The sequence below is a fragment of the Pseudomonas sp. SK3(2021) genome (assembly GCF_016772375.1).
Classification (GTDB): domain Bacteria; phylum Pseudomonadota; class Gammaproteobacteria; order Pseudomonadales; family Pseudomonadaceae; genus Aquipseudomonas; species Aquipseudomonas chlororaphis_I.
The window spans coordinates 4152325-4208130 of sequence record NZ_CP061943.1 but is presented as its reverse complement, the minus strand read 5'-3'; the positions used below and the strand labels follow the sequence as shown (position 1 = coordinate 4208130).

Genomic DNA, 55806 nt, shown 5'->3' with positions numbered 1-55806 from the left:
TCATTTCCTGCAATCACCAGCTCAGCCCGGACACCCACCTGCTGAGCAAGCCCTACAGCCCGGATGCCCTGACCGCCATGGTCAGGTCGGTGCTGGAGGCGTGAGGCTGTGGGCACCTTGCGGAAAAGTCCGCAGAACGTTCGGCATCCACGGTTGCTCAAAACCCCGAGCCCATGCACCCTGCATCTCGGTTGGGTGGCTGCCTGTCGCCGATGCTGGCGCCGTGGGGCTTTCTGACTGGAAATCTCGTCCCGACACCTCCGATACAAGGCTGTCCCATGACTTCAGCGCGCACTACGCCTTTGCCCCAGGTTTTGTCTTCCTTGCCAGCGAACAGTTCGGGTTTTGTCAGGGTGCGCGGCGCCCGCGAACACAACCTGCGCAACGTCGACGTGGATATTCCCCGCGACGCGCTGGTGGTGTTCACCGGGGTCTCCGGCTCCGGCAAATCGTCCCTGGCGTTCTCGACCCTGTACGCCGAGGCCCAGCGCCGCTATTTCGAATCGGTGGCGCCTTACGCCCGGCGCCTGATCGATCAGGTCGGGGTGCCGGATGTCGACGCCATCGAAGGCTTGCCGCCGGCGGTGGCCCTGCAACAGCAGCGTGGCACGCCGAGCACCCGCTCTTCGGTGGGCAGCGTCACCACTTTGTCCAGCCTGATCCGCATGCTCTATTCCCGGGCCGGCAGCTACCCGCCGGGGCAGCCGATGCTCTACGCCGAAGACTTCTCGCCCAACACCCCGCAGGGTGCCTGCCCCAACTGCCATGGCCTGGGCCGGGTCTACGAGGTCAGCGAGGCGTCCATGGTGCCGGACCCTTCGCTGACCATCCGCCAGCGCGCGGTGGCGTCCTGGCCGCTGGCCTGGCAGGGGCAGAACCAGCGCGACATCCTCGTGACCCTGGGCTACGACGTCGATATCCCCTGGCGCGACCTGCCTAAAGAGCAGCGCGACTGGATCCTGTTCACCGAAGAAACCCCGACCGTGCCGGTGTATGCCGGGCTGACTCCGGAGCAGACCCGCGAGGCCCTCAAGCGCAAGCAGGAACCGAGCTACATGGGCACCTTCAGCGGGGCCCGGCGCTATGTGCTGCACACCTTCACCCATTCGCAAAGCGCGCTGATGAAAAAGCGTGTGTCGCAGTTCATGCTCGGCAGCCCGTGCCCGCTGTGCGCGGGCAAGCGCCTGAAGCGCGAGGCGCTGTCGGTGACCTTCGCCGGCCTCGACATCGGCGAGTTGTCGCAGATGCCCCTGCTGCAACTGGCCGAAGTGCTGAAGCCGGTGGCCGCCCAGGCTTACCTGGAGCAGGCCGAGGAAGCCGGCGAGGTCTGGAGCCACGAGCAGACCCAGGCCGCGCGCAAGCAGCGGATCGCCCAGGGCGCGCCCGGGCATGTCGGAGGAGCGGATGTGCGGCACACGCCGAACCTGTCCCTGGAAAAACGCCTGGCCGCGCAACGCATCGCCCAGGACCTGCTGGAGCGGGTCGGCACCCTGACCGGCCTGGGCCTGGGGTACCTGGCCCTGGAGCGCAGTACGCCGACCCTGTCGTCCGGCGAGTTGCAGCGTCTGCGCCTGGCGACCCAGCTGGGTTCGCAGCTGTTCGGGGTGATCTATGTGCTCGACGAGCCTTCGGCGGGCCTGCACCCGGCGGACGCCGAGGCGCTGTTCGAGGCCTTGCAGCGGCTCAAGGCTTCGGGCAATTCGCTGTTCGTGGTCGAGCACGACCTGCAAACCATGCGCCGCGCCGACTGGCTGATCGACGTCGGCCCGGCGGCGGGCGAGCAGGGCGGCCAGGTGCTGTACAGCGGCCCGCCAGCGGGGCTGGCCGAGGTCGCGGCGTCGCAGACCCGCGCCTACCTGTTCGCCGAGCAGGCAACGGCCCGGCGTACCGCGCGCCAGGCCCAGGGCTGGTTGCGCCTGGAGGGCATCAGCCGCAACAACCTGAAGGACCTGAGCGCCGAATTCCCCCTCGGCTGCTTTACCGCGGTGACCGGGGTCTCCGGTTCCGGCAAGTCGAGCCTGGTCAGCCAGGCCCTGCTGGAGCTGGTGGGCGCGCACCTCGGGCGGCCGCAGGGCAACGAAGAGCCGGAAGAGCTGAACCTGGAAGACGACGCCCCGCAGGCCAGCAGCGGCGAAGTCACCGCCGGGCTGGAGCGGGTCAAGCGCCTGGTGCAGGTGGACCAGAAGCCCATTGGCCGCACCCCGCGCTCGAACCTGGCGACCTACACCGGGTTGTTCGACCATGTGCGCAAGCTGTTCGCCGCCACCCCTGAGGCGCGTGCGCTGGGCTACGACGCCGGGCAGTTCTCCTTCAACGTCGCCAAGGGGCGCTGCCCGGCCTGCGAAGGCGAAGGCTTTGTCAGCGTCGAGCTGTTGTTCATGCCCAGCGTCTATGCGCCGTGCCCGACCTGCCACGGTGCGCGCTACAACCCGCAGACCCTGGCTATCCAGTGGCAAGGCCTGAACATTGCCCAGGTCCTGCAACTGACGGTGCAGGAGGCGGTCGAGGTGTTCGCCGGGCAGGCGAGCATCCGCCGTTCCCTGGAGGTCTTGCGCGATATCGGCCTGGGCTACCTGCGCCTCGGCCAGCCCGCCACCGAGCTGTCGGGCGGCGAAGCGCAGCGGATCAAGCTGGCCACCGAGCTGCAGCGCAACTCCCGCGGCGCCACCCTGTATGTGCTGGACGAGCCGACCACCGGCCTGCATCCGCGGGATGTCGATCGCCTGCTGGAACAACTGGACAACCTGGTGCAGGCCGGCCACAGCGTGGTAGTGGTCGAGCACGAAATGCGCGTGGTGGCCCAGGCCGACTGGGTGATCGATATCGGCCCGGGCGCCGGCGACCAGGGCGGCAAAGTGGTGGTCAGCGGGACGCCGCAGCAGGTGGCCAGGCACGGCAAGAGCCGCACCGCACCGTTTCTGGCCCAGGCGCTGGGGTGAATCGCGCTCGTGTCGGCGGGGTTCTGGTCATGGCCGGTAGTGGTGTCGGGCAGTGGCTCGCGGGCAGTGCCGCCGAAGGCGACGAACGGTCACTGCTGTGGTCCTATTGACGGTCGACAGACAGCGGTGGTCGAGGTCATTCTGGTAACTGGCAAGCGCGTGTAAATGGGCTTGCCACCGATCAACAAACGGAGGTGTTTCATGCCGGTGCCCCATGACCTGTACCAGGACCTGAGCTACAGCAAAGAAGACATTCAACAGCGTCGGGCCAATGACCCGCACCTGAATGCCTTGTTCGATAAATACTCCAGCATTGATGATCAGGTGCTCAAAGCGGAGGCCGCGGCGGCCGCTGACGAGGAGTTGAAACGGCTCAAGGAAAAGCGGCTGCTGATCAAGGATGAGATCTCTGAGAAGCTGACCGCGCGCTTCTGACCCCGACCCTGTCCTGAGCGAGGTGTCCCGAGGCTTCGGGCGTCTCGCCAGGTTCTACGCTGTAGCTTCCCTTCCTGCCGTCTGCGTATTTATTTCCCTGTTGCTAAGCCCATGGACGAGACGCGCCCAGGGCTGACCACGACGGCGTCAGGGCGCTTTCGACAGGGCGACGCTCAGTGGCAGGCGCGCCATATGGCTGGCCTTGAGCGAGCCGAAGTACAGGGCGTCGCCGTATTCGCGCACCGTGGTGATGGGTGCATAGTTGCCGGCGCTGGCGTCCTGCAGGTTGGCGATGACCCGGCCCTGGGTATCCAGGCCCAGGACGAAGCCGCGTTTTTCCACCGGCTTGGGCAGCAGGGTCATGGCGCGCACGATCATCTTGCGCACCTGCGGGTAGGGCGCGGTGCCGTCGAGCAGGACGTTGCGCGGGGCGTAGAGCGCCACCCAGAAACGCCCCTGGCCATTGAAACTGAGGTTGTCCGGCAGCCCTGGCAGGTTGTCGATGAACAGGTCGTGGGTGCCGGCCTTGGCGCCGCTGAGCCAGTAGCGGCTGATCCGGTAGGCGCCGGTTTCGTTGACCAGCACATAGGCTTGCTGGGGGCCGAGGGCGATGCCGTTGGCGAACTCCAGGCCATCGAGCAACTGTTCGGTCTGGCCGGTCTGGAAGTCATAGCGCAGCAGGCGACCGTCGCCGCCGTGCTCGATCACCGCCTCGCCATCCTGGCCGTAGCCCCAGCGGCTGGTGGCGTCGCTGAAGTAGGCATAACGCCCGGCGGCGTCCACCGCCACGTCGTCGGTAAAGCCGAAGGGCAGGCCGTTGGCGGAGCGGGTGAGGGTGCTCAACCGGCCCTTGGCGTCCAGCGCCAGCAGGCCCTTGACCGCGTCGGCGATGATCAGCCGACCATCCGGATGGCGGGCCAGGCCCAGGGGGCGTCCGCCGGTGTTGGCCAGTACCTGCAGGGTGCTGCCGTCCAGGGCGGTGCGTATCACTCGACCGTCATGCAGGCCGCTGATCAGCGAACCGTCCTCCAGCAGCAGGGCTTCCGGCCCGTCGATGTCCAGCGCGCCCACCGCCTGCAGGTCCTTGAGCTTCTGGTTCTCGGCGTACAGGCCGCTCTTCAGCGAAGGCGCTGGCGGCGGCGTCCAGGCCAGTGGCTGGACCTTGGTCGGCATCAGCAGCAGAAAGGCGCCGATGGCGATGATCACGACCAGCAGCAGATGGCGAAACTTGATCCGACGGGGGGCGACTGGCTTCATCGATGACGGCTCCTGGGGGATGGGTTCAGGTCACACGCTGCGGTGTGACCCCGGCGCCCAGGGGAATTGCCCGTTGCGCCATTTCGCATAAGGCTAGCAGGGAGTCGGCGGACTCCCGTTCTATCCGCCTTCTGAATAACAGGCGGTTGCCCAGGCGCATCAGCAGGCCGTCGAAGCGGTATTCCAGGGTGCGGATAAACCGCGTGTGCTGGGCGTCCAGTGCCTGGCACTCGTAGGTCACCACCAATTGCAGGCCATGATCGCCCTTGGCCGCAGCACGCCAGCGCTGCCCCGGCAGGTACTCGTCGACCCGCCAGCTCAGGTGCCCGCTGCGCCCGCCAGCGTGGATGTCTTCCTCGAAGCATGCCCCGGCGGGCAGGGCCCCGGCCGGACCCTGGACCTGCAGCGAAGACGGGTGCCACTCCGGCCAGCGGCTGGAGGCGCTGGCGTAGTCGAGCAGGGCCACCGGGTTACGGGGAATATCGATCTGATGCTGCATGCGCGTCATGGACGAGGACCTTGTCGATAGCGAGGAGGTGGCGGGTTCCGGCTCCCAGTACAGGGTGCCGAACAGGTAATCCATCAGTGGCAGGACAATGTTGAAATTGCGCTCCTGCATCAGCTCGCGACGGTGATGCAACTCATGCAGGCGGCGCATCTGGCGGATCCACGGCAGCCGCGCCAGCGGATGCCCGGCTGGCAGGTGTTCGCAGGCATGGAACACTTCGTAGGCCAGGTAACCGATCAGGGTGCAGCTGGCGAACAGCGCCGCGACATTGGCATTCCAGGACTTCAGCAGCCACCACAGGGGCAGGGCGAACAGCAGGCTGTGGACCACGATCAGCCAGGCCGGGAACAGGATCACCCGCCAGTCCCGGGGACCGTCGTAGGTCATGTACCCGGGCACGAAGAAGCTGTGGTGATCGCCGCTGTGGCGGGCGTAGAACATCCGCGCGAAGGCCTGCTTGTGGTGGCCCAGCCAGCGGTGCACGACATAGATGCACAGGTTGAAGAACAGCAGCGCCACCGGCACCGCCAGCCACTCCAGCGGCTGCACCTGGTGCAGGGTGCTCCACAGCAGGGCGATGCACGCCATGCCGTAGGCCAGAACGAAACCGCCGTGCAGCCACGGGTTGTAGCGCGGATGAACCGCGGCGCGGTAACGCTCGCGAAATGCCAGGGTGGTTTGCCTCAAGGCCGTTCTCCTGTGGGTTTTGTTGTTCTTATTGACAGGAGATTAGTCCTGCTCGAATTATCCAGCTAATGGATATTCGGAATGGGCATTATTCATGAAGCTGAATTTGCGGCACCTGGATCTCAACCTGTTGCTGGTGTTCGACGCACTGATGCAGGAGCAGAACCTGTCCCGCGCGGCGGTGCGCCTGAACCTCAGCCAGCCGGCCGTGAGCAACGCCCTGGCGCGCCTGCGCAGCCAGCTCGACGAGCCGCTGTTCATCCGCACCGCCCGGGGCATGCAGCCGACGCCCCGGGCCCATGTGCTGCACGGCTCGGTGCGCCAGGCGTTGCGCCTGTTGCAGGAAGGCCTGGACCCGAGCAGCGAGTTCGACCCGGCGGCGTCCGACCAGACCTTCACCCTGTCGATGAACGACTACGCCCAGGCGCGCCTGTTGCCGGCACTGTCGCGGCGCCTGCAAAGCGCCGCGCCCAAGGTTCGCCTGGCGGTGCGCAGCGACGCCGCCGACTCCCTGCCGGCCTGGCTGACCACCGGGATGCTCGACCTGGCGGTGGACTACCTGTACTTCGATGACCCCGACCTCTGCTACCAGCCGCTGCTGGAAGAACAACTGGTGGTGATCGGCCGTATCGACCACCCGGCCTTCGCCCCGCAGCTGAACCTGAAGGCTTATGAACAGAGCCGGCACGTGGCGATTCCGGACCGGGGCGGGCGCGGCTCGCCGCTGGAAATCGTCCTGGGTTCGGCCAAGGTCCAGCGCCATGTGCAGCTGTTCGTCCCGCATTACCTGAGCATCCCCTTGATCGTCGCCCAGTCGGACTTGCTGGGCACGGTGCCGCGGCGCCTGGCGGAGCACTTCTGCGCGCTGATGCCGATTCGTATCGCCGAGCTGCCGCTGGTGGCGCCGCCGGTGCAGGTCAGCCTGATCTGGCACCGCCAGCAGGAGCGGGTTCCGGGGCATCGCTGGCTGCGTGGGGAAATCATCGATCTGGCCGCCCGGTTCGCGGGGCAGACGGAGCTGTCCGGGCATCGATGACAAAAAACCAACAAAAGAGTAAGGCGGGGCTGATTGGCATCGCGGACGGCGCCTGTATCCTTCGGGGCCCGCTTGATGAGCAGCCGTGCTGACTCAGAGGCGCCAACCCATTGGAGATTGCATGCGTCACTCGATTCTGAACATTGCCCTGGCAGCCAGTTGCCTCTTTGGCTTGGCCGGGCAGGCCGCCATGGCGGCGGTGGATGCCAGCCAGTACGTGGAACTCAAGGATGCCGTGCCGCAGGTCGTGCCCGGCAAGATCGAAGTGGTGGAACTGTTTTCCTACGGCTGCGGCCACTGCTACAACCTCGAAGCCTCGATCAACCCCTGGGCGGCCCAGCTTCCCGAAGACGTGAACTTCGTCAAGCTGCCGGCCATGTTCGGCGGGATCTGGGATGTCTACGGCCAGCTGTACCTGACCCTGGCGACCCTGGGCGCCAAGCCCGAAGCGCACCACGCGGTATTCGAGGCGATCCGCGGCGGCAACCGCCTGAAAACCCCCGAGGCCATGGCCGAACTGCTTGAAGGCCAGGGCATCGACCCGCAGAAGTTCCTCGCCACCTACAACTCCTTCGCCGTGCAGGCCAAGGTGATGGACGCGAAAAAACGCACCGCGGCCTACCAGGCCACCGGCGTACCCTCGCTGGTGGTGGACGGCAAATACCGCTTTGGCATGACCAACGACGGCGCCAAAGGCCTGTTCGCGGTGGCGGACCAGTTGATCGCCCAGGTGCGGGCGGCGAAGTAAGCCTTTGATCCCCTGGCCGCTGCCGAGCCTTCAAGGTTGGGCAGCGGCTCCAAGGCATCGAGCGCTAGCCCAAAAGGGCATCGATAGCGATGCCCCCCATCAGCGTTGTCAGTCCTTGATCCGCGGTGCCTGCGGATGCGGGCTCGGGAACGCCTGCTCATAAGCCCGGCATAACCGCAGCACCTGATCATCGGCAAACCGCGCGCCCACCACATGCAGGCCCACCGGCAAGCCGTCCTCGGCGAAGCCGCACGGCACCGACGCGGCCGGTTGCTGGGTCAGGTTGAAGGGGTAGCTGAAGGGCGTCCACTCCATCCACTCGCCCAGGCCGGAACCCGGCGGCACGTTGTGCCCGGCGGCGAAGGCGGTGAGCGGCAGCATGGGCGAGACCAGCAGGTCGTAGCGACTGTGGAACCCGGCCATGTGCGCCACCAGCGCCGCGCGGGCCTCCAGGGCCAGGGTGTACTCATCGAGGCTGATGCCTTCGCCCTGCCGGGCAATGCGCAGCAGGCCTGGGTCGAGCTGCTGGCGTTGCTCCTGGCTCAGTTGCCCGGCCAGCCGCGCGGCGCCGGCGAACCACAGGGTATTGAACAGCTCCAGCGGGTCGCTGAACCCCGGGTCGACCTGCTCGACGTGGGCGCCCAATTGCGCCAGGCGCTCCACCGCCCTGGCCACTACTCGCGCCACCTGTGGCTGCACCTTCACGTAACCGAAATCGGGGCTGTAGGCGATACGCAGGCCTTCAAGGTCGCTGCGCTCCGGTAGCCAGGGCGTGCTGCGTGGAGCCCCGGCGAGGCCATCGCGGGCATCCGGCCGGGCGACGGTTTGCAGCATCAGCACCGCATCGTCGACGGTGCGGGTCATCGGCCCCAGGTGCGAGAGAAGGGTCATGGCGCTGGCCGGCCACTGCGGTACATAACCGAAGGTCGGCTTGATCCCGAAGGTGCCGGTGAAGGCGCAGGGAATGCGGATCGAACCTCCGGCATCGCTGCCCTGGTGCAGCACGCCGAGGTTCAGCGACGCCGCGGCGGCCGCGCCACCGGAGGAGCCGCCAGCGGTGGTGCGGGTGTCCCAGGGGTTGCGGGTGATGCCATACAGCGGGTTGTCGGTCACGCCTTTCCAACCGAATTCCGGGGTGGTGGTCTTGCCCAGCAGCACCGCGCCGGCGTTGCGCATAAAGGCCGGAAAGGGCGCATCGACCTCCCAGGGGCCGCTGGCGGAGGTGGTTTTCGAACCCTTGCGCGTGGGCATGCCACGGGTCAGGGTCAGGTCCTTGATCGAGGCCGGCACGCCGTCCAGCGCACCGCAGGGTTGGCCCTTGAGCCAGCGCCGCTCGGAGGCCCGAGCCGCGTCCAGCGCACCTTGCCGGTCGACATGGCAGTAGGCGTTGACCTGCGGGTTGAAGCGCTCGATACGCGCCAGGGCGTCCTCGGTCACTTCCACCGGCGACAGGCGCTTGTCGCGGTAATGGGCGAGCAGTTCGACACCGCTCATCTCGGCGATTTCGCTGTGTCGGGTCATGCCGCTGCTCCTGTTTGTTGCGCCGCGTTGACCATGGCCCGCAGCAACACCGCACAACCGTCGGCCAGGTCCTGGGGCGCGGCGTTTTCGATTTCGTTGTGGCTGATGCCGCCTTCGCAGGGCACGAAGATCATCCCGGCCGGGCCCAGTTCGGCGATGAAGATTGCGTCGTGCCCGGCGCCGCTGACGATGTCCATATGGCTCAGGCCCAGTTGTGCGGCGCCCTGGCGCACGGCGGCGACGCAGCCGGGGTCGAAGTCCAGCGGCGGGAAGTCGGCGGTGGGGGTCAGCTCGAAGCCCAGGCCGTGCTGCCGGCAGGTGTCTTCGATCACCTGGCGCACCTCGTCGACCATGGCCTGCAGCTGGTCGGCATGCAGGTGGCGCAGGTCGAGGGTCATCTGCACCTGGCCGGGAATCACGTTGCGCGAGCCCGGGTGCAGGCTCAGGCAGCCGACGGTGCCGCAGGCATGGGGCTGTTGCTCGTGGGCGATGCGGTTGACCGCGCTGATCACCTGGGCGGCGCCCACCAGGGCATCCTTGCGCAGGTGCATCGGCGTCGGCCCGGCATGGGCTTCGACCCCGGTCAGGGTCAGGTCGAACCACTTCTGGCCGAGGCAGCCCATGACTACGCCTATGGTGGTCTGGCGGTCTTCCAGCACCGGGCCCTGTTCGATGTGCGCCTCGAAATACGCGCCCACCGGATGGCCGGGCACCGCCCGCGAGCCGGCATAACCGATGCGCTGCAACTCGCTGCCCACCGACAGCCCCTGTTCGTCCTGCTTGCGCAGGGTGTCCTCGAGGTCGAACTTTCCGGCGAACACCCCGGAGCCCATCATGCAGGGTGGGAAGCGCGAACCTTCTTCGTTGGTCCAGACCACCACCTCGATCGGCGCTTCAGTTTGCAGACCGAGGTCGTTGAGGGTGCGGATCACCTCCAGCCCGGCCATCACCCCGTAGCAGCCGTCGAACTTGCCGCCAGTGGGCTGGGTGTCGATATGGCTGCCGGTCATCACCGGCGGCAACTGCGGATTACGCCCGGCGCGGCGGGCGAAGATATTGCCGATGCCGTCGATGCTGACACTGCAACCGGCCTCTTCGCACCAGCGCACGAACAGATCGCGGGCCTGGCGGTCGAGGTCGGTCAGGGCCAGGCGGCACACGCCGCCCTTGGCGGTGGCGCCCAGTTGTGCGAGGTCCATCAGCGATTGCCAGAGGCGTTCGCGGTTGACCAGCAGGGCGCTGTCTTGCAACGGGGGTACGGACACAATCGGACTGTTCATTTCAGCTCTCCCCTCAGGCGCTCAGGGCCAGGTAGCGGTTCTTGATGCTCGGGTCGGCGCGGAAGTCGGCGGCGCTGCCTTGGTAGACCACGCGACCCTGTTCGAGGACGTAATGGCGGTCGGCGAGCGTGTCGCAGACCATCAGGTTCTGTTCCACCAGCAGCACCGGCAGGCCGTCGTCCTTGATCCTGCGCAGGATCTTCACCAGCTCGTCGACGATCACCGGGGCCAGGCCCTCGGTGGGTTCGTCGAGGATCAGCAGCCTGGGATCGTTGAGCAGGGCGCGGGCGATGGCGAGCATCTGCTGCTCGCCGCCGGACAGCGCATGGCCGGCGTTTTTACGGCGTTCCTTGAGGCGCGGGAACATGCCGTAGACGTCTTCCAGCTGCCAGCGGCTGCTCTTGCGCTGGGCGATGCGCAGGTTTTCCTCGACGCTGAGCAAGCGGAAGATACCGCGGTGTTCCGGCACCAGCGCCAGGCCCTGGCGAGCGATCTCGAAGATCTTCCGGCCCACCAGCTCCTGGCCGTTGAAGCGGATCTGCCCCTGGCGCGGGCAGATGATCCCGAGGATGCTGCGCAGGGTCGTGGTCTTGCCCGCGCCGTTGCGCCCCAGCAGGGTCACCAGTTCGCCAGCGTTGACCTGCAGCGAGACGCCTTCGAGGACGTGGCTCTTGTCGTAGTAGGAGTGGATATTCTCGACGGTCAGCATCAGGCGGCTTCTCCCAGGTAGGCGCTGCGCACGCGCTCGTCGGCGCGGACGAATTGCGGGGTGCCCTCGACCAGGATCTGGCCGTGGCTCATGACGGTGATGCGTTGGCTGATGGACATGACGATGCTCATGTTGTGTTCGATCAACAGCACCGTGTGATCGCGGCCCAGGTCGCTGATCAGCTGGGTCATGATCGGGATGTCGTCGATGCCCATGCCCGAGGTCGGCTCGTCGAGCATCAGCAGTTTTGGCCTGGAACAGATCGACATGCCGACCTCCAGCACCCGCTGCTGGCCGTGGGACAGCTCGCCGGCGAGGGTGTCGGCGCGGGCCGTCAGTTGCAGGCGTTCAAGCACCTGGTCGGCCATCTCCAGGTGCTCGCGGCGGCTGTCGACATGGCGCCAGAAGTTCAGCGCCGCCAGGCCATCGCGACCCTGGGCGGCCAGGCGCAGGTTTTCCCGCACGCTGAGGTTCTGGAACAGGCTGGTCAACTGGAACGACCGGGCCATGCCCAGGCCGACCCGGCCGTGAGCGGGTTTCTTGATGATGTTCTTGCCGTTGAACAGGATCGCCCCGGCGCTGGCCTGGCGTTCGCCGGTCAGGCAGTGGAACAGGCTGGTCTTGCCGGCGCCATTGGGGCCGATGATGGTGTGGATGGTGCCGGCCTCGACCTTCAGGTTGACGCCGTTGACCGCATGGAAGGCGCCATAGGCCAGCTCCAGGTCCTGGGTTTGCAGCAGGTACTGCGCGGGGCTGTTCATGACAGTTTCTCCTCGGTCGGCAGGGCCGTCTTGCGTGGCTTCAGGATGCGTTCGAACAGGCTCGACAAGCCGCCCCACAAACCACCGCGCATGAAGATCACCACCAGGATCAGGATGATCCCCAGCAGCATCAGCCAGCGCGGCCAGAGCTCGGAGAGGAACTCGCCGAGCAGCACGATGGAACCGGCGCCCAGCAGGGAGCCGAACAGCGAGCCGGTGCCGCCGACGATGGTCATGATCAGAATGTTTTCCGACATCGCCAGGTCGATGCTCGACAGCGGCACGAAATGCAGGAGCATGGCGTACAGCGCCCCGGCGATCCCGGTGACCGCGCCGGACAGCATGAACACCAGGATCTTGAAGTGCCGGGTGTCGTAGCCGATGGCGGCGGCGCGGGTTTCGTTCTCGCGGATCGCCATCAGCGTGCTGCCGAACGGCGAGGCGATCACCCGCCGGGCGCCGATGAAGATCAGCAGGAACAGCACCGCGACGAAGGCGTAGAAGTAGCGCGCGTCGCTCAGCGACAGCAGCACGGTGTCGCCGATGCGGATCTGCGGGCGCGGCACGCTGAGCAGGCCGTTGTCGCCGCCGGTCCAGTCGCTCAGGGTGTAGGCGATGAAGTAGGCCATCTGGCTGAAGGCCAGGGTCAGCATCACGAAGTAGATGCCGGTGCGCCGGATCGCCAGGGCGCCCACCAGCAACGCCAGCAGCGCGCCCACCAGGGCCGCGCCGAACAGGGCGCCGAACAGGCCCAGTTGCAGGTGGATCATCAGCAGCGCGGCGCAGTAGGCCCCACCGCCGAAGAAGATGCCCTGGCCGAACGACAACAGGCCGGTGTAGCCCAGCAGCAGGTTACAGGCCAGCGCCGCGAGGGCGAAGATCAGGATCTCGGTGGCCAGGGTCGCCGACGGCAGCACCAGCGGCAGGCCGATCAGTACCGCGACCACCAGCCACGGCAGGGCGCGCGACTGGGTCTTGGCGAACGGCAGGGGATTTTTCTCGCTCATGTTCATGCTCTCCCGAACAGGCCGTAGGGACGGACCAGAATCACCGCCGCCATGGCGCCGTAGATCATCAGGCTGGCGCCTTGCGGCCAGAGGGTGGTCATCAGGCTCTGCACCACGCCCACCAGCAGGCCGCCTACCAGGGCGCCGCTGAATGAACCCATGCCGCCGATCACCACCACCACGAAGGCCACCCCGAGGATTTCCGGGCCGACAAAGGGCTGGGCGCCACGCAATGGGGCGAACAGCACTCCGGCGATCCCGGCCAGGGCCACGCCGAGGGCGAAGGTCATGGAGAACAGGCGGAAGATGTTGGTGCCCAGCAGCGACACGGTCTCGGTGCTTTCGCTGCCGGCGCGCACCAGGGCGCCGAAGCGCGTGCGCTCCAGCAGCAGCCACAGCGCCAGCCCGACCAGGGCCGAGAAGACAATGAGGAACAGGCGGTAGTAGGGGTAGACGAAGTCGCCGACGATCAGCACGCCGCGCAGCAGTTCCGGTACCGCGACGCTTTTGCCGACGGGCCCCCAGATCAGCACGCTGGCTTCCTGGATGATCAGCGCGATGCCCAGGGTCACCAGGATCTGGAAGGTGTGGGGCAGGTGGTAGATGCGCTGGATCAATAATCGCTCGATGGCCCAGGCCAGGGCCGCGACCACCAGCGGCGCGACCAGCAGCGCCAGCCAGAAGCTGCCGGTGAGGCTGACGGCGGTGTAGCAGATGTAGGCCCCGAGCAGGAAGAACGCGCCGTGGGCGAAATTGACGAAGTTCAGCAGGCCGAAAATGATCGTCAGGCCCACCGCGATCAGGAAGTAGATCATTCCCAGGCCGAGGCCGTTGAGGATCTGGAACAGGTAAAGGTTGAGCATGCGGGTACCCTCGGCAGGGGGCCGGCGACTGTCGTCGGGCGGCCCGCTGCCTCTAGCCAGCGATGAAAAGGTCGGTCGGGGTCAGGCCAGGTGGCAGCCGGTGGCGCTGACATCCGGGAACGAACGCCCGGAGCTGAGCACTTCGGCCAGGTCGTCCTTATCGCGCATGCTGGCCGTGGCCTTGCCCAGCAGCAGGTAGTAATCCTTGATCACCTGGTGGTCGCCGGCGCGGATGCTTTCCTCGCCGGTCGGCCCTTGGTACGTCAGGCCTTGCATGGCCTTGGCCACGGTCGCGCCGTCGAAACTGCCGGTAGCGACTATGGCGTCGAGCATGATTTTGGTGCCGATGTAGTCGGCGGCCAGCGGGTAGGTGGGGTTGATGCCGTACTTGGCCTGGGTCAGCTTGACCAGCTCGCGGTTGAGCGGGGTATCGACCTGGTGCCAGTACTGCGCGCCGAGGTAGACGCCTTCGAGCACGTCGCTGCCCAGTTCCTGGAACTGGTCGAGCCCGGCGGACCACACCAGCAGCACTTTCATGCGTTCCTTGATGCCGAAGTTCACCGCCTGGCGCAGGGCGTTGGAGGACTGGCTGCCGAAGTTGAGCAGCACCAGCACGTCGGGCTGGGCGGCGATGGCATTGGTCAGGTAGCCGGAGAATTCCTGCTCCTGCAACGAGTGATAGCTGTTGCCGACGTGCTCGATGCCATGTTCGGCGCACACCTGTCTGGCGCCGGCCAGCAGTGCTTCGCCGAACACGTATTGCGGGGTGATGGTGTACCAGCGCTTGGCCTCGGGCAGGCGCTTGATCAGCGGCACCATGGTTTCGCGAATGGCGCCGTAGGTCGGCACCGACCAGCGGAAGGTCGAGGCATTGCAGTCCTTGCCGGTGACCTCGTCGGCGCCCACCGGGGTCATGAACACGCCGTTGACCTTGCCCACTTCCTTGGCCACCGCCAGCGCCGAAGACGACAGGGTGCAGCCCTGGAAGAATCGCGCGCCATCCTGGGCAATCGCCTCCTGGACCTTGCGCACCGCCTTGCCGGCGTTGCCTTCGGTGTCGATCACCTTGTAGTTCAGCGGTCGGCCGAGCAGGGTCGGGTACTGTTCCACCGCCAGGCGCGAGCCCATGTCGGCGAACTTGCCGTAGCTGGCGAAGGCCCCGGACATCGACTTGAGCCCGTAGAAGGTAAAGGGTTCGGCGGCAAAGGCGTTGCGCACCCCCAGCGGAAGGCTGAGGGCTCCGGCAACGGTCAGACTGGCTTTCAACAACGTACGACGCTGCATGGGGTAACTCCCTGGTTTAGTTATTGGCAGGAGTGGCAATGGCAAAACGGCGCAGCAGCCTGTGTTCAGGCTTTGTTATTGGCGAAGCGGCGTGTGGCGGGTACGGCGGTTATCAGTGGTGGTGGTCGAACTCCAGCAGGAAGTGTTGGGTGACCTCGCCCTCGAGGGCGCTCATATGGTGTTCGGCGTCGCACATGTGTTCGTGCATCAGCTGGCGTACCGCGGCTTCGTCCTCGGCTTTGAAGGCCAGCAACAGGCGCTTGTGGTAGTCGAGGTTGGCGGCGTCGAACTGCTTGCGCTTGGGCTTGTAGGCCTTCTTCAGCACCACCAGGTCGCGCAGCAGGTCGTTAAGGAACTGCGCCATGAAACTCAGCAGCGGGTTGGGGCAGGCGCGGCCCAGCAGGTTGTGGAATTCCAGCTCGGCGATGCGCTGTTCGCGCTGGCCGGCTTCGCTGTCTTCCGGGGCGCTGCAGAAGTCGATATTGGCCTGCAGGGCCTCGTAGTCGTCGGCGCTCAGGCGGCCAATCACCGACACCGCCAGTTCCACTTCGATGACCTTGCGCAGCTGGTACACCTGCTCGCCGTCCATGTGCTGGAAGTGCAGGTAATTGCGCAGGGCGCGGCTCGCCGGCTCGGTGCCGGCCTGGTTCAGGTAGGCGCCGCCGCTGGGGCCGGTGCGGGTGTTGACCAGCCCTTCGACCTCCAGCGCCTTGAGCGCTTCGCGGGCCGAGCCCTTGGAGCACTGGAAGCTTTCCATCAGCTCGCGCTCGGTCGGCAAGCGATCGCCGGGACGCAGGGCATTGATGACGATGGAGCGCTTGACCGACTCGACAATGACGTCGGAAAGCTTCTGGCGTTTGCGGCGAACAGGTCGTTTGAGCATGGTTTCGATTGATCGTATTAATGCGGATAAATAGTACTTAATAGGGCGGGGCGCGATGCGTCAATCATCCTGGGGACGAGGTGTCGTTTTCGATGCGGGAGGGTCGTAATCAGAACCCGGAGGAGTGGTGGCGAGGCACTGGTCTTCGTCCTGTGCCGGGTCTTGTCCAGCCACTAAGCTGATGGCAGGCCATGCAGCCATAGAGGGGAGGCCCCCATGATTCTGTGCAAACGCGCCTACGAACCGGCGAGCCCCGACGACGGTTATCGGGTACTGGTGGACCGGCTGTGGCCGCGCAATTGCCGCAAGGAGCAGTTGCCGCTGGACAAGTGGTTGAAAGACCTGGCGCCGTCCACCGGATTGCGTCGCGCCTTCAAGTCCGGCGAGCTGGATTTCGCCAGCTTCCGCAGCCGTTACCGCCAGGAACTGACGGCCCGCCCCGAGCAGTGGTGGGCGTTGCTGGAACGCGCGCAAAAGGGCCGGCTGACCCTGGTGTACTCGGCTCACGATGAGGTGCACAACAATGCCCGGGTGTTGGCCGAGTGGCTGGAGGACGAGCTGGACCGACAGGGCGAGGGGAGTTCGCCGGTGTGTTACACGCACCTGCCGCCTGGATGAAGGCGCTGCGCTTCAGGGTTGCTTCAACATCACATAGGCCTCGCCGCCGCGCCGGTCGTGCATCAGCAGGAAGGTCTGCTGGTCGAGGGTGATTTTCGCCGGCAGGTGCTGCGCCACCGGGGTGCTGGAGAACTGCTCGGCTATCTTGAGAAATTGCGCGGCCAGGGTCTTGTCCCGCTGCGACGGCGTGGTCACCGAGCATTGCTTGCTTTTCTGCACCTGGACCCCAAGGCCGTGGTCCGGCCTGAGCCCCATCCGCGCATACCCGGCGTCGTCCAGCCTGGCGATGCCATAGGCCTTGGCCGCGCTGTCGGCCCCGGCGAAGGAGGGCGCGGATTTCAGGCAGATATCGCGAAAGGCCAGCACGCCTTCGGCGATGGCCGCCGGTTCCTTGTCGATGACTTCGGGCGGGCTGGCGCAGCCGGCCAACAGGGCCAGGACCAGGCCCAGAGGGCTCAGGATCGTGCGGTTCATCGGACCTCCCAGGCATTTGCGGGGCATGGTTATAGCCTAGCCAAGCTTCTGCCTGTGGGAGGACTTGGGCGACGGGAGCCTTATAGGCGTCGCTGAAAGCAGCGGCTCAGTCGAACCCGACTGACCAGCGGTTCAGCGTTTCCGGCTCATGGCGCTGGCCCGGGTCGGTTTCGTAATTGCACTGGGGGCCGCTGCAGGAATGCTCCAGGGTGATCGGCGCCTTGAACTCCAGGGGGAACTTGCTGGGTTCCGGCTCCGCCGCCGGGGCGGCCGTTGCCTCTGTCAAGGCGGGCATCGGGTAGCTCAGGTCCAGGCCTTCGGCCTGTGCCGGCAGGGCCAATACACAGAGCACAAGGCTCGCCAGGAGGGTGTTGTCGCTGAACATCGTGGCTATCGCGTTTGCACAAGAGGGTTGCCGAGTATAACGAACGCCTCCCCGGAAATTTAAGTCGAAGGCTCTATTACGGGCCTTGTGCGGCAATGGGTCGCGATTGGCGCCTCGCACCATGAAACATTTGTCATGGGCCGCCGGCGCCACCAGCCCCTACACTGGCTTTCACCTCCATGGCTCACGGACACCCCCATGACGGCAGCAACGGCGGCAAGCATCCTCGAAACGGTCGAAGGCCAGCGCCTCAATGGCCCGGCGGGCGAACCCTGGCGCGAGTGGGGGCCGTACCTGAGCGAGCGGCAGTGGGGCACGGTGCGCGAGGACTACAGCGCCGATGGCGACGCCTGGGCCTACTTGCCCCACGAGCATGCCCGCAGCCGTGCCTACCGCTGGGGCGAGGACGGGCTGGCGGGGTTCTCCGACAAGGCCCAGCACTGGTGCCTGGGGCTGGCCCTGTGGAACGAGCGCGACAGCATTCTCAAGGAGCGCCTGTTCGGCCTGAATAACGCCGAGGGCAATCACGGCGAAGACGTCAAGGAGTTGTATTTCTACCTCGATGGCGTGCCCAGCCATGCCTATATGCGCATGCTCTACAAATACCCGCAGGCAGCCTTTCCCTATGAAGACCTGCTGCGGGAGAACGCCCGGCGCGGCCTGGACGATACCGAGTACGAGATCCTCGACACCGGGGTGTTCGAGGACGATCGCTACTTCGACGTGACGGTGGAATACGCCAAGCACGCGGTCGACGACATCTTCATGCGGGTCACGGTACACAACCGCTTCCAGCAGCCGGCGCGCCTGCGGGTCTTGCCCCAGGTCTGGGCGCGCAATACCTGGAGCTGGGGCGGCGACTCGCGCAAACCAAGCCTGCGCCTGGAGGGTGAGCAACTGCTGGCCCGGCATCCGCGCTGTTCGCCGATGCAGGTCACGGCCTGGGGGCCGGAGCCTTGCGAGTGGCTGTTCTGCAACAACGAAACCAACTTCCCGAAGCTCGATGGCCTCGCCACGCCCGGCCCGTTCAAGGACGGGATCAACGACTACCTGCTGGGAGGATCCGCCAGCGCCATCGCCCGCGACGGCGGAACCCGTGCTGCCGCCCACTTCACCCTGGAGCTGGCCGGGCTGGAGAGCAAAAGCCTGTATCTGCGTTTCGCCCCGGCCGGCTCGGCCCAGGTCAGCGCCAGGCGCCTGTTCGAACAGCGGCGGGCCGAAGCCGATGAGTTCTACGCCGCGCTGCAACAGGACATCGCCGATGCCGACGCGCGTAATGTCCAGCGCCAGGCCCTGGCCGGGCTGCTGTGGTCCAAGCAACTCTACGATTTCGACGTCAACCGCTGGCTCGACGGCGACCCTGGCCAGCCCCCGCCGCCAGCGCCCCACGCCCATCTGCGCAACAACCATTGGCGGCACCTGGCGAACTTCGACATCGTGGCCATGCCCGACACCTGGGAATACCCCTGGTACGCTTCGTGGGACCTGGGCTTCCAGGCGGTGGCCCTGGCCTTGATCGATCCGGGCTTCGCCAAGCACCAGCTGTTGCTCCTGGTCAAGGACCGCTTCATGCATCCCAATGGGCAGTTGCCGGCCTACGAATGGCGCTTCGACGACGCCAACCCGCCGGTGCACGCCTGGGCCAGCTGGCGGGTGTACCAGCGGGAAAAAGCCCTGACCGGCCAGGGCGACATGGACTTTCTCGAGCGGATCTTCCACAAGCTGCTGCTGAACTTCTCCTGGTGGGTCAACCGCAAGGACGCCGAAGGGCGCAACCTGTTCCAGGGTGGTTTCCTCGGCCTCGACAACATCGCGCTGTTCGATCGCTCGGCGCCCTTGCCGCCGGGCTATACCCTGGACCAGGCCGACGGCACCGCCTGGGTCGCGGCCTATGCCCTGGACCTCATGCGCATCGCCCTGGAGCTGGCCAGGCGCAACCCGGTGTATGTGGATATCGCGGTGAAGTTCTTCGAGCACTTCCTGTACATCGCCGGGGCCATCAACCGGCTGGACGACGGCGACGCAGGGCTGTGGGACGAGCAGGACCGGTTCTTCTACGACGTGCTGCACCGCCCGGACGGTGGCAACGAACCGCTACGCCTGCGCTCCATCGTCGGCCTGATGCCGTTGTTCGCCGTGCAGGTGCTGGAACAGCACGAACACGAATGCCTGCCGGGACTGCGCGAGCGTTTGCTGGGGTTCATGCACCATCGGCCGGACCTGGCCCGGCTGGTGTCGCGCTGGAACGAACCGGGGCAGGGCAATCGCCTGTTGCTCGCGCTGTTGCGTGGCGAGCGCACCAAGGACCTGCTCAAGCGCATGCTCGACGAGGCCGAGTTTCTCTCCGACTTCGGTATCCGTTCGCTGTCCAGGGGCTTCGCCGAACACCCCTTTGCCCTGCAGGTCGACGGTCATCAGCTATGCGCCCGTTACGCGCCGGCCGATTCCGATTCACGGCTGTACGGCGGCAACTCCAACTGGCGCGGGCCGCTGTGGATGCCGCTCAACTACATGCTGATCGAATCGTTGCGCGAGTTTCATCGCTACTACGCCGACAACTTCTCGGTGGAGTACCCCAGCGGTTCCGGCTACCTGGCGTCCCTGGAGGAGGTCGCCGACAGCCTGAGCCAGCGCCTGACCCGCCTGTTCCTGCGCGACGAGGACGGGCGGCGCCCATCGATGTGCGCTTATGCGCAGTTGCAGGCCGATCCCCGGGACCGGGATCTGCTGCTGTTCCATGAGTACTTCCACGGCGACACCGGCCGCGGCCTGGGGGCCAGCCACCAGACCGGCTGGACGGCGCTGGTGGCGTTGTTGTTGCAGCCTTAGCGGCAACGGGGGAGGGGCGCTGCCCGGGCTGTGGCAGCGCGTTCTTGTGCAATACGCGGTGGCTGTTTTACCGCCGCTGCACGCCCGCCCCCAGGCTGATCCAGCGGCTACCACGATCGGCCGGTCAGGCGCTCAAGGTCTCTGGCTGCGGCACGGCCCAATCCTCGATCAACCGCTGCGGGGTGCAGCAGGTCTTGCGCTTGTAGACGAAGCTGGCGCATTTCTCGGCGAAGCCGTGGCGGTTCTGCACCATGTCCAGGTGCATCTGTTCCAGCTCGGTGTTGCGACAGTGCTGCATCAGTTGCGGGTCGGCGTTGGCCTTGCGTTCGCGCAGGGCCTGGTATTTCGGTTCGGTCAGCACGGCGTTGGCCCGTTGCAGCAGCCACAGGCCGAATTCGTCGGGGCAGCGTGGGCCGATTTCCTGGACCATGCCCATCTGCAGGGCCTGGAAGGCGTTGATCGGCAGGCATTGCTCGGTGAGCTTGTGCGCCATGGCGTGGCCGACGGCACGGGGCAGGCTGTAGGTCCAGTATTCCGAGCCGTACAGGCCCATGCTCTTGTAGTGCGGGTTGTAGACGGTATTGGCCCGGGCCAGCACCACATCGGCCGCCAGCGCCAGCATCAGGCCGCCGGCCCCGGCATTGCCGGTCAGGCCGCTGACCACCAGCTGGCGGGCGCTGAGCAGCTCCTTGCAGACGTCGTCGATGGCCTGGATGTTGTTCCAGGCCTCCAGGCCCGGTACCGGCGCGGCCTGGATCACATTGAGGTGCACGCCGTTGCAGAACGCGCCACGCCCGCCCCTGAACAGCAGTACTTTGGTGTCCCGGGCCTTGGCCCATTGCAGCGCGCTGACCAGGCGCCGGCAGTGTTCGGTGCTCATGGCGCCGTTGTAGAACTCGAAGGTCAGTTCGCCGACGTGGCCCGACTCGCGGTAGCGGATCGGCTGGTAGGCTTCGTCGCTGAACGGCTCGCTGGCGACCGACCAGTCCAGATGAGGCACGCCGTCCAGCTGGCCGGCCAGCACATGGCGGGCCGGCAGCTTGAAGTATTCGGTGCCCGGCCGGGCCTTGCGCTTGAGCGAGCCGATCCACAGGCTGCGGTCGCCGCAGGCCACCAGCACCGCATCGTCGTGCACCGCCAGCAGTTCGCCGGGGATGCCACTGCGGTTATCCAGGTGCGCGTCATACAGGTAGTACTGCCCGCCGGCGAGGCTGGCCAGGACTCCGGGCTGGCCGTCGGCGGCGTCGATGCAACGCTTGATGAAGTGGGCGCTGTCGTGCCAGCTGAAGCTGCGGTCGTCCTGTTTCATGTTCGGCTGCAGGCGGCCCCGTACCTGCGGCTGGCTGTAGTCCAGGGGCACCGGGACGAAGTCGCTGCCGAACTTTTCCACCACATCGCGGATGCAATGGATCGCCGCGTCGGCCACCGGCCCGTTGTACAGCTCGGACTTGCGCACCTGCGCCGGCATCTTGAATTCCCAGGTGGACCAGACCGGCCCGGCGTCCATTTCTTCCACCGCCTGCAGGGCGGTGACGCCCCAGCGCTCGAGGTTGTTGCTGATGGCCCAGTCCAGGGCGCTGGCGCCGCGGTCGCCGACGATGCCCGGGTGGATGATGATCACCGGGCGTGTCGGATGGCGCCACAGTTGCTCGGGCACCCGGTCCTTGAGGAAGGGACAGATCACCAGGTCGGCGTCGGCCTGTTCGATCTGCTGGCAGACTTCGTCTTCATGGGTGAACAGCACCACGCTGGGGCGATGGCCGGACTGGCGCAGGTCCAGCCAGGCGCGCTGGGTAAGACCGTTGAAGGCGGTGGACAGCAGAATGATCTTCAGCGATTGCATAGCGACTCTTCCTTGAAGGTGAAGCGGGGGGGCCGGCCGTTCCGAAAAGCCGTCCCTGGCCGATGGAGGCGCAAGAGTAGAGAGGAGCTTTGGGTGTTCTGCTGACCGAGATCAATCAAGTGCGTCGTGTGGCGCGGAAATGCGCCGGATTACATATGTTCGTTAGTTGGTTTTGATGAGTTTTTTAATTACTTAAAAATAGATTCAGCCTTGTTGCAGGTCTTCGATGAACTGGAGCGGTACTGCTGAAACGACGAATCCCGCCAGGAGGCGGGATTCGTGGGTAAACAAAAGCTTCCCAGGGGAAGCGCTGGCTTCAGGCCGGGAACAGTTCGCTCAGCTTCATTGCCAGCATCATGTCGCCTTCGGCGCGCAGCTTGCCGCCCATGAAGGCCTGCATGCCGTCGGTTTCGCCGCTGACGATGCCTTGCAGGGTTTCGCCGTCCATTACCAGCGTGACCTGGGCGTCCGGGTTCTCGCCTTCCTTGAGCTCGCAGGTGCTGTCTTTGACGATCAGCGAGAAGTTCTTGGTGTCATCGATGCGAAAACCGAAAACCAGGTCCAGGCCGGCAGCGGCAGCTGGGTTGAACTTGGCTTTCATGGCTTGTACGGCGTCGTCTACGGAGGTCATGGTTCGGTCCTTTTATGGGTTGTTACAGCAAGGGTCACAGTGATCCGGACTCAGCGGAAAGTGATGAGTTCCGGGGCCTTCAGCAGCTGCAGGTGGGCATGACTGTTGAAGGAAGCCAGGGCGACCTCGCGACCGCGAAACTTCAGCTGGTTGAGCGAGGTATTGACGATTTGCCAATTCAGTTCGAAGGCCTGGGCGGCAGGCATCCGGGTAATCAGGTGGAGCAGGGCGGTGATGGTGCCGCCGGAGGTGAACACGGCGATTTTCTGGGTGTTGTCGGCCTGTTCCAGAATCCGCTGCAGGCCGGCCTGCACCCGCTCGACGAAGCCCAGCCAGCTTTCCAGCCCCGGTGGATCGTAGGTACCGGCCAGCCAGCGGTCGATGATCAGGGCGAAGATTCTTTGGAATTCGGCGCGGTTTTGCGCGGCATTGCGCAGGATGTCCAGGGCGTCGGGCTCCTCGGACAACATATCGGGCAGCAAGGCGCGGATCACCGCGTCGGCATCGAATTCATTGAACGCCGAATCGGTTTCCAGGATCGGCGTGGGCAGGCCCGCGGCGCTGAACTGTTGCAAGGTGGAATTGGCGGTGTGTTGCTGGCGGCGCAGGTCGCCAGCCAGGCAGCGGTCGAAGTTCACCCCCAGCTCGACCAGGTGTTGACCGAGCACTTCGGCCTGGCGAACACCCGTGGTCGACAGGACGTCGTAGTCGTCCGCACCGAAGGAGGCCTGGCCATGTCGAATCAGATAGATGCTGCCCACGTCCGCGTCATCCCGGTACGTTGAAAGTTTTGCGAGGTTATGAGGATGCCGGTGAGCTGTCAATGAAAAAACATACGCTTGTTTGAAATGCTCGTTAGAGCACGGTAACAGGAGGTTTCGCGACTGGTCGATGCCTGGCTGCACCGGTATGCTGGAGCCATTCCGCCACGTGTTGGCAGTGATGCACGTCTTTAAGGAGTCCCTGTGGAGTTTCTCTCCGAGTACGCCAGTTTCCTGGCCAAAACCGTCACCCTGGTCATCGCCATCCTGGTGGTGCTGATCACCGCTGCCTCACTGCGCAGCAAAGGCCGGCGCAAGGGCGCCGGGCAGTTGCATGTGAGCAAGCTCAACGATTTCTACAAAGGCCTGCGCGAGCGCCTGGAGCAGAGCCTGCTCGACAAGGACCAGCTCAAGGCGCTGCGCAAGTCCGAGGCCAAGGCCGAGAAAAAACACAAGAAGCAGCACGAGGAAAAGCCGCGGGTGTTCGTGCTGGATTTCAGCGGCGACATCAAGGCTTCGGCCACCGAGGGGCTGCGCCACGAAATCACCGCGCTGCTGAGCCTGGCCACGCCCAAGGACGAAGTGGTGCTGCGCCTGGAAAGCGCTGGCGGCATGGTGCACAGCTACGGCCTGGCCTCGTCGCAACTGGCGCGGATTCGCCAGGCTGGCGTGCCATTGACGGTGTGCATCGACAAGGTCGCGGCCAGCGGCGGCTACATGATGGCGTGCATCGGCGAGAAGATCATCAGCGCGCCGTTCGCCATCCTCGGCTCGATCGGCGTGGTGGCGCAGTTGCCCAACGTCAACCGCCTGCTGAAAAAGCACGACATCGACTTTGAAGTACTGACTGCCGGCGAATACAAGCGCACCCTGACCGTGTTTGGCGAAAACACCGAAAAGGGTCGGGAGAAATTCCAGGAGGACCTGGACGTCACCCATCAGTTGTTCAAGAATTTCGTCTCCCGTTACCGGCCACAACTGGTCATCGACGAGGTGGCCACCGGTGAAGTCTGGCTGGGTGTCGCGGCGCAGGAGAAAAAGCTGGTCGACGAGCTGAAAACCAGCGACGAGTACCTGGCCGAACGCGCCAAGAGCGCCGAGCTGTTCCACCTGCACTACGCCGAGCGCAAGAGCCTGCAGGAGCGGGTAGGGCTGGCGGCCAGCGGTTCTATCGACCGTGTGCTGCTGACCTGGTGGAGTCGCCTGAGCCAGCAGCGTTTCTGGTAAGGCCGCCGCGGCCTCCTGTAGGCGCGAGCTTGCTCGCGATGGAGGTCGCAGCACCGCGTTTTTCGGGAATTCATGTTGCCTTGGGATTTATCGCGAGCAAGCTCGCTCCTACAGGGGGGCGGACGGCGGGATAAAAAAGGGCAGGCACAAAAAAGCCCTGGACCGGTTTCCCGGTCCAGGGCTTTTTGTTGGCGCGGGCCTTAGCGGCGACGGAACAGCGGCAGCGGTTCGTCGGTGGCGGCCTGGTAGGTCACGGAGAAGTCCTTGAGGCTTTCCAGGGCTTCGTACGGATCCTTGTCGGCACGCAGGGCGTAGGCGTCAAACCCGCAGCGGCGCAGGTAGAACAGCTGGTCGCGCAATATGTCGCCGATTGCCCGCAGCTCGCCCTTGAAGCCGTAACGGTCACGCAGCAGGCGAGCGTTGGAGTAGTTGCGGCCATCGGTGAAGGCCGGGAAGTTCAGGGCGATGACCTGGAAGTGCTGCACGTCATCGCCGATCTCTTCGGCTTCTTCATCGCTGTCCAGCCACACGCCCAGGCCGCCGTCGCGGGCCTTGAGGGCATGAGCGTGTTCGCGCCACAGGGCCAGCGGCACGATCAGGTCGTCGCAGTTGGAAATGCCGTCGAGGGTCGCGTCCTTGGGCAGCAGGTGCCAGGTTTCGTCGATGACCTCGTTGTTCTTAATGATTCGCTGCATAGACGCGCTCCTTGAAGAGGTCGATGCCAATACGTTGGTAGGTGTCGATGAAGCGCTCGTCTTCGGTACGTTGTTCCACGTACACGTCGATCAGCTTCGAGATCACGTCGGGCATGTCTTCCTGGGCGAAGGACGGGCCGAGGATCTTGCCCAGGCTGGCGTCGCGGCTGGCGCTGCCACCCAGGGAAACCTGATAGAACTCTTCACCTTTCTTGTCCACGCCGAGGATGCCGATGTGGCCCACGTGGTGGTGGCCGCAGGCGTTCATGCAACCGGAGATGTTCAGGTCCAGCTCGCCGATGTCGAACAGGTAGTCCAGGTCGTCGAAACGGCGCTGGATGGATTCGGCGATCGGGATCGACTTGGCGTTGGCCAGGGAGCAGAAATCACCGCCCGGGCAGCAGATGATGTCGGTCAGCAGGCCGATGTTCGGCGTCGCGAAACCTTGCTCGCGCAGCTCGCCCCACAGGGTGAACAGCTGGCTCTGCTCGACGTCGGCGAGAATCACGTTCTGCTCGTGGGAGGTGCGCAGCTGGCCGAAGCTGTAGCGATCGGCCAGGTCGGCGATGCCGTCCAACTGCTTGTCGGTGACGTCGCCCGGGGCTACACCGGTGGGCTTCAGCGACAGGGTCACGGCGACATAACCCGGCTTCTTGTGGGCCAGGGTGTTGCGCGTGCGCCAGCGGGCGAAGCCCGGATATTGTTTGTCGAGCTCGGCCAGTTCGGCGTCCTGGTTGACCAGGGCCTTGTAGTCCGGATCGACGAAGTGCTTGGCCACGCGATGCACTTCGGCCTCGGTCAAGGTGGTCTGGCCGCCGCGCAAGTAGGTCATTTCCGCTTCGACCTTCTCGGCGAACACCTCTGGGGTCAGGGCCTTGACCAGGATCTTGATCCGCGCCTTGTACTTGTTGTCACGCCGGCCGTAGCGGTTGTAGACCCGCAGGATGGCATCGAGGTAGCTCAACAGGTCCTGCCACGGCAGGAACTCGTTGATGAAGGCGCCAACCACCGGGGTCCGGCCCAGCCCGCCACCGACCAGGACCCGGAAGCCCAGCTCGCCGGCGGCGTTGTGCACCGGCTCCAGGCCGATGTCGTGGACTTCGATGGCCGCGCGGTCCGAGGTCGAACCGTTGATGGCGATCTTGAACTTGCGCGGGAGGTAGGCGAACTCAGGGTGGAAGGTGGTCCACTGACGGACGATTTCACACCAGGGGCGCGGGTCGATCAGTTCATCCGCGGCGACGCCGGCGAACTGGTCGGTGGTGACGTTGCGCAGGCAGTTGCCGCTGGTCTGGATGGCGTGCATCTGCACGGTCGCCAGCTCAGCCAGGATGTCCGGGATGTCTTCCAGCGCCGGCCAGTTGAACTGCACGTTCTGCCGGGTACTGATGTGGGCGTAGCCCTTGTCGTAGTCGCGAGCGATCTTGGCCATCATCCGTGCTTGGCGCGAAGTCAGCTGGCCATAAGGCACCGCCACCCGCAGCATCGGGGCAAAACGTTGGATATAGAGGCCATTCTGCAGGCGCAGAGGGCGGAATTCTTCTTCGCTCAGCTCGCCTGCCAGATAGCGCCGGGTCTGATCACGGAACTGCTTGACGCGGTCCTCGATGATCCGCTGATCGTACTCGTCGTATACGTACATATAGATCCTGTTCTCAGGCTTATCAGGTGACGCAGAGGCGGATGTCACCCAAGAAATTCTGCGCGCACGGCCGCGCACTCCCAACGGAGCCGGGCGAAGATACCAGTTTGCAGTTATGCGCAAAAGTGATGTTTGAGTATATGCAAAGAACCAAAACGACTAACGGTATCCGACCGGCCCAAACCCACATTTGTGGTGAGGGCAATCCTCGACTTAACTGTGCTCGAGTCTTTGTGCAGTCACCGATAAAACCGACAAGAGGCGATGCTATGAGCAATCCAACCAAGGCAAGGAAAAGCGACAGCGCTGTCGATGCTTGGGCCATTCTCTTTCTGATCATTCTGGTCGTGGGAACGGCGGTGTTCTGGGTCAGTCATCAATAGTTGCGGTCAAGCGATGAGCAGAGTCCGAATTGTCTGTGGGAAATGACGATTTGCCGACATTGGCCAGTATTTTGCCAGTTATACTGCAGGGCAATATTCCGGGACTCTGGTCGCAATGTTGAAGGTGTTAGGTAGGTATCTGCTGGTACTGCCGCTAGTACTGAGCGGGTCGTTCTGGGCCGTGGCCCATGCCACTTCGGTGGTGTTTCTGAACCCGGGCAATTCTACTGAAGCCTTCTGGGTTGGTTATTCACAGTTCATGCAGGCCGCGGCCAACGACCTCGGCCTGGATCTGCGCGTGCGTTATTCGCAGCGCGATCCGCAAACCACCATCCGCCAGGCCCGGGAAGCCCTGCAGGGCCCGGACCAGCCGGATTACCTGGTGGTGGTCAACGAGCAATACGTCGCGCCAGAGATCCTGCGCCTGTCCCGGGGCAGCGGGGTCAAGCTGTTCATCGTCAACAACGCGCTGACCGCCGATCAGCAACGCTTGCTGGGCGAGCGCGAGAGCCGTTATCCCGACTGGATCGGCAGCATGATCGCCAACGACGAGGAAGCCGGCTACCTGATGCTCAACGAGCTGATTCGCCGTCACGGCCCGCTCGCTCCCGGGCAGTACATCGACCTGCTGGCGTTCTCGGGGGTGAAGAACACCCCAGTGGCGCAATCCCGTGAACAGGGCCTGCAGCGGGCGCTGGCCGAGCACCCGGAGGTTCGGTTGCGCCAGCTGGTGTATGGCGAGTGGAATCGCCAGCGCGCCTTTGAGCAGGCCCAGCAGTTGCTCAAGCGCTATCCGCAGACGCAGTTGGTCTGGTCGGCCAACGACGAGATGGCCCTGGGGGCGATGGCGGCGCTGGAACAGCAGGGGCGGCAACCGGGCAAGGATGTGCTGTTCAGCGCCCTGAACAGCTCGCCGCAGGCCTTGCAGGCGCTGATCGACGGACGCCTGACGGCGCTGATCGCCGGGCACTTCACCCTGGGGGGCTGGGCGATGGTGGTGCTCAACGACGACGCCCGGGGGCTCAGTCCTGCGGCCCATGGTGGCCCGAACTGGCAACTGGGTGTGTTCCAACTCCTGGACAAGGTCCAGGCGCAGCGTCTGCTGGCGTTGCAGGGGACACAGCAATACGGCGTGGACTTCCGCGGGCTGTCGGCCCAGGGGAAGCCAGCGGGCTACCGTTACCCCTTCTCGCTGAATCTGTTACTGCGCTGACAGGCGTTCAAAGCCCCGTCAGGTGCAGCACCAGCTTGACGATACCGAACAGGGTCAAGGCGAACACCGCCGTGAACAGAATGCCCAGGATCACGAAATGGCTGGGTTTGCCGTGGGTGAAGTCGCGCTTGCGGTTCTTGCCGCTCTGCACGCCAAAGGCGGCAGCGGCGATGCTTTGCAGCATCTGCCAAAGGGTTGGCGGCTTGTCGTTGATGGGGTCGTCCATAAATCCCTCGACACAGGTGGGTGTGAGGAAAGCATAGACAATTTCTGCGTAGCCCTGGCCATGCACCCTGTAGCGAGCTTGCTCGCGCTCAGAACGCCAAGACACCGCGATTCTTCAGATTCGCCGCGTCATCGTTGACGTCCATCGCGAGCACGCTCGCTCCTGCCATTTCAGTTGTCGTAGCCCAGGTTTGGCGCCAGCCAGCGCTCGGTCACGGCCAGGTCCTGGCCTTTGCGTGCGCTGTAGCTGTTGACCTGGTCCTTGTCGATCTTGCCCACGGCGAAGTACTGCGCCTGCGGGTGGGCGAAGTACCAGCCGCTGACTGCCGCCGCCGGGAACATGGCGAAGTGTTCGGTGAGGAACACACCGCTGCGCCCGGCCTTGCCTTCGCTGGCCTCGGGGTCGAGCAGGGCGAACAGGGTGCTCTTCTCGGTATGGTCCGGGCAGGCCGGGTAACCCGGGGCCGGGCGGATACCGCTGTACTGCTCCTTGATCAGGGCCTCGTTGTCCAGTTGTTCGTCCTTGGCGTAGCCCCAGTAGTCTTTGCGCACCTGCTGGTGCAGCCACTCGGCGCATGCCTCGGCCAGACGGTCGGCCAGGGCCTTGACCATGATCGAGTTGTAGTCGTCGCCCTTGTCCTGATAGGCCTTGGCCACTTCTTCGGCGCCGATGCCGGCGGTGGTGATGAAACCACCGACGTAGTCGGTCACGCCGCTGTCCTTGGGCGCGACGAAGTCGGCCAGGGAGAAGTTCGGCTTGCCGTCGGTCTTGATGCTCTGCTGGCGCAGGTGGTGCAGCCTGGCCAAGGGTTGGCCGTCCTCGCCATAGACTTCCAGGTCGTCGTCCTGCACCTGGTTGGCCGGCCAGAAGCCGAACACCGCGCGGGCGCTGATCAGTTTCTCGTCGATCAGCTTGTCGAGCATTTCCCGGGCGTCCTTGTACAACGCGGTGGCGGCTTCACCCACCACTTCGTCCTCGAGGATGCGCGGGAACTTGCCGGCCAGGTCCCAGGAGATGAAGAACGGCGTCCAGTCGATGTATTCGGCCAGGACCCGCAGGTCGATATTGTCCAGCACCTTGGCGCCGGTGAAGGTCGGCACGGTCGGCTGGTAGCTGTTCCAGTCGAACTGCGGTTTCTTGGCCACGGCCGCCGGGTAGCTCAGGCGCTCGGTGCGGGCGCTGCGGTTGGCGGTGCGCTCGCGGACTTCCACGTACTCTTCGCGGGTGCGCTCGACGAAACCGGCCTTGAGCTCCTTGGACAGCAACTGGGTGGCCACGCCCACGGCGCGCGAGGCGTCGGTGACGTAGACCACCGCGTCATTGCTGTACTTGGGCTCGATCTTCACCGCGGTGTGAGCCTTGGAGGTGGTGGCGCCACCGATCATCAGCGGCAGGTGGAAGTCCTGGCGCTGCATTTCCCGGGCAACGTGGACCATCTCGTCCAGCGACGGGGTGATCAGGCCGGACAGGCCGATGATGTCGCACTTCTGTTCCTTGGCCACCTGGAGGATCTTCTCCGCCGGCACCATCACGCCGAGGTCGACGATGTCGTAGCCGTTACAGCCCAGGACCACGCCGACGATGTTCTTGCCGATGTCGTGCACGTCGCCCTTGACCGTGGCCATGAGGATCTTGCCCTTGGCTTGCGGCTTGTCGCCTTTTTCCAGCTCGATAAAGGGGATCAGGTGGGCCACGGCCTGCTTCATCACCCGGGCCGACTTCACCACCTGGGGCAGGAACATTTTGCCGGCGCCGAACAGGTCGCCGACGATGTTCATGCCGGCCATCAGCGGGCCTTCGATCACTTCGATCGGGCGGGCGAAGGACAGCCGCGACTCTTCGGTGTCCTCAACAATGTGCGTGGTGATGCCCTTGACCAGGGCGTGCTCCAGGCGCTTGTTGACGTCCCAGTTGCGCCACTCTTCGGTCTCGGCTTCCTTGACGCTGCCATCGCCCTTGTACTTGTCGGCGATGGCGAGGAGGGCGTCGGTGCCTTCCGGGGTACGGTTGAGGATCACATCCTCCACGGCGTCGCGCAGCTCCTGCGGGATCTGGTCGTAGATCTCCAGTTGGCCGGCGTTGACGATGCCCATGGTCAGGCCGTTGCGGATCGCATACAGCAGGAACACCGAGTGGATCGCCTCGCGCACCGGGTTGTTGCCGCGGAACGAGAACGACACGTTGGACACGCCGCCGGAGCTCAGGGCATAAGGCAGCTCGTCGCGGATGTAGGCGCAGGCGTGGATGAAGTCCACCGCGTAGTTGTTGTGCTCCTCGATGCCGGTGGCCACGGCGAAGATGTTCGGGTCGAAGATGATGTCTTCCGGCGGGAAGCCGACTTCGTTGACCAGGATGTCGTAGGAGCGTTTGCAGATTTCCTTCTTGCGCGCCTCGGTGTCGGCCTGGCCGGCTTCGTCGAAGGCCATCACCACCACGGCGGCGCCGTAGCGCTTGCACAGCTTGGCGTGATGAATGAACTGCTCGACGCCTTCCTTCATGCTGATGGAGTTGACGATGCCCTTGCCCTGGATGCACTTGAGGCCGGCTTCGATCACTTCCCACTTGGAGGAGTCGATCATGATCGGCACGCGGGAGATGTCCGGCTCGCCGGCGATCAGGTTGAGGAAGGTCACCATGGCCTTCTTCGAGTCCAGCATGCCTTCGTCCATGTTGATGTCGATCACCTGGGCGCCGGCCTCGACCTGCTGCAGGGCGACTTCCAGGGCTTCGGTGTAGTTCTCTTCACGGATCAGGCGGGCGAACTTGGCGGAACCGGTGATGTTGGTCCGCTCGCCGACGTTGACGAACAACGACTGGCGATCGATGGTGAACGGTTCCAGGCCCGACAGGCGGCAGGCCTTGGGGATGTCCGGGATCTGCCGCGGCGCATAGCCGGCGACGGCCTTGGCGATGGCCTCGATATGCCCCGGGGTGGTGCCGCAGCAGCCGCCGACGATGTTCAGGAAACCGCTCTGGGCGAACTCTTCGATGACCTTGGCGGTTTGCGCCGGCAGCTCGTCGTACTCGCCGAATTCGTTGGGCAGGCCGGCATTGGGGTGCGCCGATACGTGGGTGCTGGCCTTGTTCGACAGCTCTTCCAGGTAGGGGCGCAGTTCGCTGGCGCCAAGGGCGCAGTTCAGGCCCACCGAGATCGGCTTGGCATGGGCCACCGAGTTCCAGAAGGCTTCGGTGGTCTGCCCGGACAGGGTGCGGCCCGAGGCGTCGGTGATGGTGCCGGAGATCATGATCGGCAGTTCGAGGCCCAGTTCTTCGAACACGCCCTGCACGGCGAAGATCGCCGCCTTGGCGTTGAGGGTGTCGAAGATGGTCTCGATCAGGATCAGGTCGGCGCCACCCTCGATCAGGCCCTTGGTGGCCTCGGTGTAGTTCTCCACCAGTTCGTCGAAGGTGACGTTGCGGTAGCCGGGGTTGTTGACGTCCGGCGACAGCGAGCAGGTGCGGCTGGTCGGGCCCAGCACGCCGGCGACGAAGCGCGGCTTGTCCGGGGTCTCGAGGGTCTTGGCGTCGGCGACCTTGCGCGCCAGGCGCGCGCCTTCGACGTTGAGCTCGTAGACCAGCGCTTCCATGCCATAGTCGGCCATGGAAATCCGGGTGGCGTTGAAGGTGTTGGTCTCGAGGATGTCGGCGCCGGCATCCAGGTAGGCTTTCTCGATGCCGCCGATCACGTCCGGACGGGTCAGCACCAGCAGGTCGTTGTTACCCTTGACGTCGCTCGGCCAGTCGGCGAAACGTTTGCCACGGTAGTCCTGCTCCTCGAGCTTGTAGCTCTGGATCATGGTGCCCATGCCGCCGTCGAGAATCAGGATGCGCTCTTTGAGGGCTTGCTGAAGGGCTTGGAGGCGCGTGCTGCGATCGGACATGAAAGACTACCTGGAAGGGCCATTACGAAGGGCGAGGATCATAGCAAACCTGTGCGCTTTTAGAGTATGTGGCGGTTTTGCATGAATATCGCTCATGTTGGTGGCGGTGCCGGCCCGGTAGAATCGCCGGATTTTCTTATGGATTGGACCAGGGATATGTCTTACCGCGTTGTCATCGGCAGTGTGCTGCTGCTTTTAAGTTCGTTCGCCAGCGCCCAGGATCCCGCGCCAGCGATCTCCTACACTCGCGATATCCAGCCGATCTTCACCGAGAAATGCGTGGCCTGCCATGCCTGCTACGACTCGGCGTGCCAGCTCAACCTGGGCAGCGGCGAGGGCGCGGCCCGTGGCGCCTCGAAGATCCCGGTGTACGACGGCGAACGCAGCAAGGCGCAGACGCCGACCCGCTTGTTCTACGACGCTTCCGGCAAGCACGCCTGGCAGGGCATGGGCTTCTATTCGGTGCTCGACGCCCAGGGCAGCCAGGCGGCGCTGATGGCGCGCATGCTGGAGCTGGGCCACAAGACGCCGTTGCAACCCAACGCCAAGCTGCCGGAGGACATCGTCCTGGGCCTGAACCGCGAGAACATGTGCGCGCAACCGGCCGAATTCGATGGTTATGCCAGGGCCCATCCGCGCGAAGGCATGCCGCTGGCGGTGACCGGCCTGACCGATCAGCAATACCAGACGCTGCAACGCTGGCTGGCCTCCGGTGCGCCGATCGACGAACAGGGCCTGGCGCCGAGCGCCAAGGAAGCGATGCAGGTGCTGCAGTGGGAAAACCTGCTCAATGCCCCGGGCGCCCGGGAAAGCCTGGTGGCCCGCTGGCTGTTCGAGCACTGGTTCCTCGCCCACATCTATTTCGAGGGCGGCGAGCCGGGGCATTTCTTCCAGTGGGTGCGTTCGCGCACGCCGAGCGGCCAGCCGATCGACCTGATCAACACCCGCCGCCCCAACGACGACCCGGGCACCCAGGTGTATTACCGCCTGTGGCCGGTGCAGGGGGTGATCGTGCACAAGACCCACATCACCTACCCGCTGAGCGCGGCGAAGATGGCGCGGATCAAGACCCTGTTCTACAGCGGCGATTATCAGGTCAGCGCTCTGCCGGGCTATGGCCCGGGCCGCCGCGCCAACCCGTTCGAGACCTTCGAGGCGATTCCGGCCAGGGCCCGCTACCAGTTCATGCTGGATAACGCCGAGTACTTCGTGCGCACCTTTATCCGCGGCCCGGTGTGCCGCGGGCAGATCGCCACCGACGTGATCCGCGACAACTTCTGGGCGCTGTTCCAGGCCCCGGAACACGACCTCTACATCACCGACCCGGCCTACCGCGGCCAGGCCACGCCGCTGCTGGCCATGCCCGGGCAGAACGACGACGTCGGCAGTGTGCTGAGCCTGTGGCTGGCCTACCGCGACAAGCGCAACGAATACGAGATCCTGCGTCGCGACTCCTACGCCAACGCACCGGCGCCAAGCTGGTCGACCCTGTGGGCGGGCAACGACAACGCGCTGCTGAGCATCTTCCGCCACTTCGACAGCGCCTCGGTGACCAAGGGCCTGATCGGCGAGGTGCCGCAGACCATGTGGCTGTTCGACTACCCACTGCTGGAGCGCACCTACTACCAGCTGGCGGTCAACTTCGACGTGTTCGGCAACGTCTCGCACCAGGCGCAGACCCGGCTGTACTTCGACCTGATCCGCAACGGCGCCGAGCAGAACTTCCTGCGCCTGATGCCCGCCGGCACCCGCGAGGACTTCCTCGACGATTGGTACCAGAACAGTGGCAAGTTCAAGATGTGGCTGGACTACGAGTCCATCGACGACGACAAGGCCAGCGCCCTGGCCCTGGACGAGAAGGACCCGAAACGCGACTTCGCCAATCAGTTGCTGAGCCGTTACGGCGACCTCAATGCGCGGCCCGATCCGATCAACCGCTGTGACGGCGCCTACTGCTCGCGGCCGAACATCGACCCGGCGCTGCAGAATGCCGAACAGGCCCTCAGCGGCCTGGTTTCGCGGCCGGCGGCCGGCATGCGGGTCATCGACCTGCTACCGGAGGCCACCATGCTGCGCATCCAGGCGCCAAGCGGCCAGCGGGTGTTCTACAGCATGCTGCGCAACCGCGCCCACAGTAACGTGGCGTTCCTGCTGGGCGAGTCGCTGCGCTACCAGCCGGGCCTGGACACCCTGACCATTTACCCGGGCGTGCTCAGCAGCTACCCGAACTTCATGTTCAATATTCCCGCCGGGCAAGTGCCGGCGTTCGTGGCCGAGATGGAAAACGCCAAGGACGCCCACCGTTTCGAGAAAATCGTCGAGCGCTGGGGCATCCGTCGCAGCCATCCGCAGTTCTGGCAGTACTTCCATGACCAGACCCAGTACATCCTCGAGACCGATCCGAAAGAGGCGGGCGTACTGGACATGAACCGCTACGAGAACCTCTGACGGCGCCAAGCCCTTGAAATTCCGGGCCGGAGCCCTCAGGTTCCGGCCCGGCCCATCCCGCAAGAGCCTGGTAAAAATCCCAGGCGTTGGGTTGACCGCCTAATGCGGGCCTATCGACCAAGGTCTATCCCGACAAAAATACTAGGACTTTGTCCGGCACGCCGATTGGCGTAAACTGCGCCCACGCCTGCGAGGAATTTCCATGACCGCTATTACCATTACCGACGCCGCCCACGATTATCTGGCTGATCTGCTCTCCAAGCAGAACACCCCGGGCATTGGCATCCGCATCTTTATCACCCAGCCCGGGACTCAGTACGCCGAGACCTGCATCGCCTATTGCAAGCCGGGTGAAGAAAAACCCGAAGACAAAGCCCTGGGGCTGAAGAGCTTCACCGCCTACATCGACGCCTTCAGCGAAGGTTTCCTCGATGACGCGGTGGTCGACTACGCCACCGACCGCATGGGCGGCCAGCTGACCATCAAGGCGCCCAACGCCAAGGTACCGATGGTCAACGCCGACAGCCCGATCAACGAGCGCATCAACTACTACCTGCAGACCGAGATCAACCCGGGGCTGGCCAGCCACGGCGGCCAGGTCAGCCTGATCGATGTGGTCGAGGACGGCATCGCCGTGCTGCAGTTCGGCGGTGGTTGCCAGGGTTGCGGCCAGGCCGACGTGACCTTGAAGGAAGGCATCGAGCGCACCCTGCTCGAGCGCATTCCCGAGCTCAAGGGCGTACGTGACGTCACCGACCACACGCAGAAAGAAAACGCCTACTACTAAGTAAGGTGTTCGCTGCGAACAGAAAAAAACGGCGCCCCGTGAGCGCCGTTTTTTTATGCCCGGATGTATGTGGCCCCAGTTGCTCCGCGGCGCCTGGATCGCGAGCAAGCTTCGCTCCTACAGAGGAATGCGCATGCTTTTGTAGGAGCGAGCTTGCTCGCGATAAGGCCTCAGGGCCGATACAAATGTGCATGCCCCGCGCGATACAACGACGACTCGCTGAAGGCGTCGGTGGCCAGCACCCGGCCCACCAGGATCAGCGCCGTGCGCCGAAACCCCTTGGCCTGGACCTTTTCGGCAATGTCCGCCAGCGTGCCCAGCACCCAGTCCTGGTCCGGCCAGGTCGCCCGGTGCACCACGGCAATCGGGCAGTCGACGCCGTAGTGGGGCAGCAGCTCGGCAACTATCTTTTCCAGGTGGTTGACCCCCAGGTGAATCGCCATGGTGGTGCCGTGGGCGGCCAGGCCGGCGAATGCCTCGCCGGCGGGCATCGAGGTCTTGTCGGCATAGCGGGTCAGGATCACGCTCTGGGCGACGTCCGGCAGGGTCAGTTCGGCCCCCAGCAAGGCGGCGCAGGCCGCGGTGGCGGTTACGCCGGGGATGATCTCGAAGGGAATGCCCAGCGCGCGCAGGCAGCGAATCTGTTCGCCGATGGCGCCGTACAGGCTCGGGTCGCCGGAATGTACCCGGGCCACGTCCTGGCCTTTGGCGTGGGCGTCCTTGATCAGCTCGATGATCTGTTCCAGATGCAGTTCGGCGCTGTTGACCACCTGTCCGGCACTATGGCCCTGGAGCACGGCTTCGGGCACCAGGGAGCCGGCATAGATAATGACCGGGCAGCTGTGGATCAGCCGCTGGCCCTTGACGGTGATCAGTTCCGGGTCGCCGGGACCTGCGCCGATAAAAAAGACGGTCATGGCGTTCTCCTGTGAAAAAAGGGGCGAGGCAACCTCACAGATGAAGATTGCTCATGATCAGCGGCGGCGATTATCGAAGATTTACCCGGAGCAGGCCAAGGCGAGGGTCGCCTGGGCGTATTTCTGCCGTGGGATAAGCAGCTTTGCCGGGCCTCGGGCCAGGTGTTCGGCCAGGGCCAGGGCGGCGCTTTCGGCGACCCCGTAGCAGCCGGTGCGCTCGTAGGCGATCTGCGAACGATGGCTGAGTTGCAACACATAAGGTGTCAGTTGGCGGCTGCTGAAACAGGTCAGGGGCAGGCCCAGTTGCGCGGCCAGGGCCAGCAGCCCGGGTTCCTCGCGTTTCAGGTCGATGCTGGCCAGGGCCTTGATCTGCCCGAGGTCGATGCGGTGGGCGGCCAGGGCCTGGTCGAGCAGGGCGCGCAAGGTCTCCACCGGGCAGCCCCGCTGGCAGCCCAGGCCGACCACCAGGGTCGGCGCTGTGCTGGCAGCCGTCATGCCGAGTACTGATCGTCGCTCTTGCGGCGGAACAGCCAGGCGCTGATCAGGCCCAGGGCCAGCCAGAACGCGGCGTTGGTCAACTGCGAAGCGATCTTGAACTGTGCTTCCAGTTCTTCCGGTGCGAGCATCGAATGCACTTCCGGCTGCGGCGCGCCGATGAGGTGCGGCACGGCGAGGATGGCCACGCCCAGCACTTTCAGCAGCCAGTGGCGAGCGAAGACGATCAGGGCAATGCCGACCGCGGTGGAGGCGGCGGTGCCGACCCACCAGACCTGCCGTTGCCCCAGGTCCGCGGCGGCGGTGCCCGGCAGTTCGGGCGGCAGGCCGAGGGTCGGCGCCAGGCAGAAGGTCGCGTAACCGGCCAGGCCCCAGAGCAGGCCCTGGGAGGTACGGCTCGGCGCGCGCAGGGTGTAGAGGCCGGCGAGCATCAGGGCGAACCCCACGGCGACCACCAGGTTGCCGCCGGTGGTGGACAGCACGCGCTGCCAGCCGTCTTCCGGTTCCCAGGCTTCGGCGTCGTGGCTATGGGCGGCGGTGTCGGCGGCGTGTTCATGAACTTCGGAGGCGGCGGGGGCCTTCTCGTAGGTTTCCGCCTCGAGGATCAGCGGCGCGACCCAGAAGCTTTGCAGCAGGGTCAGCAACAGGGCCGCCAGCAACCCGGTGAAACCCGCGGTTTGCGCGATACGCTTGATCATCTCGGCAGGTCTCAGTGGCAAGGGAAGGCAGCGCTGTGACGGGTATCGTGGGCGGCGTTGTGCACCGCTTCGAGATGGGAGAAACCGGCGAAATACACAAGGCACGCACCGAGGATCGAGGCGCCGATGGCGGCGACCAGGCGTTGGCTCAGGGTGGCGGTGCTGCTGGTGGAGTGGCTGGTGCTGCTGATGCTCGACATGGCGCTTCCCTCTGGTGTGTCAGCGGCTGGATCGAACGCAGCAAGACCTCGCGAGGCGGGCTCGCGGGGAATTAACAGCGCCCGCCCACCGCGGGTTTGTTATGACTGTGTAGCGGGCCGGTCTCCGGGCTCGCGAGGGGCGGGGCTTGCGCCTGGCCTGCAAGAATCGCCTTCCCATGCCGGACTGCTGGCACAGTGGATCTGACTCTTCGCTCGCTTACCGTTGCGGGGGCAGCACCGGACTGATCAAGGCTGTTGGCCTGTGACGCACCGGTTTCCCGTTTCACCCTGTGAAGGGCACCCGTAACAAGGCGTGTAGGAGAGCATGGGCGAGGGAGGGGCGTCAATTGGCAAGGGTTCTCCTTTTCGAGCGCGATTGGCCGGTCTTCGCGCCGCATGAAGATTGACCGCCCCCCACGCTCTGCGTAGCCTTGCGCTTTCGAGGTTCTTCGGCAGCTGCCGAAGCTAGGTTCTGTACGAAAAGTCGGCGAGCGAAGGTCAGGCAAGGCAAAAACAGGCGAGGAACGGCCGGGGTCGCGTTCGACTTTAGGGGCCTACATGAGCATTCCGAGTCTGTTTTTAACGCAGCATGGCCTGCGTAGCGCCGAAGGCGCCCAGCGCGCAGCCACTTGTCGTACAGAACCTAAGAAGGGAACGCGGTCCAAGCCGCGGCTGCCCCCGCAACTGTAAACGGTGATGAACGATGCAAGGCCACTGCCAGGCGGCGGGAAGGCGCATCGTTCGCCAGTCCAACGACCGGCGCGCCGTCAGCCAGGAGACCTGCCTCGGACTCGATTCTCACTACAACCGGGCGGGGTGATCCGGTGGCGAACTCTTCCGTGCACCTGCCTGCGCGGTTCTCGTCCCGTATGCCCGCCACCTTGCCAAAGGGCATCCGATGAAAACACTGGCCAAACTTCCCGTCACCATCGTTACCGGCTTCCTCGGCTCGGGCAAAACCACCTTGCTGCGGCATATGCTGGACAACGCCCAGGGCCGCCGCATCGCGGTGATCGTCAACGAGTTCGGCGAGCTGGGCATCGACGGCGAGATCCTCAAGCAGTGCGCCATCGGTTGCACCGAGGAAGAAGCCAGCGGCCGCGTCTACGAGCTGGCCAACGGCTGCCTGTGCTGCACCGTGCAGGAAGAATTCTTCCCGGTGATGCGCGAACTGGTGGCCCGTCGCGGCGACCTCGACCATATCCTCATCGAGACTTCCGGCCTGGCCCTGCCCAAACCCTTGGTCCAGGCTTTCCAGTGGCCGGAAATCCGCAGTGCCTGCACCGTCGACGCGGTGATCACGGTGGTCGACAGCCCGGCCGTGGCCGCCGGCACCTTCGCCGCCTTCCCGGACCAGGTGGACGCCCAGCGCAAGCTCGACCCGAACCTCGACCATGAGTCGCCCCTGCATGAGCTGTTCGCCGACCAGCTGTCCAGCGCCGACCTGGTGATTCTCAACAAGGCCGACCTGATCGGCGCGGGAGACCTGGCCAAGGTACGCCTGGAAGTCGCCGAGGAACTGCCGCCGGCGGTGAAAGTCATCGAAGCCAGCAGCGGTCGCCTGCCGCTGGACGTGCTGCTGGGCCTGGGCAATGGTTCGGAAGAGCACATCGACGGCCGCCACAGCCACCACGATCACCACCATGACGGCGATGACGATCACGATCACGACGCCTTCGACTCCATCTCCATCGAGCTGCCACAGGCCGACGAAAGCCTGCTGCTGGATGCCCTGACCCAGTTGGTGGTGCAGCACGGCATCCTGCGGGTCAAGGGTTTCGCGGCGATCCCCAACAAGCCGATGCGCCTGTTGATCCAGGGCGTGGGCACCCGCTTCGACAAGCACTTCGACCGCCAGTGGGGCGCCGACGAAGCGCGCACCACGCGCCTGGTGCTGATCGGCCAGGCGCTGGACGCAGCCCTGCTCGAAGCGCAATTGCGCGCCGCGCTCAGCGTGTAAGCCATGCATCTGCTCAGGACCCAGCCCGGCGGTTTCGTGTCGGACGACAACATTGCCGACCTTGGACAAACCCCCGCCGAGCTGGTGATCCTGTGCAGCGGCGATTCCAGCCTGGCGCTGCTGGCCGAAGCGGCGCAGCAGTTGCCCGAGGACTACCCGAGCTTGCGCCTGGCCAATCCGATGCAGGTGCAGAACCACGCCTCGGTCGACCTGTATGTCGACCAGGTGCTGCGCCACGCCAAAGTGATCCTGATTTCCCTGCACGGTGGCATCGCCTATTGGCGCTATGGCATCGAGCAACTGGTGCAACTGGCGCAACGCGGCGTGCAGCTGATCCTGGTGCCAGGCGACGATCGCCCGGACCCGGAGCTGAGCGACCTGAGCACGGTGCCCGCCGCCGACCGCGAGCGTCTCTGGCACTTCCTGCGCCAGGGCGGCATGGGCAATGCGCTGAACCTGTACCGTTGCCTGGCCAGTGGCTGGCTGGGGCGCGATTACCCTTGGTCCGAGCCGCAGACCCTGCCGCGCACGGCGATCTACCACCCGCACAGAAGCAGCGCTGCCCTCAGCGATTGGCAAGCCGACTGGCGGGCCGGCCAGCCGGTGGCGGCGCTGTTGTTCTACCGTTCGCATTTGCAGGCGGCCAACACCGCCTTTATCGATGAGTTCTGCCAGCGCTTGCAGGCGGCCGGCCTGAACCCGCTGCCGATCGCCCTGGCCAGCCTGAAAGAGCCCGGTTGCCTGACGGTGGTCGAGGCGCTGCTGGATGAGGTGCAGGCGGCAGTGATCCTCAACACCACCGGGTTTGCCCAGTCCAGTCCGGAGGCGCCGCACCTGCGGCCGTTTCGCCGCAATATCCCGGTGATCCAGGCCATCTGCGCCCAGGACAACGAACCCGGCTGGCGCGCCAGCGAGCAGGGCCTGGGCCCGCGGGACCTGGCGATGCACATCGCCTTGCCGGAACTGGACGGGCGCATCATCAGCCGGCCCATCAGCTTCAAGGACCTGGCCTGGCGCAGCGAGCGCAGCCAGTCGGACGTGGTCTGCTACCGCTCGGCCCCCGAGCGCATGGATTTTGTCGCCGAACTGGCGCGGCGCTGGGTCGATCTGGCCCGGCTGCCCAATGGCGAAAAACGCATCGCCCTGATCCTCGCCAACTACCCGACCCGCGACGGCCGCATCGGCAACGGCGTGGGCCTGGACACGCCGGCGGCGGCGCTGAATATCCTGCGCGCCCTGCACGCCGAGGGGTACCCACTGCCGGCCGAGTTGCCGGACAGCGGTACGGTGCTGATCCAGCAACTGCTCGGCGGGGTCAGCAACGACCTGGACAGCCTCGACCTGCGCCCGTGCCAGCAAAGCCTGGCGCTGGACGAGTACCAGGCCATGTTCGACGCGCTGCCTGAAGCCAACCGCCTGGCGGTGCTCGAACGCTGGGGTGGGCCACAAAACGACCCGATGTTCCGCGGCGGGCGGCTGATGATCGCCGGCCTGCGTTTTGGCCTGACCTTCGTCGGCATCCAGCCGGCGCGCGGTTATCAGGTCGACCCGAGCGCGGTCTATCACGACCCGGACCTGGTGCCGCCCCACGCGTACCTGGCGTTCTATTTCTGGCTGCGCCGGACCTACGGCGCCCATGGGCTGATCCACGTCGGCAAGCACGGCAACCTGGAGTGGCTGCCGGGCAAGGGCGTCGGCCTGTCCGCAAGCTGCTGGCCGGACCTGCTGCTGGGGCCGCTGCCGAATATCTATCCGTTTATCGTCAACGACCCGGGCGAGGGTGCCCAGGCCAAGCGCCGGACCCAGGCGGTGATCATCGACCACCTGATGCCGCCGCTGACCCGCGCCGAAACCTACGGTCCGCTGCGCGACCTGGAGCTGTTGGCCGACGAGTACTACGAAGCGCAACTGCTCGATCCGCGCCGCGCCCGCGAGTTGCAGAAGGACATTCTCAAGCTGGTGCGGGTGACCCGGATCGACCGCGAACTGCAGCTGGACGGGCCGCTCGACGGCGAGGCCGACGCGGCGCTCTGGCTGCCGCGCCTGGACACCTACCTGTGCGACCTGAAGGAATCGCAGATCCGTGACGGCCTGCATGTGTTCGGCGAATCGCCGGTGGGCCGCCTGCGCATCGACACCTTGCTGGCCCTGCTGCGGATTCCTCGCGGCGATGGCCGGGGGGCACAGTCGAGCCTGCTGCGGGCGCTGGCCAAGGCCTTCGAGCTGGGTTTCGATCCGCTCGATTGCGCCCTGGCCGAGCCCTGGAGCGGCCGCCGGCCACAGGTTTTGCAGGGCATCAGCGAGCAGCGGTGGCGCACCGCCGGCGATACCCGTGAACGCCTGGAGCTGTTCGCCGGACGCTTGATAGAAGCGGCCTTGGCCGGTGAGGTCGAGCAACTGAACGAGCCCGCCTGGAGCGAGGTCAAGGCGATCATCGACAACCTGCGCGAGGGGGTGGCGCCGCGCCTGGATGCCTGCGGCCCGGCGGAGATGGGTGGTTTGCTGGATGCCCTGGGCGGGCGTTTCGTACCGGCCGGGCCCAGCGGCGCACCGAGTCGCGGGCGCCTGGACGTGCTGCCCACCGGGCGCAATTTCTACTCGGTGGACGTGCGCAACCTGCCGACCACCACCGCCTGGCGTATCGGTTTCCAGTCGGCCGACCTGATCCTCGAACGGCATTTGCAGGACCATGGCGACCACTTGCGCCAGCTCGGCCTGTCGGTGTGGGGCACGGCGACCATGCGCACCGGCGGCGACGACATCGCCCAGGCCATGGCGCTGATGGGCGTGCGCCCGGTGTGGGCCACCGGCAGCCAGCGGGTCGACGACTTCGAGATTTTACCGCTGAGCCTGCTGGACCGCCCGCGGGTGGACGTGACCCTGCGGGTGTCCGGATTCTTCCGCGATGCCTTCGCCAACCTGATCCGCCTGTTCGACGCCGCCGTGCAGGCGGTGGCCGCGCTGGACGAGCCGGACGACCTCAACCCGCTGGCGGCCAAGGTCCGCGCCGAGCGTGAGGCGCTGCTGCAGTCCGGCCTGGATGCCGAGGCCGCGCAACGCCAGGCCGGTTGGCGGATCTTCGGCGCCAAGCCCGGTGCCTATGGCGCGGGCGTGCAGGGCGCTATCGACGGTCGCCTGTGGCAGAGCCGCGAGGACCTGGCCGAGGTCTACCTGAACTGGGGTGGCTACGCCTATGGCGGCGCCGACGAAGGCACCGCGGCCCGTGGCCAGTTCGCCCAGCGCCTGAGCCAGGTGCAGGCGGTGTTGCAGAATCAGGACAACCGTGAGCACGACCTGCTGGATTCCAACGACTACTACCAGTTCCAGGGCGGCATGCTCGCCGCCGTGGAAAGCCTCAGCGGCGCCAAGGCCGCCAGTTACCACGGCGACCACAGCCAGCCGGACCTGCCGAAAATCCGCAGCCTCAAGGAAGAACTGAACCGGGTGATCCGCTCCCGCGCGGCCAACCCGAAGTGGATCGAAGGGGTGAAACGCCATGGCTACAAGGGCGCCTTTGAAATGGCCGCCACCGTGGATAATCTGTTCGCCTTCGACGCCACCACCCAGCTGATCGACGATCACCAGTACGCCTTGCTGGCCGACGCCTACCTGCTGGACCCGGCGAACCGCGAGTTCATCCGGCAGCACAACCCCCATGCGTTGCGCGATATGACCGAGCGCCTGCTCGAGGCCCAGCAGCGCGGCCTGTGGCAGGAGCCCGGCGAGTACCGCGAGGCCCTGGAAAACCTGCTGCTGGATATCGAGGAAGATTCCTGATGAGTGCTGCGCACTCATCGCGAGCAAGCTCGCTCCTACAGAACCGCACGATTCCCTGTGGGAGCGAGCTTGCTCGCGATAACGATTCGACTGACGACACACGACCGGACCGAGAACCGACATGAGCGATACCCCACATTTCCCGCTGTCCGCCGTGGTCGGCGCCGATGACCTGAAACTGGCGCTGTGCCTGACGGCCATCGACCCGAAAATCGGCGGGGTGTTGATCGAAGGGCCGCGGGGCATGGCCAAGTCGACCCTGGCCCGTGGCCTGGCGGACCTGCTGGCGAGCGGGCAGTTCGTCACCTTGCCTTTGGGCGCGACCGAGGAACGCCTGGTCGGCACCCTGGACCTGGACGCGGCCCTGGGCGAAGGCCGGGCGCAGTTTTCCCCGGGGGTGCTGGCCAAGGCCGATGGCGGGGTGCTCTACGTCGATGAGGTGAACCTGCTGCCGGACCATCTGGTGGACCTGCTGCTGGACGTGGCCGCCAGCGGTACCAACCTGATCGAGCGCGATGGTATTTCCCACCGGCATTCGGCCCGGTTCGTGCTGATTGGCACCATGAACCCGGAAGAGGGCGAGTTGCGTCCGCAACTGCTGGACCGCTTTGGCCTGAATGTCACCCTGAGCGGCCAGACGCCGCCCACTGAGCGGGGCCAGATCATTCGCCGGCGGCTGGATTTCGACAGCGATCCCCAGGGTTTCTGCCAGCAGTGGGCCGCCGAGCAGGAGGCGCTGCGCCAACGCTGCCAGCAGGCGCGGCTGTTGCTGGCGGAGATTGCCCTGGACGACCAGGCGCTGGAGCGGATCACCGAGCGCTGTTTTGCCGCTGGCGTCGACGGCCTGCGCGCGGACCTGGTGTGGCTGCGTGCCGCCCGCGCCCATGCGGCCTGGCGCGGCGCCCGGGCCATCGAGGAACAGGACATAGACGCCGTGGCCGAATTCGCCCTGCGTCATCGCCGTCGCGACAACCCGCCGAGCGCGGCCCATCAGCCGCAGCCGTCTCCCGCGCCGGCCCCGGCTCAATCCAGCCCCGCCGAAGGCCAGGGCCAATGGGGCGAACTGCCGGCCCAGGCGCTGGCCACCGGCATCCGCCGTGAAGTGCCGAGCTGGCCAAAAAAGCCCTAGGCATTCGCCCCCGGTCCGACGCGGGGGCGAATGCCAAGCCCCGCGCCGGACGGTTGGACAAGGGCAGGCAAGGTCGGGCACGCGCGGCTACCCATGGCTCGATCAACTGGCCGGGCACCTTGCTCAAGGGGCGACCCCGCCAGCGCGACGATCTGTTGTGGCACCTGCGCAGCCGGTCGCCCCATGAACTGTGGCTGGTGATCGTCGATGCATCGGCCTCGACCCGCCGCCATCAGGCGCTGGGCGATGCCAAGGGCCTGCTGGCCCAGCTGTTCGACGATGCCTACCGGCAGCGCGCACGCCTGGCCTTGCTGACCGCCAGCGGCCGCGCGCCGAACTGGCAGGTGCAGGGGCTGAAGGCCTCGAAGGCTCTGCGCGACTGGCTCGATGGGCTGGGCGCGGGCGGCGGCACACCGTTGCTGGCGGCCTTGGCCGAGGCGAGGCAATGGCTGGTTTCGCGGCAGAAGCGCTATCCGGCCGAACAGCAGCGAGTGCTGCTGCTCACCGATGGTCGGTTGAAAAGCCTGCCGCCGTTGGCGCGCCTGGGGTGCCCGACCCTGTTGATCGATATCGAACGCGGGCCGATCCGCCTCGGTCGCGCTCGCGAGCTGGCGCAGCAACTGGATGCGCAGTACCGGCATATCGATGGGGCGTGATGGGGGGAGGGCAGTCCGGTCATGAGCCGCTCGACGACTGCCCTCGGATCAGCGTTTCAGCCGCCGAAAGGAGCGGAACGGATGGCCTCGCCTTTCCTGGCGCAGGAAGGTGGGTTGGTCATGCCCATGGAGAGCAGGTTGCCGCCGTTGATGATGCAGTTGAACTCCTTGTTGTCGTTGGTTTTCAAGGCCACGTAGGTGTTGGTGCCTTCGGTGCGACGGCTGACGATGCTGACATCCGAGGGCGAGTAGCCCAGGGCGCCGCTGGTCTGGGATTTGATCTGTTCATCGGTCAGGGTATTGGTCTTGCCGGCGATGGTGTTGCAACCAGCGAGTCCGAGGGTGAGGGCACAAGCCAGGGCAAGGGGGACGACTCTCATGTGTTGCTCCTTTTATTAGGGGGAGGTCCGCCAGACATCCTAGCCGCAGCGTATTTTTTTGCTGGGTACGTTGCTCGTTTTTGCGATTCGCTGCGCAATAGGGCATCACCCGCCGACGGACGGGTGTGCTGGGTCAGGCACTCCGTCCTTTCCCTTGAGAGCGGGCAAGAGCGTCCCTGTGCTTGCGCCCTTGCATTGGCTATTACCTGGCCATTTCCTGCCGGTACTGGCGCGTGCGCCTGGCGCTGTTCAACTGATCGAGCAGCAGCGCCAGCCAGGGGCGTACTTGAGGTTTGGGCGCGCGCCCGCGACTCAGGCGATGTATCTGCAGGCGGACGATGGCCATGGTTGCCAGGGAAGCCAGGGGCTTGCGTTTCCAATGCAGCGGCGGCAGTTGTGGGTGGCTTTGCTGGCCACTGCGCCAGAGCCGGGGCAACGCCGGTTCGAGGGCCAGGGCGGTGGCGATGCCGGCCATCGCAATGCCGCTGTCCAGCACCTGTTGCACCACCGGCAGGCGGCGGATGCCGCCGGTGACCATTACCGGCATTCGTGCCACGGGCGCCAGTTCGCTGGCCATTTCGATGAAGTAGGCTTCGCGCGCCAGGGTCCGGCCGTCGCGCACTTCGCCCTGCATGGCCGGGGACTCGTAGCTGCCCCAGGTCCAGCGCCAGGCCAACGGCTACCGTCGTTACCCGCCGCAGATCCTGCAGACCCTGAAGATCATCCAGTGCGCCCAGCAGGCCGGGTTCAGCCTGGACGAGCTCAAGCAACTGCTGCCGGGTTGCGAGTCGAGTGACCTTGACCATCAGGCCTTGCTGCAAAGCCTGGAGGGCAAGGTCGGGCAGATCGAGGCAATGCAGCAGCACCTGGCCCGGAGCAAGGCGCAACTGCTGGAGATCATCGACAGCATCCGCAACCGCCCGGAAGGCATGGACTGTTCCGAGAACGCCGAGCGGCTCATGGCCTCGATCAAGGGCGGGCAGCCCTGAGCGGTGATCGAGCCATGTCCGGCAGTTGCGTCTGGTTTCACTCCACGCCCAGCGTCAAAGAGCGCGGCTGCGGGATGGGGTTGCGCATCAGCGTACCCACCGTCACTGCCGCCAGCAGCGCCAGGAGGCCGGCGACCCAGAGCACCACGCCGAAGCCGTCGACGAAGGCCTGGCGGGCCAGGGGTTCGATGAGCCCTTTCGCGGACTCGGGCAGCCGTGCCAGGGCCGCCGGCATGTCGCCGGCCACCACCCGTGAGGCGATGGCCTGGGCCTGGTCGAGCCATGGCGCGGCGCTTGCGCCCAGGCTGGCGTGCAACCTGTGCTGGGTATGGCTGCCGAGCAGGGCGCCGAACACGCCGATGGCCAGCATGATGGCGCTGAAACGCATGGTGGTGCTCAGGCCCGAGGCCATGCCGGCGCGGTCGCGGGGCACGCAGGCCATGATGTTTTTCTGCGTGTCGCCGTTGAGCAGGCCGGCGCCGGCGCCGGTCACCGCGATGGCCAGGGCGAAGTTCAGGTAGCCGCCCGCCTGCACGGCCCAGGCCGCGAGCAGGTTGCCGCAGCCGACCAGGGTCAGGCCCGCGGCCATCAGGGTCGCCGGGGCATAACGCGTTGCCAGGCGCACGCCGATGCGTGGGCAGATCAGCATGGTCAGGGCAAATGGCAGCATGCCCAGGCCCGAGGCGATGGCCGAGAAACCCAGGCCGTTCTGCAGGTAGAAGGGCAGCAGGGTCATCATCACCTGGGCGCAGCCGGCGTAGGCGAACATGCCCAGCAGGGCACCGATAAAGCGCGGATGACGAAACAGCCGCAGGTCGACCATGGGCCGGCGCTGTACCCGCTCGATCAGCACGAACAGCCCGAGCAAGGCCATGCCGGCCAACAGCCGGGTGTAGGTCAGCGGGTGGCTCCAGCCGATGCGGTTGGCTTCGATCAGGCCCCAGATCAGGCACAGCAGGCTGGCGCTGAAGGCCAGGCTGCCCCAGGGGTCGAGGCGCGCGGCCTGGGTATCGCGGGACTCCGGTATCGCGCGCAACACCATCAGCACCAGCAGCCCGCCCACCGGCAGGTTGAGGTAGAAGATCCAGCGCCAGCCGATGAACTCGGTGATCAGGCCGCCGACGGTCGGCGCGGCGGTCATCGCCACCCCCATGCAGGCCCCCCAGAACGCCCAGGCCTTGGCCCGTTCGAGCTCGTCATGGAAGGTGTGGCCGATGGTGGCCAGGGCCGAGGTCAGCAGCAGCGCCGCGCCGACGCCCTTGATCGCCCGGGCGATGTCGAGCAACAGCACGTTGGGCGCGGCGCCACAGCCGAGCGAGGCGAGGATGAACAGCCCGAGGCCACAGAGCAGGGTGCGCTTGCGACCGAAACGGTCGGCCAGGCTGCCCGCCGGCAGCAACAGGGCGGCGAAGGCCAGCATGTAGGCGCTGACCACCCATTCGATATCGGCGAAGTTGGCCCCCAGGTCACGGGCGATGCTCGGCAGGGTCACCGCGACGATGTTGGTATCGAGCACGATCAGCGAACAGACCCCGGAAGCGGTGAGCAGGGTCAGGCGCGGGCTGGCTGGCCTCATGGCTGCCCCCGTTGACCCAGTGTGGCGAGGGCGGCCTGGGCGATTTCATCGTCGTGGGCCGGGGTGTCGGCGCTGATGCCGATGGCGCCGATCACCTGGCCGTCGACGCGGATCGGCTGCGCGCCTTTCATCATCAGCAGGCCCGAAGTGATGGCTGCCTGGCGCCCGCCGTTGATGGCGTTTTCCAGGTCGCCGGAAGGACGCTTGAACAATGCCGAAGTGCGCGCCTTGCCCTGGGCCAGTTCGATGCCGGCCACCACCGGCGCCCCGTCCATGCGCGCACTGAGGATCGGCCAGCCGCCGTCGTCGACTATCGCCACGGCGCAGGGCCAGCCCTTGGCCGTGGCGGTTTCCTGGGCAGCCTTGAGCAGTTGCTGGGCGGTGGCGAAATTAAGGATTGCCTTCTGGGCAACGTCGGCATTTTTCTCGGCGGCGAAAGCCGTCGGTGCGCTGCAGCAAGTGATCAGGGCCAGAAACAGAGGTTTGACGTGCATGGCTTGGGCTCTCTACTGTGAAGGTCCGGCCAGCTTATCCCGGGCTTTCGCCGAGTCTGTTAGGCGAGCTGGAGCACTTCATTACCTTTGAGCTAACGCAGCCCTCTTGAGCTAACACACCTATGGACATCCGTCATTTCCGCTATTTCCTGGCGGTGGCCCGGCAACGCAATTTCACCCGCGCCGCCGAACAACTGGGCATCGCGCCGCCCACCCTGAGCCGGCAGATCCAGGACATGGAACAGGCCCTGGGCACCCGCTTGTTCGTGCGCCAGCAACGCGAGGTCAGCCTGACCGAGGCTGGCGCCGCCCTGGTGCGCGAGGCCGAGGCCACGGTGCGCCAGTTCGAGTTCGCGCAACGCAATGCCCAGCGCGCCGGGCGCGGCGAGATCGGCCATATCGAGTTGGGCTACGTGGCCTCGGCGGTGTATTCGGGGCTGTTGCAAAAACAGCTGCAGCGCTTCAGCCAGGCCTGCCCGGACGTCAGCCTGAGCGTGCGCGAAAGCCCGATGGCGGCGTTGCCCGGATTGGTGGCCGAGGGGCGGTTCGACATCGGCTACATCCGCTCGCCCATGACCCTGCCCGAAGGGGTGGAGGCGGTCCGCCTGGATGCCGAAGGTTTTGTCCTGGCACTGCCCGCCGAGTCCTGGCTGGGGCGCTTGCCCGAGGTCGCCCCGGCCCACCTGCACAACGAGATCTTCGTGCTTCCGGAACAGATCAGCGGCACCTTGCAGGTCGCCGCCGAGGGTGGTTATGCGCCGAAACTGGGGCCGCAGCCCGGCGGCCTGGTGGCAGTGCTGGCCCTGGTCTCCCTGGGGCAGGGCGTGGCCGTGGTGCCGGAGTCGGTGGTCGGGCACGTGGGGTTGCCCAATGTGTTGTACCGGCCGATCCAGGGCAGTGCGGCGTCGTCCTGGCTGTCGCTGATCCACCGCCGCTTCGAAAAGGCCCCGGCGGTGGCGCGGTATATCGAGCAGGTCAGAGGCCGATGCTCTTGAAATTTCTTGTAAAGAATTCGTCGGAGCCCGTGGGCACAAGGCTTTGAGCGCAACTGCGCAACTTCTTGCGCAATTCATCGTTGCTAGAGTGGCGGACTCAATGGCGCGACCGACTGATCACGCCGCTTGGAGGAAGCAGGATGGCTCGATTTCAAGGACTGAGATCCTCAATTCGTCTTTATGGCTTGGTCACCGTCACAGGCATTCACGATCATCTTGCCTTGGATCCGGTGCAGATAAACTGCGTCGGCGACCCAGATGCACCCATCGTTCGAGTGTTCATTTCCCGGTTGGACGCGGAGATTTACCTGCGTTCTTCCCATCTGCGTCACTACCGTGTGGTGCCACTTCGGCTGTTCGATCCTACCCAGCTTCTCAGCCACGCCGATGGCTGGTTGAAACTCAATATCTGCCTGGGTTTTGCGGCCCAGGGCGACTGCCTTCTCAGCACCGATCAACAGGAAATGATTCCGGTCGGGCTGACCGCCTGGACCCGACCCGTCCTGGATGATCAGGGCTACTACCTGCAATGGTCGGATACGGAATTACCCGAGTACCTGCTGAGCGCCTATGAAAGTGTTGGCGTGCCGGACTACAACCGGCAACTCAACGAACTGGACGATTGGACACCCGCCACCTTGGAGCGGATTGTCGCTGAAGCGCTTCAGATGTCGCCCCCCGTCAAAGCGCCTGGTTCGATGGCCAGCCAGCTCGCATTGTTCGATGTGGAGGATGCCTGTTGGCGCTTCGGCCTCTTCCAGATCGATGGTGTAGGGACAACATGCGCTACCTAACGGATGAAGGAGATTGCCAATGAGTGGAAAACCTGCGGCGCGCGTCACGGATATGACCGCTTGCCCATTGCCCGGGCACGCCAGCAACCCGATCGTCTCGGGTTCGCCTGACGTATTGTTCGATGGGCTCAGCGCAGCGCGGATGACGGACACGACGGCTTGCGGCAGTGCGCTGGTCAGCGGTGTGGTTGCCAATGTGCTGATCAATGGATTGCCGGTCGCGACCCTGGGTACGACCGGCAACCACGGGAATGTGGTGGTGAGCGGGTCGGGAAGCGTGATCATCGGGCAGCAGGTCAGTGCTGCGACGGGCGCTCCAGTGGTCAAGATTCCCGGGCTTTGCCTGTCGTGCCTGTTGGCGGCCGCACAGCGCAATGAAACCTTTGTCCCGCTGCAAAGCCTGGGGAACTGACCATGAGTGCTTCAGGCAATGGGAGTCGACCTGATCCGAATGTTCTGCAATTTCGCACCCATATCCGTCATTGCCTGGAACAGCATCCTGAAACCCGGCTCTATGTGCTGGTGGATGGCGCTCGTTACATGACCCTGGAGAACCGTCTGGACGCGGCCGGGGCGGCGATCCGCGTCGAGTGGTTGCTGGCCGCTACCGAACTGGACGAAATCAGCCGTGGGGGGCCGGTACTGGTTGAGTTCATAGGGGATAGTGCCGAGGCCTCGCACCTGCTCGACTGGCTGATCGAGCGGGACCAGAAGTCGCCGCTGGTTTCGTGGCTGTGGAGCGAGCGCTCTTTCGAGGCATTGAGCAACCACCTCAAATCCCATTTGTTCACCCGCCTGCCGGATGGCCGGAGGGCGCTGTTTCGTTATTACAACCCGATCGTCCGGCGTGGCCTGGAGGCTGTCCTGGACAGTGAGCAGCGAATGGCCCTGATGTTGCCGCTCGATCGCTGGCAGATCTGGCAGCCACTGGTGCTGGCGTACCAGACGTACTATCGGGTCGGGCAGGAGGCTCGCCATGCTTGAGTTGACGGCAGACCAGCTGAAAGCGCTGGAACAGGTTCGGCAAAATGAGGTGATCGAGAAGATCATGCTCGAGATACGCCAGTACAATCCTCAGTGGCTTGAGCAGAAAGGGCAGTGGCAGACCATCCAGTACCTCAAGGACTACCGGGAAAAAGCCTGGGCCCTGCAAATCGAAGAGCCTGATACGGTTGAGAGCTTCATGCGCTTTGGCCTGCAATTTCCCGGTTTCGAAGAAACACCCGGATTTATCCGGTGGATGAAAAGGCCGGTAAACGACACCCCGGAGCAGCGTTTTCACGATTATGAAAGCGTCATGGATTTCGTCCAGGGGCAACGGGCCTGGCGGGCCGCACTCAAGACAGGGATGCCTGAATGACCAGTTTTATTTCCGGATCCGTCGCCCAACTGGCGCCTCCCATCAGCGGCGGGTTGCGTATGCCGTTGCCTCGCACCGGGCCGAGGCTGCCCTTCGATATACCCATGCCCGCGCCGACCCGGTTACCGATGCCGCCGCCCCGGCCGTCGCCGGTGCCACCGCCACCGCCGGAAGTGGTGCCCCGGCCGCTACCGCCCCCAAGGCCCATGCCGCAACCGATGCCGTTGCCCAAGCCCGAGGCCTTGCCCAAGACGGATGCGCCGGCCAGGCCCCGGGACCGGACCCAGGAGGCCGAACGGGACTGCAAACGGCAGAAGAAGGACTGCGTGAAATGCCCTCCCGAAGACGGGCATATGTACATTCCCGTCAATGGCAAGGGGCACAGCATGAGCGACCTGTCGAGCCGCTACCAGCAGTGGGTGACCAACTTCCCGTTTCCCTGGGAGTGGCTGTGGAGTGGTACTGATTGGGATGGTTTTGTGAAAAACCGCTGTACCTTGCAAGAAGCCAAGGCCAACTACGAATTCTTCATCTTCCTCGGTTTCAAGTATCCGAAGGCTGCCAAGAACGTTGAGAAGGACCTGATCGTGAAGGCGTTCAAGCAGGCAGACAAGGCCAAGCCCAGCCCGCCGGTGATGCTCGAGTGGCATTTTCTTCAGCGGGTGGTTTACGAGTATTGCTCCGAGAAATACGAGGAGGGTGGGCTCACCAACCTGAAGGCTTATTGGAACCCGATGCCCGGCACCAAGGAGCATGAGGAGTACCAGAAAGTGCGTCGCCAGGAGGAAAAGGAGCTGGAAGAGTTCTACAAGCAAAACCCAGACTTAATGGCCTGAGACCGGATGGAGTGCTCATGGATACGTTCAAACGTTTCAATTTCAAGCTGAGCTTCGATAAGCAGAAGATTGCCCAGGTCACCGAGCAGGAACAAATCGACAGGAGCCTGGCCTTTCTCAGGGCGATAGGCGAGATCGACCCGATCCTCAAGAACTGGTTCTTATGCGCCGAAGGCAAGGATGATGGCCTGACGCACAATGTGCTCCTCGACCCGAACAGCCTGCGGCGGGAAATAGCCTCCTGGAAAGACTCCGACTTCGACGTCAACGACATGAGTTTTGTGCTGTGGAACGGGATATCCGACCCACTCAAGGGCGGGCTTTCGCTCACCTATCACGCACGAAGCGGCGGTTCGCTGCCCGCGGGTATCGAGCTTTCCGAAGCCGGGACATTGGTCCGTTGCCTGCAGGATCCACGGCAGGGCATTGTCGAGCTGATGAACGCGGCGGTCGATCTCTGGCCGGAAATTTCCTGGGGCGTGGTCGCTCCTAACGAATATTTTCGCAAGCAACGGGTGTTCCAGGACCGACAGACCATCGGCTGGATCGGCTATTGCCCGCACCCGCTGTCGGCGGCGGATTTTCCGGAGGTCGCCGAACTGCGCCCCACTCGATCGAAGGGCACCATCGTCGTTTCCTGCCCCGGCATCATGGACGAGAAGAACGTCCAGCATGTGCAGGTGGTGGGTGACACCGATATCAAGCTGGTGGAGCTCGGGCTTTTGCCTGGGCGCTATTGAGTCAGCCCGGGCAGGCTCGCTTTTGCAGGAGCGAGCCTGCTCGCGCGGTGCTTCAGATCAGGCGCGGTTCCACCGAGTCCGCCAACTGCGTGAGGATCAGGCAGCAGGACACGGCGCCGGCATCCAGTGCCCCCAGCGAGCGCTCGCCCAGGCGGCTGGCACGGCCGATCTTCGCCACCAGGTCACGGGTCGAATCCCGGCCCTGGGAGGCCGCGCTTTTCATCCGCTGCAGGGCCTCCTTGAACGAGGCGCCGCCGGCCGCGGCCTGTTCGAACGCCTCCACGGCGGGAATCAGCGTATCCATCAGGCACTTGTCGCCCACCCCGGCGTCGGTGATGTCCTGCAATGAGGTCAACCCGCCGCGCAATAGCCGGGCGAAGCGGGCGGCATCGATCTGCTGGCAGCCGCGGACTTCGTCGGCCATGCCGATAAACAGGCTGCCGTAGAGCGGGCCCATGGAGCCGCCGATGCCTTCCATCAGGCTCAGGGTCAATTCGTCGAGGGCCTCGGCCAGGTCCGGTTGGCGACCGGCGAGGGCCCGGCCGCAGTGGGCGAAACCCTTGGCCATGTTGATGCCGTGATCGCCGTCGCCGATGGCGCCGTCCACTTCGCTGAGGTATTCACGGTTGGCGACTATCACCGTCACCAGGTCGTTGACGATGGCGCCGCCGTCGAGGCTGGAAAAATGCTGGCTCATGGTTCACTCCGCCTGGGTCATGCCGATGGAGCGGCAGGGTTGGTCGATCAGGGTTTTCAGCTCGGCATCCAGGCCCAGCAGGGTCAGGGTCACGCCCATCATTTCCAGGGAGGTGAAGTAGTTGCCGACATAGCAGCGATGGATCTTCAGGCCCCTGGCCCGAAGTTGGCGCTCGACTTCGGCGTAGAAGATATACAGCTCCATCACCGGCGTGGCGCCGAGGCCGGAGACCAGCACCACCAGGCTGTCGTCGCGGCTGAAGTCGCGATCGGCGAGGATCGGCGCGAGCATGCGCTCGGCCATGGCGGCGGCGGACTCGACCGGCACGACCTGGATGCCGGGTTCGCCATGGTGGCCGATGCCCAGCTCCATCATGCCGTCGGCGATCTGGAAGTTCGGCTTGCCCACCGCGGCAATGGTGCAGGGCGTGAGGCCGACACCGATGGAGCGGCACTGGTCGACGGCCTTTTGCGCGACGCCGATCACCCCGTCCAGGTCATAACCTTTGGCCGCCGCCGCGCCGCCGACTTTCCACATGAAGATCTCGCCCGCCACGCCGCGGCGTTTGCCGATCTCTTCACGGGGCGCGGAGGCCACATCATCGTTGGCCACCACGGTGCGGATCCGCATGTCCTTGCTGGCCGCCATTTTCATCGCCAGCTTGACGTTCATGTTGTCGCCGGCGTAGTTGCCGTACAGGCAGGCCACGCCCGCGCCCTGGTCGGCGGCGCGGAAGGCGTCGAAGAAGCTTTTGGCGGTGGGCGAGGAGAAGATTTCGCCGACCGCCACGGCGTCCACCAAGCCGGGGCCGACATAACCGAGAAAGGCCGGCTCATGGCCGGAGCCGCCGCCGGTGACGATACCCACCTGGTCGGCCTGCGAGAGGTGGCGTTTGCGGATGACCCGTGGGTTGGCCTCGTATTGGGCCAGTTCGGGGTGGGCCACGAGTATGCCTTGCAGCATGTCCTCGACCACCTGGTCCGGATCGTTGATCACTCGATTCATGACGCGGTTTCCTTGTTCCTGTTAGCTGCACGGCTGTGCAGTGAATCGCCGGCAAGCTCGCCTCCCGTGGAGGGAGTGGGAGAGTCCGCGGGGGCGGGCTTGTCGGCGAACCGGTTGGAAGGCAGTGGTGCCTCAGGGCTTGAGCAC

Annotated in this window: 51 protein-coding genes, 2 pseudogenes and 2 riboswitches (2 of these 55 cut by a window edge); of the genes and pseudogenes, 23 read left to right on the top strand and 30 right to left on the bottom strand. The window is 65.1% G+C overall.

Features of this window, described 5'->3' with window-relative positions:
* The 3 genes from IF690_RS18385 to IF690_RS18375 all read left to right on the top strand — a co-directional run.
* Positions 1-104 carry the 3' portion of a hybrid sensor histidine kinase/response regulator gene (locus tag IF690_RS18385; protein ID WP_202696827.1) on the top strand. 2008 nt of this gene lie to the left of the window's left edge, so the window shows 104 of its 2112 coding nt (coding positions 2009-2112); its start codon lies beyond the left edge, outside the window; the stop codon is at positions 102-104.
* Positions 105-278: 174 nt separating this feature from the next.
* On the top strand, positions 279-2939 hold the full coding sequence (locus IF690_RS18380; protein ID WP_202696826.1) for an excinuclease ABC subunit UvrA: 2661 nt from the start codon (positions 279-281) through the stop codon (positions 2937-2939).
* A gap of 201 nt (positions 2940-3140) precedes the next feature.
* A complete protein-coding gene (locus tag IF690_RS18375) occupies positions 3141-3374 on the top strand; it encodes a DUF465 domain-containing protein (RefSeq protein ID WP_009044487.1) in 234 nt (77 codons plus the stop codon).
* 147 nt (positions 3375-3521) lie between these two features.
* Here IF690_RS18375 and IF690_RS18370 read toward each other — a convergent pair whose 3' ends face one another.
* Both IF690_RS18370 and IF690_RS18365 read right to left on the bottom strand, forming a co-directional pair.
* Positions 3522-4631, bottom strand: a complete 1110-nt coding sequence (locus IF690_RS18370; RefSeq protein ID WP_202696825.1) for an SMP-30/gluconolactonase/LRE family protein — start codon at positions 4629-4631, stop codon at positions 3522-3524.
* A gap of 25 nt (positions 4632-4656) precedes the next feature.
* The gene (locus IF690_RS18365) at positions 4657-5826 is read right to left on the bottom strand and encodes an SRPBCC family protein (RefSeq protein ID WP_202696824.1); all 1170 of its coding nucleotides are present in this window, start codon (positions 5824-5826) and stop codon (positions 4657-4659) included.
* A gap of 94 nt (positions 5827-5920) precedes the next feature.
* On the opposite strand from IF690_RS18365, the gene bsrA reads away from it, so the two are divergent.
* Both bsrA and IF690_RS18355 read left to right on the top strand, forming a co-directional pair.
* Positions 5921-6862, top strand: a complete 942-nt coding sequence (bsrA, locus tag IF690_RS18360; RefSeq protein WP_202696823.1) for a LysR family transcriptional regulator BsrA — start codon at positions 5921-5923, stop codon at positions 6860-6862.
* Positions 6863-6983: 121 nt separating this feature from the next.
* Entirely contained in the window at positions 6984-7610 is a 627-nt protein-coding gene (locus IF690_RS18355) for a thiol:disulfide interchange protein DsbA/DsbL (RefSeq protein ID WP_202696822.1), read from the top strand.
* Positions 7611-7718: 108 nt separating this feature from the next.
* On the opposite strand, the gene IF690_RS18350 is transcribed toward IF690_RS18355, so the two are convergent.
* The 8 genes from IF690_RS18350 to IF690_RS18315 all read right to left on the bottom strand — a co-directional run bounded on the left by IF690_RS18350 (position 7719) and on the right by IF690_RS18315 (position 15918).
* On the bottom strand, positions 7719-9131 hold the full coding sequence (locus tag IF690_RS18350) for an amidase (protein ID WP_202696821.1): 1413 nt from the start codon (positions 9129-9131) through the stop codon (positions 7719-7721).
* Complete coding sequence (locus IF690_RS18345; RefSeq protein WP_202696820.1) at positions 9128-10411, bottom strand: Zn-dependent hydrolase; 1284 nt, start codon at positions 10409-10411, stop codon at positions 9128-9130. The genes IF690_RS18350 and IF690_RS18345 overlap by 4 nt, the downstream gene beginning before the upstream one ends.
* A gap of 13 nt (positions 10412-10424) precedes the next feature.
* The gene (locus tag IF690_RS18340) at positions 10425-11120 is read right to left on the bottom strand and encodes an ABC transporter ATP-binding protein (protein ID WP_202696819.1); all 696 of its coding nucleotides are present in this window, start codon (positions 11118-11120) and stop codon (positions 10425-10427) included.
* Positions 11120-11881, bottom strand: coding sequence for an ABC transporter ATP-binding protein (locus tag IF690_RS18335; protein ID WP_202696818.1), 762 nt, complete (start codon positions 11879-11881; stop codon positions 11120-11122). Before IF690_RS18335 ends, IF690_RS18340 begins: the two co-directional genes overlap by 1 nt.
* Positions 11878-12888, bottom strand: a complete 1011-nt coding sequence (locus tag IF690_RS18330; RefSeq protein ID WP_202696817.1) for a branched-chain amino acid ABC transporter permease — start codon at positions 12886-12888, stop codon at positions 11878-11880. Before IF690_RS18330 ends, IF690_RS18335 begins: the two co-directional genes overlap by 4 nt.
* 2 nt (positions 12889-12890) lie before the next feature.
* Positions 12891-13751 (bottom strand): branched-chain amino acid ABC transporter permease, encoded by an 861-nt coding sequence (locus IF690_RS18325; RefSeq protein ID WP_009044477.1) that lies wholly within the window; start codon positions 13749-13751, stop codon positions 12891-12893.
* A gap of 81 nt (positions 13752-13832) precedes the next feature.
* Complete coding sequence (locus IF690_RS18320) at positions 13833-15035, bottom strand: ABC transporter substrate-binding protein (RefSeq protein WP_202696816.1); 1203 nt, start codon at positions 15033-15035, stop codon at positions 13833-13835.
* Between the two features lie 112 nt (positions 15036-15147).
* Positions 15148-15918 (bottom strand): FadR/GntR family transcriptional regulator, encoded by a 771-nt coding sequence (locus IF690_RS18315; protein ID WP_202696815.1) that lies wholly within the window; start codon positions 15916-15918, stop codon positions 15148-15150.
* A gap of 216 nt (positions 15919-16134) precedes the next feature.
* On the opposite strand from IF690_RS18315, the gene IF690_RS18310 reads away from it, so the two are divergent.
* On the top strand, positions 16135-16536 hold the full coding sequence (locus IF690_RS18310; protein ID WP_202696814.1) for a DUF488 domain-containing protein: 402 nt from the start codon (positions 16135-16137) through the stop codon (positions 16534-16536).
* A gap of 12 nt (positions 16537-16548) precedes the next feature.
* Here the strand turns inward: IF690_RS18310 and IF690_RS18305 are convergent, their stop codons facing one another.
* Entirely contained in the window at positions 16549-17010 is a 462-nt protein-coding gene (locus IF690_RS18305) for a hypothetical protein (RefSeq protein ID WP_202696813.1), read from the bottom strand.
* A gap of 106 nt (positions 17011-17116) precedes the next feature.
* Positions 17117-17395 (bottom strand): hypothetical protein, encoded by a 279-nt coding sequence (locus IF690_RS18300; RefSeq protein ID WP_202696812.1) that lies wholly within the window; start codon positions 17393-17395, stop codon positions 17117-17119.
* A 198-nt stretch (positions 17396-17593) separates the two neighbouring features.
* Between IF690_RS18300 and IF690_RS18295 the strand changes: the two genes are divergently transcribed.
* The gene (locus tag IF690_RS18295; protein ID WP_202696811.1) at positions 17594-20224 is read left to right on the top strand and encodes an MGH1-like glycoside hydrolase domain-containing protein; all 2631 of its coding nucleotides are present in this window, start codon (positions 17594-17596) and stop codon (positions 20222-20224) included.
* 124 nt (positions 20225-20348) lie between these two features.
* Here the strand turns inward: IF690_RS18295 and IF690_RS18290 are convergent, their stop codons facing one another.
* The 3 genes from IF690_RS18290 to IF690_RS18280 form a co-directional block, all read right to left on the bottom strand.
* Entirely contained in the window at positions 20349-22067 is a 1719-nt protein-coding gene (locus IF690_RS18290) for a hydrogenase maturation protein (protein ID WP_202696810.1), read from the bottom strand.
* Between the two features lie 316 nt (positions 22068-22383).
* Positions 22384-22698, bottom strand: a complete 315-nt coding sequence (locus IF690_RS18285) for an SCP2 sterol-binding domain-containing protein (protein ID WP_023964609.1) — start codon at positions 22696-22698, stop codon at positions 22384-22386.
* Positions 22699-22748: 50 nt separating this feature from the next.
* On the bottom strand, positions 22749-23459 hold the full coding sequence (locus IF690_RS18280; protein ID WP_023964610.1) for a histidine phosphatase family protein: 711 nt from the start codon (positions 23457-23459) through the stop codon (positions 22749-22751).
* Positions 23460-23663: 204 nt separating this feature from the next.
* Between IF690_RS18280 and sohB the strand changes: the two genes are divergently transcribed.
* Positions 23664-24686 carry a protease SohB gene (gene sohB / locus IF690_RS18275; protein WP_202696809.1) on the top strand — a complete coding sequence of 341 codons (1023 nt, stop codon included), beginning with the start codon at positions 23664-23666 and terminating at the stop codon, positions 24684-24686.
* 200 nt (positions 24687-24886) lie between these two features.
* Here sohB and IF690_RS18270 read toward each other — a convergent pair whose 3' ends face one another.
* Together IF690_RS18270 and IF690_RS18265 are read right to left on the bottom strand one after the other, a co-directional pair.
* Complete coding sequence (locus tag IF690_RS18270) at positions 24887-25381, bottom strand: DUF934 domain-containing protein (protein WP_009049671.1); 495 nt, start codon at positions 25379-25381, stop codon at positions 24887-24889.
* Complete coding sequence (locus tag IF690_RS18265; RefSeq protein ID WP_202696808.1) at positions 25365-27023, bottom strand: nitrite/sulfite reductase; 1659 nt, start codon at positions 27021-27023, stop codon at positions 25365-25367. The genes IF690_RS18270 and IF690_RS18265 overlap by 17 nt, the downstream gene beginning before the upstream one ends.
* A 498-nt stretch (positions 27024-27521) precedes the next feature.
* On the opposite strand from IF690_RS18265, the gene IF690_RS18260 reads away from it, so the two are divergent.
* The gene (locus IF690_RS18260) at positions 27522-28619 is read left to right on the top strand and encodes an ABC transporter substrate-binding protein (protein ID WP_202696807.1); all 1098 of its coding nucleotides are present in this window, start codon (positions 27522-27524) and stop codon (positions 28617-28619) included.
* 7 nt (positions 28620-28626) lie between these two features.
* Here IF690_RS18260 and IF690_RS18255 read toward each other — a convergent pair whose 3' ends face one another.
* Both IF690_RS18255 and metH read right to left on the bottom strand, forming a co-directional pair.
* A complete protein-coding gene (locus tag IF690_RS18255; protein ID WP_202696806.1) occupies positions 28627-28845 on the bottom strand; it encodes a DUF2970 domain-containing protein in 219 nt (72 codons plus the stop codon).
* Positions 28846-29015: 170 nt separating this feature from the next.
* On the bottom strand, positions 29016-32726 hold the full coding sequence (gene metH / locus IF690_RS18250) for a methionine synthase (protein WP_202696805.1): 3711 nt from the start codon (positions 32724-32726) through the stop codon (positions 29016-29018).
* A 156-nt stretch (positions 32727-32882) separates the two neighbouring features.
* On the opposite strand from metH, the gene IF690_RS18245 reads away from it, so the two are divergent.
* Both IF690_RS18245 and nfuA read left to right on the top strand, forming a co-directional pair.
* Positions 32883-35174 (top strand): fatty acid cis/trans isomerase, encoded by a 2292-nt coding sequence (locus IF690_RS18245; RefSeq protein ID WP_202696804.1) that lies wholly within the window; start codon positions 32883-32885, stop codon positions 35172-35174.
* A gap of 202 nt (positions 35175-35376) precedes the next feature.
* A complete protein-coding gene (gene nfuA / locus IF690_RS18240; protein ID WP_009049665.1) occupies positions 35377-35961 on the top strand; it encodes a Fe-S biogenesis protein NfuA in 585 nt (194 codons plus the stop codon).
* A 170-nt stretch (positions 35962-36131) separates the two neighbouring features.
* Here nfuA and cobM read toward each other — a convergent pair whose 3' ends face one another.
* From cobM to IF690_RS18220, 4 genes are all read right to left on the bottom strand, one after another.
* Entirely contained in the window at positions 36132-36878 is a 747-nt protein-coding gene (gene cobM / locus IF690_RS18235; protein ID WP_202696803.1) for a precorrin-4 C(11)-methyltransferase, read from the bottom strand.
* Positions 36879-36959: 81 nt separating this feature from the next.
* Positions 36960-37373: a cobalamin biosynthesis protein gene (locus IF690_RS18230; protein ID WP_202696802.1), complete on the bottom strand. Its 414-nt coding sequence runs from the start codon at positions 37371-37373 to the stop codon at positions 36960-36962.
* Entirely contained in the window at positions 37370-38071 is a 702-nt protein-coding gene (locus IF690_RS18225) for a CbtA family protein (protein ID WP_202696801.1), read from the bottom strand. The genes IF690_RS18230 and IF690_RS18225 overlap by 4 nt, the downstream gene beginning before the upstream one ends.
* 11 nt (positions 38072-38082) lie before the next feature.
* Positions 38083-38271, bottom strand: coding sequence for a CbtB domain-containing protein (locus IF690_RS18220; protein WP_202696800.1), 189 nt, complete (start codon positions 38269-38271; stop codon positions 38083-38085).
* A gap of 98 nt (positions 38272-38369) precedes the next feature.
* Positions 38370-38591, bottom strand: a riboswitch (cobalamin riboswitch).
* 271 nt (positions 38592-38862) lie between these two features.
* Positions 38863-39073: riboswitch (cobalamin riboswitch) on the top strand.
* Between the two features lie 96 nt (positions 39074-39169).
* Here IF690_RS18220 and cobW point away from each other — a divergent pair.
* From cobW to IF690_RS18200, 4 genes are all read left to right on the top strand, one after another.
* The gene (gene cobW, locus IF690_RS18215) at positions 39170-40231 is read left to right on the top strand and encodes a cobalamin biosynthesis protein CobW (protein WP_202696799.1); all 1062 of its coding nucleotides are present in this window, start codon (positions 39170-39172) and stop codon (positions 40229-40231) included.
* A 3-nt stretch (positions 40232-40234) separates the two neighbouring features.
* The gene (cobN, locus tag IF690_RS18210) at positions 40235-44008 is read left to right on the top strand and encodes a cobaltochelatase subunit CobN (RefSeq protein WP_202696798.1); all 3774 of its coding nucleotides are present in this window, start codon (positions 40235-40237) and stop codon (positions 44006-44008) included.
* 121 nt (positions 44009-44129) lie between these two features.
* Positions 44130-45137 carry a magnesium chelatase ATPase subunit I gene (locus IF690_RS18205; RefSeq protein ID WP_202696797.1) on the top strand — a complete coding sequence of 336 codons (1008 nt, stop codon included), beginning with the start codon at positions 44130-44132 and terminating at the stop codon, positions 45135-45137.
* Positions 45138-45190: 53 nt separating this feature from the next.
* Complete coding sequence (locus IF690_RS18200) at positions 45191-45793, top strand: vWA domain-containing protein (RefSeq protein ID WP_202696796.1); 603 nt, start codon at positions 45191-45193, stop codon at positions 45791-45793.
* A gap of 56 nt (positions 45794-45849) precedes the next feature.
* On the opposite strand, the gene IF690_RS18195 is transcribed toward IF690_RS18200, so the two are convergent.
* Positions 45850-46173: a hypothetical protein gene (locus IF690_RS18195; protein ID WP_202696795.1), complete on the bottom strand. Its 324-nt coding sequence runs from the start codon at positions 46171-46173 to the stop codon at positions 45850-45852.
* A gap of 202 nt (positions 46174-46375) precedes the next feature.
* Positions 46376-46828: pseudogene (locus tag IF690_RS18190) on the bottom strand (2,4-dienoyl-CoA reductase); the annotation flags it as partial.
* A 1-nt stretch (position 46829) separates the two neighbouring features.
* On the opposite strand from IF690_RS18190, the pseudogene IF690_RS18185 reads away from it, so the two are divergent.
* Positions 46830-47162 (top strand): annotated as a pseudogene (locus IF690_RS18185) (MerR family DNA-binding protein); the annotation flags it as partial.
* Positions 47163-47199: 37 nt separating this feature from the next.
* Here the strand turns inward: IF690_RS18185 and IF690_RS18180 are convergent.
* Together IF690_RS18180 and IF690_RS18175 are read right to left on the bottom strand one after the other, a co-directional pair.
* Positions 47200-48738, bottom strand: a complete 1539-nt coding sequence (locus tag IF690_RS18180) for an MFS transporter (RefSeq protein ID WP_202696794.1) — start codon at positions 48736-48738, stop codon at positions 47200-47202.
* Positions 48735-49232 carry a GlcG/HbpS family heme-binding protein gene (locus tag IF690_RS18175; RefSeq protein ID WP_202696793.1) on the bottom strand — a complete coding sequence of 166 codons (498 nt, stop codon included), beginning with the start codon at positions 49230-49232 and terminating at the stop codon, positions 48735-48737. Before IF690_RS18175 ends, IF690_RS18180 begins: the two co-directional genes overlap by 4 nt.
* Before the next feature lie 122 nt (positions 49233-49354).
* Here IF690_RS18175 and IF690_RS18170 point away from each other — a divergent pair, with 122 nt between their 5' ends.
* The 7 genes from IF690_RS18170 to IF690_RS18140 all read left to right on the top strand — a co-directional run bounded on the left by IF690_RS18170 (position 49355) and on the right by IF690_RS18140 (position 53957).
* Complete coding sequence (locus tag IF690_RS18170; protein ID WP_202696792.1) at positions 49355-50227, top strand: LysR family transcriptional regulator; 873 nt, start codon at positions 49355-49357, stop codon at positions 50225-50227.
* 140 nt (positions 50228-50367) lie between these two features.
* Positions 50368-51021: a hypothetical protein gene (locus IF690_RS18165; RefSeq protein ID WP_202696791.1), complete on the top strand. Its 654-nt coding sequence runs from the start codon at positions 50368-50370 to the stop codon at positions 51019-51021.
* Positions 51022-51040: 19 nt separating this feature from the next.
* Entirely contained in the window at positions 51041-51433 is a 393-nt protein-coding gene (locus IF690_RS18160; RefSeq protein WP_202696790.1) for a PAAR domain-containing protein, read from the top strand.
* Between the two features lie 2 nt (positions 51434-51435).
* Positions 51436-52005: a DUF4123 domain-containing protein gene (locus IF690_RS18155; protein ID WP_252189496.1), complete on the top strand. Its 570-nt coding sequence runs from the start codon at positions 51436-51438 to the stop codon at positions 52003-52005.
* Complete coding sequence (locus tag IF690_RS18150) at positions 51998-52381, top strand: hypothetical protein (RefSeq protein WP_096374730.1); 384 nt, start codon at positions 51998-52000, stop codon at positions 52379-52381. The genes IF690_RS18155 and IF690_RS18150 overlap by 8 nt, the downstream gene beginning before the upstream one ends.
* Positions 52378-53217: a Tox-REase-5 domain-containing protein gene (locus IF690_RS29055; protein WP_286673829.1), complete on the top strand. Its 840-nt coding sequence runs from the start codon at positions 52378-52380 to the stop codon at positions 53215-53217. Before IF690_RS18150 ends, IF690_RS29055 begins: the two co-directional genes overlap by 4 nt.
* Before the next feature lie 17 nt (positions 53218-53234).
* Positions 53235-53957, top strand: a complete 723-nt coding sequence (locus tag IF690_RS18140) for an Imm52 family immunity protein (RefSeq protein WP_202696789.1) — start codon at positions 53235-53237, stop codon at positions 53955-53957.
* Between the two features lie 52 nt (positions 53958-54009).
* Here the strand turns inward: IF690_RS18140 and dhaL are convergent, their stop codons facing one another.
* From dhaL to IF690_RS18125, 3 genes are all read right to left on the bottom strand, one after another.
* Positions 54010-54654 carry a dihydroxyacetone kinase subunit DhaL gene (gene dhaL / locus IF690_RS18135; protein WP_202696788.1) on the bottom strand — a complete coding sequence of 215 codons (645 nt, stop codon included), beginning with the start codon at positions 54652-54654 and terminating at the stop codon, positions 54010-54012.
* Positions 54655-54657: 3 nt separating this feature from the next.
* Positions 54658-55659: a dihydroxyacetone kinase subunit DhaK gene (locus tag IF690_RS18130; protein WP_202696787.1), complete on the bottom strand. Its 1002-nt coding sequence runs from the start codon at positions 55657-55659 to the stop codon at positions 54658-54660.
* 132 nt (positions 55660-55791) lie between these two features.
* On the bottom strand, positions 55792-55806 hold the 3' portion of the coding sequence (locus tag IF690_RS18125; protein WP_202696786.1) for an MDR/zinc-dependent alcohol dehydrogenase-like family protein. Its footprint extends 1092 nt past the window's final position; the window shows 15 of its 1107 coding nt (coding positions 1093-1107); its start codon lies off the right edge, out of view — the gene reads right to left on this strand; the stop codon is at positions 55792-55794.

Bases quoted from the DNA above. Each gene is read 5' to 3' on its own strand.
- IF690_RS18335 (WP_202696818.1), bottom strand. From the start codon at position 11,881: ATGAACAGCCCCGCGCAGTACCTGCTGCAAACCCAGGACCTGGAGCTG.
- IF690_RS18270 (WP_009049671.1), bottom strand. From the start codon at position 25,381: ATGCAGCGAATCATTAAGAACAACGAGGTCATCGACGAAACCTGGCAC.
- IF690_RS18285 (WP_023964609.1), bottom strand. From the start codon at position 22,698: ATGACCTCCGTAGACGACGCCGTACAAGCCATGAAAGCCAAGTTCAAC.
- IF690_RS18140 (WP_202696789.1), top strand. From the start codon at position 53,235: ATGGATACGTTCAAACGTTTCAATTTCAAGCTGAGCTTCGATAAGCAG.
- IF690_RS18130 (WP_202696787.1), bottom strand. From the start codon at position 55,659: ATGAATCGAGTGATCAACGATCCGGACCAGGTGGTCGAGGACATGCTG.
- IF690_RS18355 (WP_202696822.1), top strand. From the start codon at position 6,984: ATGCGTCACTCGATTCTGAACATTGCCCTGGCAGCCAGTTGCCTCTTT.
- IF690_RS29055 (WP_286673829.1), top strand. From the start codon at position 52,378: ATGACCAGTTTTATTTCCGGATCCGTCGCCCAACTGGCGCCTCCCATC.
- nfuA (WP_009049665.1), top strand. From the start codon at position 35,377: ATGACCGCTATTACCATTACCGACGCCGCCCACGATTATCTGGCTGAT.
- IF690_RS18160 (WP_202696790.1), top strand. From the start codon at position 51,041: ATGAGTGGAAAACCTGCGGCGCGCGTCACGGATATGACCGCTTGCCCA.
- IF690_RS18325 (WP_009044477.1), bottom strand. From the start codon at position 13,751: ATGCTCAACCTTTACCTGTTCCAGATCCTCAACGGCCTCGGCCTGGGA.
- IF690_RS18175 (WP_202696793.1), bottom strand. From the start codon at position 49,232: ATGCACGTCAAACCTCTGTTTCTGGCCCTGATCACTTGCTGCAGCGCA.
- IF690_RS18180 (WP_202696794.1), bottom strand. From the start codon at position 48,738: ATGAGGCCAGCCAGCCCGCGCCTGACCCTGCTCACCGCTTCCGGGGTC.
- IF690_RS18265 (WP_202696808.1), bottom strand. From the start codon at position 27,023: ATGTACGTATACGACGAGTACGATCAGCGGATCATCGAGGACCGCGTC.
- IF690_RS18330 (WP_202696817.1), bottom strand. From the start codon at position 12,888: ATGAGCGAGAAAAATCCCCTGCCGTTCGCCAAGACCCAGTCGCGCGCC.
- IF690_RS18380 (WP_202696826.1), top strand. From the start codon at position 279: ATGACTTCAGCGCGCACTACGCCTTTGCCCCAGGTTTTGTCTTCCTTG.
- IF690_RS18310 (WP_202696814.1), top strand. From the start codon at position 16,135: ATGATTCTGTGCAAACGCGCCTACGAACCGGCGAGCCCCGACGACGGT.
- IF690_RS18205 (WP_202696797.1), top strand. From the start codon at position 44,130: ATGAGCGATACCCCACATTTCCCGCTGTCCGCCGTGGTCGGCGCCGAT.
- IF690_RS18290 (WP_202696810.1), bottom strand. From the start codon at position 22,067: ATGCAATCGCTGAAGATCATTCTGCTGTCCACCGCCTTCAACGGTCTT.
- bsrA (WP_202696823.1), top strand. From the start codon at position 5,921: ATGAAGCTGAATTTGCGGCACCTGGATCTCAACCTGTTGCTGGTGTTC.
- IF690_RS18170 (WP_202696792.1), top strand. From the start codon at position 49,355: ATGGACATCCGTCATTTCCGCTATTTCCTGGCGGTGGCCCGGCAACGC.
- IF690_RS18375 (WP_009044487.1), top strand. From the start codon at position 3,141: ATGCCGGTGCCCCATGACCTGTACCAGGACCTGAGCTACAGCAAAGAA.
- IF690_RS18300 (WP_202696812.1), bottom strand. From the start codon at position 17,395: ATGTTCAGCGACAACACCCTCCTGGCGAGCCTTGTGCTCTGTGTATTG.
- IF690_RS18155 (WP_252189496.1), top strand. From the start codon at position 51,436: ATGAGTGCTTCAGGCAATGGGAGTCGACCTGATCCGAATGTTCTGCAA.
- IF690_RS18340 (WP_202696819.1), bottom strand. From the start codon at position 11,120: ATGCTGACCGTCGAGAATATCCACTCCTACTACGACAAGAGCCACGTC.
- IF690_RS18195 (WP_202696795.1), bottom strand. From the start codon at position 46,173: ATGAGAGTCGTCCCCCTTGCCCTGGCTTGTGCCCTCACCCTCGGACTC.
- IF690_RS18230 (WP_202696802.1), bottom strand. From the start codon at position 37,373: ATGACGGCTGCCAGCACAGCGCCGACCCTGGTGGTCGGCCTGGGCTGC.
- IF690_RS18345 (WP_202696820.1), bottom strand. From the start codon at position 10,411: ATGAACAGTCCGATTGTGTCCGTACCCCCGTTGCAAGACAGCGCCCTG.
- metH (WP_202696805.1), bottom strand. From the start codon at position 32,726: ATGTCCGATCGCAGCACGCGCCTCCAAGCCCTTCAGCAAGCCCTCAAA.
- IF690_RS18295 (WP_202696811.1), top strand. From the start codon at position 17,594: ATGACGGCAGCAACGGCGGCAAGCATCCTCGAAACGGTCGAAGGCCAG.
- IF690_RS18315 (WP_202696815.1), bottom strand. From the start codon at position 15,918: ATGCTCAAACGACCTGTTCGCCGCAAACGCCAGAAGCTTTCCGACGTC.
- IF690_RS18245 (WP_202696804.1), top strand. From the start codon at position 32,883: ATGTCTTACCGCGTTGTCATCGGCAGTGTGCTGCTGCTTTTAAGTTCG.
- IF690_RS18165 (WP_202696791.1), top strand. From the start codon at position 50,368: ATGGCTCGATTTCAAGGACTGAGATCCTCAATTCGTCTTTATGGCTTG.
- IF690_RS18225 (WP_202696801.1), bottom strand. From the start codon at position 38,071: ATGATCAAGCGTATCGCGCAAACCGCGGGTTTCACCGGGTTGCTGGCG.
- IF690_RS18255 (WP_202696806.1), bottom strand. From the start codon at position 28,845: ATGGACGACCCCATCAACGACAAGCCGCCAACCCTTTGGCAGATGCTG.
- IF690_RS18370 (WP_202696825.1), bottom strand. From the start codon at position 4,631: ATGAAGCCAGTCGCCCCCCGTCGGATCAAGTTTCGCCATCTGCTGCTG.
- IF690_RS18305 (WP_202696813.1), bottom strand. From the start codon at position 17,010: ATGAACCGCACGATCCTGAGCCCTCTGGGCCTGGTCCTGGCCCTGTTG.
- dhaL (WP_202696788.1), bottom strand. From the start codon at position 54,654: ATGAGCCAGCATTTTTCCAGCCTCGACGGCGGCGCCATCGTCAACGAC.
- IF690_RS18350 (WP_202696821.1), bottom strand. From the start codon at position 9,131: ATGACCCGACACAGCGAAATCGCCGAGATGAGCGGTGTCGAACTGCTC.
- IF690_RS18220 (WP_202696800.1), bottom strand. From the start codon at position 38,271: ATGTCGAGCATCAGCAGCACCAGCCACTCCACCAGCAGCACCGCCACC.
- cobM (WP_202696803.1), bottom strand. From the start codon at position 36,878: ATGACCGTCTTTTTTATCGGCGCAGGTCCCGGCGACCCGGAACTGATC.
- IF690_RS18260 (WP_202696807.1), top strand. From the start codon at position 27,522: ATGTTGAAGGTGTTAGGTAGGTATCTGCTGGTACTGCCGCTAGTACTG.
- IF690_RS18150 (WP_096374730.1), top strand. From the start codon at position 51,998: ATGCTTGAGTTGACGGCAGACCAGCTGAAAGCGCTGGAACAGGTTCGG.
- IF690_RS18320 (WP_202696816.1), bottom strand. From the start codon at position 15,035: ATGCAGCGTCGTACGTTGTTGAAAGCCAGTCTGACCGTTGCCGGAGCC.
- cobN (WP_202696798.1), top strand. From the start codon at position 40,235: ATGCATCTGCTCAGGACCCAGCCCGGCGGTTTCGTGTCGGACGACAAC.
- cobW (WP_202696799.1), top strand. From the start codon at position 39,170: ATGAAAACACTGGCCAAACTTCCCGTCACCATCGTTACCGGCTTCCTC.